General features: G+C 59.3%; 48 protein-coding genes and 1 other RNA gene (1 of these 49 running past the window's edge). 23 read left to right on the top strand and 26 right to left on the bottom strand.

Annotated elements, in window-relative coordinates:
• Both ABD837_RS14355 and ABD837_RS14350 read left to right on the top strand, forming a co-directional pair.
• On the top strand, positions 1-852 hold the 3' portion of the coding sequence (locus tag ABD837_RS14355; RefSeq protein ID WP_345055790.1) for a glycosyltransferase family 2 protein. Its footprint begins 114 nt before the window's first position; the window shows 852 of its 966 coding nt (coding positions 115-966); its start codon lies beyond the left edge, outside the window; the stop codon is at positions 850-852.
• Between the two features lie 140 nt (positions 853-992).
• Positions 993-1,766, top strand: coding sequence for a GNAT family protein (locus ABD837_RS14350; RefSeq protein ID WP_345055788.1), 774 nt, complete (start codon positions 993-995; stop codon positions 1,764-1,766).
• 38 nt (positions 1,767-1,804) lie between these two features.
• Here the strand turns inward: ABD837_RS14350 and ABD837_RS14345 are convergent, their stop codons facing one another.
• Together ABD837_RS14345 and ABD837_RS14340 are read right to left on the bottom strand one after the other, a co-directional pair.
• A complete protein-coding gene (locus ABD837_RS14345; protein WP_345055786.1) occupies positions 1,805-1,984 on the bottom strand; it encodes a hypothetical protein in 180 nt (59 codons plus the stop codon).
• A 216-nt stretch (positions 1,985-2,200) separates the two neighbouring features.
• Entirely contained in the window at positions 2,201-2,935 is a 735-nt protein-coding gene (locus ABD837_RS14340; RefSeq protein WP_345055784.1) for a hypothetical protein, read from the bottom strand.
• A gap of 155 nt (positions 2,936-3,090) precedes the next feature.
• On the opposite strand from ABD837_RS14340, the gene ABD837_RS14335 reads away from it, so the two are divergent.
• Both ABD837_RS14335 and ABD837_RS14330 read left to right on the top strand, forming a co-directional pair.
• The gene (locus ABD837_RS14335; RefSeq protein WP_345055782.1) at positions 3,091-4,491 is read left to right on the top strand and encodes a mercuric reductase; all 1,401 of its coding nucleotides are present in this window, start codon (positions 3,091-3,093) and stop codon (positions 4,489-4,491) included.
• Positions 4,492-4,654: 163 nt separating this feature from the next.
• On the top strand, positions 4,655-5,020 hold the full coding sequence (locus tag ABD837_RS14330; RefSeq protein WP_345055780.1) for a hypothetical protein: 366 nt from the start codon (positions 4,655-4,657) through the stop codon (positions 5,018-5,020).
• Between the two features lie 164 nt (positions 5,021-5,184).
• Here ABD837_RS14330 and ABD837_RS14325 read toward each other — a convergent pair whose 3' ends face one another.
• Both ABD837_RS14325 and ABD837_RS14320 read right to left on the bottom strand, forming a co-directional pair.
• Complete coding sequence (locus ABD837_RS14325; RefSeq protein ID WP_345055778.1) at positions 5,185-5,814, bottom strand: hypothetical protein; 630 nt, start codon at positions 5,812-5,814, stop codon at positions 5,185-5,187.
• 129 nt (positions 5,815-5,943) lie between these two features.
• A complete protein-coding gene (locus ABD837_RS14320) occupies positions 5,944-7,080 on the bottom strand; it encodes a hypothetical protein (RefSeq protein ID WP_345055776.1) in 1,137 nt (378 codons plus the stop codon).
• A 350-nt stretch (positions 7,081-7,430) separates the two neighbouring features.
• Here ABD837_RS14320 and ABD837_RS14315 point away from each other — a divergent pair, with 350 nt between their 5' ends.
• Positions 7,431-8,153: a hypothetical protein gene (locus tag ABD837_RS14315; RefSeq protein WP_345055774.1), complete on the top strand. Its 723-nt coding sequence runs from the start codon at positions 7,431-7,433 to the stop codon at positions 8,151-8,153.
• A gap of 87 nt (positions 8,154-8,240) precedes the next feature.
• Here ABD837_RS14315 and ABD837_RS14310 read toward each other — a convergent pair whose 3' ends face one another.
• The 4 genes from ABD837_RS14310 to ABD837_RS14295 all read right to left on the bottom strand — a co-directional run bounded on the left by ABD837_RS14310 (position 8,241) and on the right by ABD837_RS14295 (position 16,134).
• On the bottom strand, positions 8,241-9,119 hold the full coding sequence (locus tag ABD837_RS14310; protein ID WP_345055772.1) for a hypothetical protein: 879 nt from the start codon (positions 9,117-9,119) through the stop codon (positions 8,241-8,243).
• A gap of 86 nt (positions 9,120-9,205) precedes the next feature.
• A complete protein-coding gene (gene icd / locus ABD837_RS14305; RefSeq protein WP_345055770.1) occupies positions 9,206-10,471 on the bottom strand; it encodes an NADP-dependent isocitrate dehydrogenase in 1,266 nt (421 codons plus the stop codon).
• 133 nt (positions 10,472-10,604) lie between these two features.
• Positions 10,605-13,700, bottom strand: a complete 3,096-nt coding sequence (locus tag ABD837_RS14300; protein WP_345055768.1) for a M16 family metallopeptidase — start codon at positions 13,698-13,700, stop codon at positions 10,605-10,607.
• Positions 13,701-14,031: 331 nt separating this feature from the next.
• Entirely contained in the window at positions 14,032-16,134 is a 2,103-nt protein-coding gene (locus ABD837_RS14295; RefSeq protein ID WP_345055766.1) for a DNA polymerase III subunit gamma/tau, read from the bottom strand.
• Positions 16,135-16,431: 297 nt separating this feature from the next.
• Between ABD837_RS14295 and ssrA the strand changes: the two genes are divergently transcribed.
• Positions 16,432-16,803: a transfer-messenger RNA gene (gene ssrA, locus ABD837_RS14290) on the top strand.
• A gap of 102 nt (positions 16,804-16,905) precedes the next feature.
• On the top strand, positions 16,906-19,023 hold the full coding sequence (locus tag ABD837_RS14285) for a glycoside hydrolase family 97 protein (protein WP_345055764.1): 2,118 nt from the start codon (positions 16,906-16,908) through the stop codon (positions 19,021-19,023).
• Positions 19,024-19,227: 204 nt separating this feature from the next.
• Here ABD837_RS14285 and ABD837_RS14280 read toward each other — a convergent pair whose 3' ends face one another.
• From ABD837_RS14280 to ABD837_RS14245, 8 genes are all read right to left on the bottom strand, one after another.
• The gene (locus ABD837_RS14280) at positions 19,228-20,253 is read right to left on the bottom strand and encodes a redoxin domain-containing protein (RefSeq protein ID WP_345055762.1); all 1,026 of its coding nucleotides are present in this window, start codon (positions 20,251-20,253) and stop codon (positions 19,228-19,230) included.
• A gap of 328 nt (positions 20,254-20,581) precedes the next feature.
• Positions 20,582-20,956: a DUF3037 domain-containing protein gene (locus tag ABD837_RS14275; RefSeq protein ID WP_345055760.1), complete on the bottom strand. Its 375-nt coding sequence runs from the start codon at positions 20,954-20,956 to the stop codon at positions 20,582-20,584.
• The gene (locus ABD837_RS14270) at positions 20,943-21,737 is read right to left on the bottom strand and encodes a HipA family kinase (protein WP_345055758.1); all 795 of its coding nucleotides are present in this window, start codon (positions 21,735-21,737) and stop codon (positions 20,943-20,945) included. Before ABD837_RS14270 ends, ABD837_RS14275 begins: the two co-directional genes overlap by 14 nt.
• 181 nt (positions 21,738-21,918) lie before the next feature.
• Complete coding sequence (locus tag ABD837_RS14265) at positions 21,919-24,501, bottom strand: DUF5916 domain-containing protein (RefSeq protein ID WP_345055756.1); 2,583 nt, start codon at positions 24,499-24,501, stop codon at positions 21,919-21,921.
• Positions 24,502-24,824: 323 nt separating this feature from the next.
• Entirely contained in the window at positions 24,825-25,523 is a 699-nt protein-coding gene (locus tag ABD837_RS14260; RefSeq protein WP_345055754.1) for a DUF4097 family beta strand repeat-containing protein, read from the bottom strand.
• A 74-nt stretch (positions 25,524-25,597) separates the two neighbouring features.
• Positions 25,598-26,368, bottom strand: coding sequence for a DUF4097 family beta strand repeat-containing protein (locus ABD837_RS14255; RefSeq protein WP_345055752.1), 771 nt, complete (start codon positions 26,366-26,368; stop codon positions 25,598-25,600).
• Positions 26,369-26,455: 87 nt separating this feature from the next.
• The gene (locus ABD837_RS14250) at positions 26,456-27,325 is read right to left on the bottom strand and encodes a HEAT repeat domain-containing protein (RefSeq protein ID WP_345055750.1); all 870 of its coding nucleotides are present in this window, start codon (positions 27,323-27,325) and stop codon (positions 26,456-26,458) included.
• Positions 27,326-27,458: 133 nt separating this feature from the next.
• Positions 27,459-27,998 carry an RNA polymerase sigma factor gene (locus tag ABD837_RS14245; RefSeq protein WP_345055748.1) on the bottom strand — a complete coding sequence of 180 codons (540 nt, stop codon included), beginning with the start codon at positions 27,996-27,998 and terminating at the stop codon, positions 27,459-27,461.
• Positions 27,999-28,282: 284 nt separating this feature from the next.
• Here ABD837_RS14245 and ABD837_RS14240 point away from each other — a divergent pair, with 284 nt between their 5' ends.
• Positions 28,283-28,669 (top strand): hypothetical protein, encoded by a 387-nt coding sequence (locus ABD837_RS14240; protein ID WP_345055746.1) that lies wholly within the window; start codon positions 28,283-28,285, stop codon positions 28,667-28,669.
• 87 nt (positions 28,670-28,756) lie between these two features.
• Positions 28,757-29,137, top strand: coding sequence for a hypothetical protein (locus ABD837_RS14235; protein ID WP_345055744.1), 381 nt, complete (start codon positions 28,757-28,759; stop codon positions 29,135-29,137).
• Between the two features lie 84 nt (positions 29,138-29,221).
• Here the strand turns inward: ABD837_RS14235 and ABD837_RS14230 are convergent, their stop codons facing one another.
• From ABD837_RS14230 to ABD837_RS14210, 5 genes are all read right to left on the bottom strand, one after another.
• Positions 29,222-29,575 carry a hypothetical protein gene (locus tag ABD837_RS14230; RefSeq protein WP_345055742.1) on the bottom strand — a complete coding sequence of 118 codons (354 nt, stop codon included), beginning with the start codon at positions 29,573-29,575 and terminating at the stop codon, positions 29,222-29,224.
• Positions 29,576-29,626: 51 nt separating this feature from the next.
• A complete protein-coding gene (uvsE, locus tag ABD837_RS14225; protein WP_345055740.1) occupies positions 29,627-30,613 on the bottom strand; it encodes a UV DNA damage repair endonuclease UvsE in 987 nt (328 codons plus the stop codon).
• Between the two features lie 139 nt (positions 30,614-30,752).
• Positions 30,753-31,403: a carboxypeptidase-like regulatory domain-containing protein gene (locus ABD837_RS14220; protein WP_345055738.1), complete on the bottom strand. Its 651-nt coding sequence runs from the start codon at positions 31,401-31,403 to the stop codon at positions 30,753-30,755.
• Positions 31,404-31,555: 152 nt separating this feature from the next.
• Positions 31,556-32,221 (bottom strand): hypothetical protein, encoded by a 666-nt coding sequence (locus ABD837_RS14215; RefSeq protein ID WP_345055736.1) that lies wholly within the window; start codon positions 32,219-32,221, stop codon positions 31,556-31,558.
• Positions 32,222-32,323: 102 nt separating this feature from the next.
• Positions 32,324-33,550, bottom strand: coding sequence for a metallophosphoesterase (locus ABD837_RS14210; protein ID WP_345055733.1), 1,227 nt, complete (start codon positions 33,548-33,550; stop codon positions 32,324-32,326).
• 136 nt (positions 33,551-33,686) lie between these two features.
• Here ABD837_RS14210 and radC point away from each other — a divergent pair, with 136 nt between their 5' ends.
• Positions 33,687-34,430 carry a RadC family protein gene (gene radC / locus ABD837_RS14205; RefSeq protein ID WP_345055730.1) on the top strand — a complete coding sequence of 248 codons (744 nt, stop codon included), beginning with the start codon at positions 33,687-33,689 and terminating at the stop codon, positions 34,428-34,430.
• Positions 34,431-34,573: 143 nt separating this feature from the next.
• On the top strand, positions 34,574-35,185 hold the full coding sequence (locus tag ABD837_RS14200; RefSeq protein WP_345055727.1) for a DUF1684 domain-containing protein: 612 nt from the start codon (positions 34,574-34,576) through the stop codon (positions 35,183-35,185).
• Positions 35,186-35,261: 76 nt separating this feature from the next.
• Here ABD837_RS14200 and ABD837_RS14195 read toward each other — a convergent pair whose 3' ends face one another.
• Both ABD837_RS14195 and ABD837_RS14190 read right to left on the bottom strand, forming a co-directional pair.
• A complete protein-coding gene (locus ABD837_RS14195; protein ID WP_345055724.1) occupies positions 35,262-36,776 on the bottom strand; it encodes an ArnT family glycosyltransferase in 1,515 nt (504 codons plus the stop codon).
• Positions 36,773-37,699, bottom strand: a complete 927-nt coding sequence (locus tag ABD837_RS14190) for a glycosyltransferase family 2 protein (protein WP_345055721.1) — start codon at positions 37,697-37,699, stop codon at positions 36,773-36,775. The genes ABD837_RS14195 and ABD837_RS14190 overlap by 4 nt, the downstream gene beginning before the upstream one ends.
• A gap of 350 nt (positions 37,700-38,049) precedes the next feature.
• Between ABD837_RS14190 and ABD837_RS14185 the strand changes: the two genes are divergently transcribed.
• The 7 genes from ABD837_RS14185 (at position 38,050) to ABD837_RS14155 (ending at position 48,902) form a co-directional block, all read left to right on the top strand.
• On the top strand, positions 38,050-39,282 hold the full coding sequence (locus tag ABD837_RS14185; RefSeq protein WP_345055718.1) for an NADP-dependent isocitrate dehydrogenase: 1,233 nt from the start codon (positions 38,050-38,052) through the stop codon (positions 39,280-39,282).
• A gap of 251 nt (positions 39,283-39,533) precedes the next feature.
• Positions 39,534-41,969, top strand: a complete 2,436-nt coding sequence (gene pheT / locus ABD837_RS14180) for a phenylalanine--tRNA ligase subunit beta (protein WP_345055714.1) — start codon at positions 39,534-39,536, stop codon at positions 41,967-41,969.
• Between the two features lie 242 nt (positions 41,970-42,211).
• Positions 42,212-45,208 carry a M16 family metallopeptidase gene (locus ABD837_RS14175; RefSeq protein WP_345055710.1) on the top strand — a complete coding sequence of 999 codons (2,997 nt, stop codon included), beginning with the start codon at positions 42,212-42,214 and terminating at the stop codon, positions 45,206-45,208.
• Positions 45,209-45,460: 252 nt separating this feature from the next.
• On the top strand, positions 45,461-45,757 hold the full coding sequence (locus tag ABD837_RS14170; RefSeq protein WP_345055708.1) for a hypothetical protein: 297 nt from the start codon (positions 45,461-45,463) through the stop codon (positions 45,755-45,757).
• A 40-nt stretch (positions 45,758-45,797) separates the two neighbouring features.
• On the top strand, positions 45,798-46,091 hold the full coding sequence (locus ABD837_RS14165) for a cell division protein ZapA (protein WP_345055706.1): 294 nt from the start codon (positions 45,798-45,800) through the stop codon (positions 46,089-46,091).
• A gap of 220 nt (positions 46,092-46,311) precedes the next feature.
• A complete protein-coding gene (rny, locus tag ABD837_RS14160; protein ID WP_345055704.1) occupies positions 46,312-48,000 on the top strand; it encodes a ribonuclease Y in 1,689 nt (562 codons plus the stop codon).
• Between the two features lie 116 nt (positions 48,001-48,116).
• A complete protein-coding gene (locus ABD837_RS14155; RefSeq protein WP_345055702.1) occupies positions 48,117-48,902 on the top strand; it encodes a hypothetical protein in 786 nt (261 codons plus the stop codon).
• 45 nt (positions 48,903-48,947) lie between these two features.
• Here the strand turns inward: ABD837_RS14155 and ABD837_RS14150 are convergent, their stop codons facing one another.
• Complete coding sequence (locus tag ABD837_RS14150; protein WP_345055698.1) at positions 48,948-50,024, bottom strand: hypothetical protein; 1,077 nt, start codon at positions 50,022-50,024, stop codon at positions 48,948-48,950.
• A 91-nt stretch (positions 50,025-50,115) separates the two neighbouring features.
• On the opposite strand from ABD837_RS14150, the gene ABD837_RS14145 reads away from it, so the two are divergent.
• The 3 genes from ABD837_RS14145 (at position 50,116) to ABD837_RS14135 (ending at position 53,043) form a co-directional block, all read left to right on the top strand.
• A complete protein-coding gene (locus ABD837_RS14145; RefSeq protein ID WP_345055695.1) occupies positions 50,116-51,045 on the top strand; it encodes an N-acetylmuramoyl-L-alanine amidase in 930 nt (309 codons plus the stop codon).
• An 83-nt stretch (positions 51,046-51,128) separates the two neighbouring features.
• A complete protein-coding gene (locus tag ABD837_RS14140; protein WP_345055692.1) occupies positions 51,129-52,367 on the top strand; it encodes a pyridoxal phosphate-dependent aminotransferase in 1,239 nt (412 codons plus the stop codon).
• A gap of 16 nt (positions 52,368-52,383) precedes the next feature.
• Complete coding sequence (locus ABD837_RS14135; RefSeq protein WP_345055689.1) at positions 52,384-53,043, top strand: cytochrome b/b6 domain-containing protein; 660 nt, start codon at positions 52,384-52,386, stop codon at positions 53,041-53,043.
• Positions 53,044-53,221: 178 nt separating this feature from the next.
• Here ABD837_RS14135 and ABD837_RS14130 read toward each other — a convergent pair whose 3' ends face one another.
• Positions 53,222-55,579: a M1 family metallopeptidase gene (locus ABD837_RS14130; RefSeq protein ID WP_345055686.1), complete on the bottom strand. Its 2,358-nt coding sequence runs from the start codon at positions 55,577-55,579 to the stop codon at positions 53,222-53,224.
• Positions 55,580-55,882: 303 nt separating this feature from the next.
• The gene (locus ABD837_RS14125; protein ID WP_345055682.1) at positions 55,883-56,488 is read right to left on the bottom strand and encodes a HupE/UreJ family protein; all 606 of its coding nucleotides are present in this window, start codon (positions 56,486-56,488) and stop codon (positions 55,883-55,885) included.
• 224 nt (positions 56,489-56,712) lie between these two features.
• Between ABD837_RS14125 and ABD837_RS14120 the strand changes: the two genes are divergently transcribed.
• Complete coding sequence (locus tag ABD837_RS14120) at positions 56,713-57,243, top strand: RNA polymerase sigma factor (protein WP_425554347.1); 531 nt, start codon at positions 56,713-56,715, stop codon at positions 57,241-57,243.
• Positions 57,233-57,613 (top strand): anti-sigma factor family protein, encoded by a 381-nt coding sequence (locus ABD837_RS14115; RefSeq protein WP_345055676.1) that lies wholly within the window; start codon positions 57,233-57,235, stop codon positions 57,611-57,613. Before ABD837_RS14120 ends, ABD837_RS14115 begins: the two co-directional genes overlap by 11 nt.
• Positions 57,614-57,671: the final 58 nt, after the last annotated feature.

The raw sequence follows: 57,671 nt of genomic DNA, 5'->3' as shown, positions 1-57,671 counted from the left end.
TTCGCGGGCAGCTACCAGCTTATTCTGGTCAACGACCACAGCCCGGATAACAGCTGGGCGCAGATAGCCGCATTTGCCGCAACCGACCCACAGGTGCTGGGCCTGAACCTGAGCCGCAATTTCGGCCAGCACGCGGCCATCACCGCGGGCCTGGACCGCGCCACCGGCGAGTGGGTGGTGGTGATGGACTGCGACCTCCAGGACCTGCCCGAGGAGATTCCGCGCCTGTATGCGCACGCCCAAAGCGAGGGCCTGGACGTGGTGTTTGGGCGGCGGGCCGACCGGCAGGACTCGGCGGCCAAGCAGCGGGGCGGGCAAGCTTTTCACCGGCTGCTGGCCTGGTTGGGCGGCCCGCACCAGGACCCGGCCACGGGCAATTTTGGCATTTTCCATCGGCGGGTGGTGGCGGCGCTCGGGCAGCTGCGTGAAACCACGCGGGCCTTTCCGCTGCAGGTGCGCTGGCTGGGCTTCCGGCAGGGCGCACTTGACGTGCAGCACGCCGCGCGCACGCACGGCCAAAGCAGCTACCGCGTTGGGCAGTTGGTTCGTTTGGCCGTAGCCGTGGTGCTGGCCTACAGCGACAAGCCCCTGCGGCTACTGGTGAAGCTGGGAGCCGGCATTGTGCTGGCAGCCGTACTGGGAGGCATTGGCCTGGCCAGCTGGCTTTGCACCGGCCCCAGCGGAACGAGTGCGTGGCTGGGGGCAGTGCTAGTTAGCGTCTGGCTGCTGGGCGGGCTTATCCTGGCCGGGCTGGGCCTCGTGGGCCTGTACGTAAGCCGGACCTTCGATGGGGTAAAAGACCGCCCCCTGTATGTGGTGCGCGAAGACACTAACACAGATTTGTCCAAATAAGGCATATGCTCAAGTATAATTTATCTGGACCACCTGATTTTGGGTGACCTGAAGCATTCAGGGTCGTATCTTGTGAAGAGATTTTATCATGAAAGTCACACGCATTTTTTATAGCTTAAAGGCTTTATTTCCGCTCGCGCATGTCGCTAATTTATAGCCACTTAGAAAGCACCCGGTTCAACCTTCGCATTTTGCGCGGCTCCTTCACCCAGCTCGACCCCTACGAGCTGCTGCGCACCATTGTGGACGAGCGGGCCGATGTGGCTATTTTTCGTTTGCCCAGCAGCCAGCAGCACCAGTTGGCGCAGCTCAGTTTGCTGCCGTTTCCGGTTATCGTGGCCGATACGCTGGTGTCCTTCGACTGCGACCTGCGCGAGTACCCGGCCCAGCCGTTGCGCAACACCCGGCTGGTTGTGCGCCGCGCCACGGCGGCCGACCGCGAGGTACTGGAAGAACTTGTGGGCCTGAGCTTTAAGGAATACCGCACCCACTACAACAGCAACCCCCTGTTTGACCCGCAGCTGGTGCTGGCCGGCTACAAGGAATGGGCCCTGAGCACCCTAGAGCCCGGCGACAAACGCATTTGCTTTCTATTTTACCTCGATGGGCAGTCAGTGGCGTACGCCACTAACGAAGTGCACGACACCTACGGCGAGGGAATTATATTCGGTGCCCGGCCCAATATCCCGGCCAAAAACCTTTACGTTGACCTGCTCAACTACACCAAGCAGTACATGTGGGACCAAGGCATCAAGCGGGTGCGGGCCACCACGCAGGTGCAGAACCACGGGGTGCAGCGGGCTTGGGTACGCATGGGCTTGTTACCAGCCCGCTCTTATTGCACGGTACACATCAACTCTCTGCTGCAGCGACAGTTGGCCAGCAGCATGGCCGCGGCGGCCGTTCCTTCTTAGCTAGCGGCAATCGGGACCGGTCAAAGCGCCAACCGACTTTACTCGGCAGCCTTGGCAGCGCGATAGCCCAGCAAGTGCGGGCGTAACACCACACCAGAGCTGGTAATCAGGTTCGCGGGCGACACGTTGCGGTGGTCGGGGCTGTTGCGGTTCTGGCTGTTGGGTTGGGGAAAGCCCAGCGTGGCTTGGTCCGGCCACGGCCCGTGGCTCATGCGCATAAATAGAGTGGGCTCGACATAGACGCTGGCGGGCGGGTGATGGACTCATTGTTGCGCATCAGCTCGCTGTGGTGCACGAGCGTTGTGCGCAACGACACGTCGTAGCTTAGTGGCAGCGTGGTTTTGGCCACTTACAGCTGGCCATGGTAGCGCTGATTGACCACGGATATGTCGTTCCGCTGGGGCTTGGATTTGATTGACTGAAACTTGGTCTCCCTAGTCGTCGAGCGTAGTGTTTTTGTCGATGTTGATAACGATGCCCACCTGAAATACCGAGTTGGCAGCTTTCAGAAACTCATTGTTGCGGAAGCCGAAAATCTGGCCGCTGATAAGTTGGAGCTGCACGGGGCCCGCAATCTGGGTGCGGGTGAAGGTGATGGGCTCGAAAAACACGTTGTTTTCGCCGGGGGCGGCCACGCCGTTGATGGTGAAGTTGTTGAGCTGCATGTAGCTCAGGCGCATGGCCGCGCCGTAGGTGAGCGGGAAATCGCGGTTGAAGAGGTGCAGGCTGTTTTGCTTTTTCTTGGCGTAGTTCACCTGGGCAAACACCTTGGACAGGCTGCCGTCGAGGGTGCGGGTGACTTGCTGGGCGTCGTTGCGCTCGATGCGTTCGGTGGCACCGCCGCCGCCGCCCACGTACACTTCGAGCACGCGCTTATCGGGCAGGCGGGTGAAGTAGCCCAGGCTGGCTTCGGCAAAGTCGATGTTCTCGGTGCGGGTGGACTTGCGACGGTGCAGCGACGAGAACGTGCCCGCCACCGCCAGGTGGTTGGTGAGCCCATACGCCCCTTGCAAGGCATAATTGGTGTGTTGGTTGGTGCTAACGGCCCCGTAGAACTCGCCCTGGTGCGTGAGCATGGGCGCATGCGGGGGCGGGGGAAAATACAGTGAGGCGCAGCCCGTGAGGCCGGTGAAAACGAGCAGAAAGGCTAAGCGCAGCAAGTGCTTCATGTGGGGCAGAACAAAGGAACCGAAAGAACACAGGCAACGCCTGATACGGCAATTTCGGGTTTCTGCCGGACTTTGCACCGCTTTTCTGTTGGCAGCCTCAGTCATCGGGGCAAGCCCAACCGTATGTGAAGCACTTCCCACCCAGGTCCCTGCTTATGCCCGCTAATTCGTTTGATGCCATTATTATCGGAACTGGCCAGGCAGGCACGCCCCTGTCGTACGCTTTAGCCGAAGCCGGACGCCGCGTGGCCATCATCGAAAGCGACCACCTCGGCGGCTCCTGCACCAACTACGGCTGCGCACCCACCAAGGCGTTGCTGGCCTCGGCCCAGCGGGCCCACCTCGTGCGCACAGCCGGCGCGCTTGGCATTCGGGCCCCCGAACCGGTGGTGGACTTCGCCGCCGTGATTGAGCGGATGCACACCTTGCGCCAGCACTCGCGCGACAACCTGCACCGCAAGATTACGGAGGACCGCGACGGCATTACCCTCGTTCGGGGACGGGCCCGGTTTACTGCACCTCATACCTTACTTGTTGCCCTAAATGGTGGCGGCGAGCAGTTGCTCACGGCTCCACTTATCTTTATCAATACCGGCACCAAAGCCGCGGTGCCTGCTATCGACGGCCTGGCCGATAGCGGCTACCTCACCAGCGACTCGCTGCTGCTGACCCTGCAAGAGCAGCCCAAGCACCTGCTCATCATGGGAGGCAGCTACATCGGGGTGGAGTTCGGCCAGATGTTCCAGCGGCTGGGCACGCGCGTCACCATCGTCGACACCAAGCCGCGGCTGATGTCGCGCGAAGACGCCGACGTAAGCGAGTCCCTGACCGAGTGCCTGGCCGCAGCCGGTGTGGAGCTGGTGCTGAGCGCCAAAACCCGCCACGTGAGCCGCGCCGCCGACGGCAGCATCGTGCTCACCGTCGATACCAAGGACGGGGAGCGCCGCCTGCGGGGCAGCCACTTGCTGGTGGCCGTGGGCCGCGAGCCCAACACTGCCGACCTGGGCCTTGAAAACACGGCCATTAAACTCAATAAAAAAGGCTACATCGAAGTCAACGAACACCTGCAGACGGGTACGCGCGGCGTGTATGCCCTGGGCGACGTGAAGGGCGGCCCCCAGTTCACCCACATTGCCTACGACGACTACCGCATTGTGCGCGATGCTTTGCTGCACCACGGCCAGCGCACCACCCAACACCGGCCCATGCCCTACGTGGTGTTCACCGAGCCGCAGCTGGGCCGCATCGGCCTCTCGAAGAACCAGGCGAAGGAACAGGGCATTGCCTACCGCGTGAGCCGGCTGCCGGCCAGCACCATTGGAAGGGCCGTGCAAACGGGCGAAACCGAAGGCTTTGTGGAAGTGCTGGTGGGCGAGGACGACCGACTGCTGGGTGCGGCGGTGTTCTGCGAGCAGGGCGGTGAAATCATGACCATGTTCCAGCTGGCCATGGCGGGCCGCCTGCGCTACCAGGAGTTGGAGAATATGATTCTGGCCCACCCCACCTGGGCTGAAGTGCTGAACAACGCGTTTCAGCGGCTGAAGCCGGGAGAGTAGCTTTGCTGGTACCATGGTAGAAGCACCTGCAAATTCGCTTGTATCCAGAAGGAAGAATATTTTGGCGTTAGTAGCCTTTCTCGTTGCTTTCTATACCATTGTACCGTTTCTGTTTGGCGGTGGGCTGGCGAGGCTTTTGCCACCTTCCACCGAAGATTTTGATATGGCATTAGCCGACGCCAAAGTCACGGACGTTTCGATGAACCGCCAGTACTACCACTATTACCTAAACGGCGACATCTACAAGCAGTATGATTTCAACGGCTATGTGGCGGCCGACCCGGTGGACCGGACGGGTATGAAGGATACCCTCGGCTACGACCCTTCGAGCCTGGGCCACTACCTGCGCCGCGGCGACCGCCTCACCAAAGCGGCCAAATCTCCCCTGGTCACGGTGCATCGCGGCTCCATCGTGACGCACTGGATACTGTATTCCGCTACGCCCGAGAGCAAGGTGCCGCCACCGAAAAAATACGTCGTCATGGATGGTGATACCGTGATGGTACACGAACTGTCCGACCTGTTTTAGCCAACAGTCGGCTCGCCCCGGCATCCCAGGCGAAACGTGGTAGCAGCTGAAATGGGGCAGCCCCTACCGCGCCACTGGCTACAGAGCTCAGGCGCAAAAAGGGCAGCAGCTCGCGCCACTGCCTTTTTTGCGCCTGCCGTGCGCTGGCCGTTCCAGACAGCTTTCTACAGCTTAGCCAGCTTCTCCAGGTCCATGTCTTCGGCGACGGACTTGAGCAGAGCCATGTCTTTTTGCTTGCCTCCTTTTAGGGTGAGCAGGAAACGGCCGCCCACGGCCAGGGTCATTTCGGCGCGGCCTTCCTTTTTGTAGAAGGTGTCCATGCCTTTCACGCCGTCGGCTTTCACGGCGGTGGGGCCCATGATGTGCTCGTCATCTTCCTGCTCCATGCCCAGGCCCAACATGGCTGCGGCGCCCTGGTACAGCTCGTTGGAGCCGTTGTAGTCGATGAGGGAAACTTCAACGTCGTCGCCGTCGGCTTTGGTGAAGGTGCGCTCGGCGGTGGAGAAAGCGATGCCGCTCATCTTCTGCGACTGGCCCTTGAGCTCGCCGGGGGTGTAGCCGTCGACGGTGGCGGGCAGGTACTGCTGCAGCTCTTTGTAGGGCAGCGAAAGGGTGTCGCCGCGCTTTTCGCGTTCGGCCCGCTCTTCCTTGGCCTTGTCCAGGCTGGCGCTGATGCCTTCGCTGGCGTCGGCGAGCTTGGAGATGTTGGAGTAGGATTCCTGGGCTTTCTGGGCCTTTTCGCAGCTGCCGAGGAGGAATACGGCAGCAGCCAGGAGGAGGAAGTTCTTTTTCATAGGGGCAATTGCAGCATGTGGGTGATGCAACAAAAGTAATTATATATATATTTCTAAGTTCAGCTCGGCACGAATTCAGGGTCGGCGTTGCGCGCGACACGAGGACTCGGGTGCTGGCCGGGCCGGGTTTCAGAAGTCGAAATTGCGGGGCTGGCCCAGCAGCTCGCGGCCGTCGAGCAGGCTTTCGCGCATGCCCTTGGCGTAGGTGCTGCGCCATTGGGGGCCGTCGGCTTCGGGGTGGCTGATGCCCTGGGCTTCGCGCAGCAGGTAGGCTTCGTAGACCTGGGGCAGGTGGGCCAGCAGCTGGTGGCGGCGGGTTTCGACTACGGCCTGCCGCAGGGCGGCGCGCCAGTCGGCGGCGGCTTCGAGGGGCACGATTTCGTCGGGGCCCAGGGTTTTGAGGTAGGCAAAGTCGGCCTCTACCTGCTCATCGGCGGCTTCGCGGGCTTGTTCGGCGAGGTAGGCGGCGCGCTGGCGGCGCAGCTTGGGGGGCTCGAACTGGTGCAGCAGGGCGTGTTCGAGGGCCTCCTGCTGGGCGACGGTGAGGAAGGTGGGGCGGGCATCGGCGGGCGGCTGGACGGGTGGCCCGGCGGCGCGCTCGGCTTGGCGGTGGGCGTAGTAGGCCTGCAGGTAGGGCTGTTCGAGGGGGCCGCGCAGGTCGGGCAGGGCCAGCAGGCGGGCATGGCCGGTGCGCAGGTTGTGGAAATCGTACCAGGCGGGCGGGTCGCCGGCCCGGCGCTCGTCGTCGGGCAGGTCGGCGGCTTCTTCCTGGGCGTGCAAGCGCAGGTCGTGGTAGTCCTGCCAGTCGCGGGGCAGGCCGTAGGCCTCGGTGTGGTAGCAGTCGAGTACGTCGGCATCGAAATCCTGCGACTGGCGCACAAAATCGCAGTACATGGCCAGCTCGTCGGGACTGATGGGGGGCAGCACGGGGCAGTTTTCGATGGCTGCGTCGTAGGCCCCAAAGTCGAAGGTGCAATTCAGGCCGGGGTGCGTGATTTCGCCGGCGCGCCAACGGCACTGCAGGTCGAAGAGCTTCTTGCGCTGAATGTCCCAGAGGCGGCAGTAGGCAGCTTCGCTGAGTTGGGTGAGGGCTTCGGTCTGGCTATACTCGGCCTTGGGCCCCCGCCATTGCCATTCAAATTTCTGGCTCGCGTAGTTGCCGGCGAACCGGGCCACGGCTTCGGGGTGGTAAGGCGCAAATAGCTCGGCGTAGCGCGGGTTGGTGAGCAGGTCCTGCTTGATTTCGTCGTGCGAGGGGTCGGGCATGGAGCGGAAGCAGGGAAAATGTGGCGGACCTAAAGGTAACCGGCCCGGGCAACCCAGCCAACGGCTCCGGAAGTCATTCAACGGGTCCGGAAACCCGTCCAACGCTCCCGGAAGGCTATCAACGGGTCCGGGAACGGCTCCAACGGGTCCGGAAGTCCGTCCAATGGCTCCGGAAGTCATTCAACGGGTCCGGAAACGGCTCCAATGGCTCCGGAAACCCATCCAACGGGTCCGGAAAGTTCGCCAACGTATCCGGCAGCGCTTCCAACGCGGGCGGTATCCTGGCCAGGGGGTATCACAAAAAATGGTATCATTGTATATCTCATTTTTTACCAACCCTTTCACTTTTTATGGACGCTTTGCAACTACCCTTTGCCTTCCGCATCAGCGAGCTGCTACCCATTGCCCGCCTGCTCCGCGCCAGCTACCAGCGCGACCGCGCCGACTTTGTGGACCTGCTGCCCGAGGACTACAAACCCAAGTTCCTGGCCGATTACGACGCGGCCGTGGGGGCCGTGGAGCAGGCCACGCGCAGCAGCGTGGCCGTGGCCCGGCGGCAAACCATCACGGCGCGCATCGATGCGCTGCTGGAGGCCCTGCCACAGCTCCTCAATCGGCTCGAAGCGCGGGTGCGCCGGGCCGAGGGCCTCACGGTGTCGGCCAAGAAGTTCGGCATCGAAGCAGCGCGGCGCGACCGCAACAACGACGAGCACGAGGGCCTGGCCGATTCGCTGAACACCCTGCTCCAAAACATTGAAACCGACAAAACGGCCCTGCTGGCCAAGGGCCAGACGCAGGCCGAAATTGACCAGTTGCAGGAGCTCTACGACGACCTGGTGGCCGACAGCACCGCCCAGGGCAGTAGCCTCAGCGACCAGCGCCTGCTCACGGCCGACAACGTGCAGCTGTTCCGCGCCCTCTACGCGCCGATGAAACAGCTGCTCGATGACGGCAAAAGCCTCTACAAAACCGCCGATAAGACCAAGCTTAAGGATTACACCCTGCGCAACGTGCGCCAGCAGGTGCGTAAGGAGCAGGGCGGCGGGGCTGGGCCGGATGCGCAGCCGGGTTAGTGCTTGGGAGAAGCCAATAGAAAAGGGCACCCGCTTAACGTGGGTGCCCTTTTCTATTGCTTGAATACTCCCTAATGCAAAGTTCAATTATTTATTATCCTGCTCGAGTTTGGACAATAAACCAGGAATCAATGTCTCACTGAATCCTGCTACTACAGCAAACAATATGAATCCCCAAATTGGATTTTCCAATTCAGTCACAATCCCGAACAGTATTTTGCATTTAATAGCAGCATACGATATTACCCCAGCTACTACTGATACAAACACCCTTTCTATAGCATATAAATAGAACAAAATGTTTTGTGCATCTTTTTCAAAAGCAACATCTTTTATTTTCAAACTAACAGATATAAAACCACCAACACTTGCAGCAGCACTAATATAAACCAAATTCTTTATTTGATAATGAATAGGAAATTGGTCCCACCTATAAATTATAAATGATGTTGTGATGAGGCCCATCACTAAGAACAATATTGTCAAAAGATATATTTTCCTATGTGAAAGCTGGGCTTGGTATTCATTTTCGATTTTTTCAAGCAGTGAATCAAATGACTCATTTGCTTCATCTACATGGTCGTTTAAGGCATGTGAAATTATATGCGCTATTTGCGTTTTAATTGATGTGTCATCACTCGCCTTATACAGTTGGCCTTTTATTTGAGAATACTTTATTCTAATACCATCAAATTTCCTTTCTAATCCATCAGGGTCTTCCTTTTTAAGAGGAAATACCATTGTCCTCAATGATTCAGATATGACATCTGTTTTGATTTCGTAGACTTTATACTCATCACCAACAGCAAATATTTTTGTTACCACATTACCCATATGCTCTGTTTTTCCAACTGAAATAGAATCCATAACTCTATTCCTATCTTCTGCATACTTAAAATCTTCAGCAGCCTGCTTTCTTCTACGTGTCGAGAAAATTCTCGCAGTAATCGATTTAAAATCCATCATTTTACTTTCTTTTATTATTTAAAACCCCCGCGCCAGCCAAAGCCGACGCGGGGGTTTCTGTGGGTGCTTAGGCAGCAGCCAAGCTACTACATATTCTTGATAATCTCCTGGCCGAATTCGCTCGTTTTGAGGAGGGTAGCGCCTTCCATCTGGCGTTCGAAGTCGTAGGTCACGCGCTTGCTGGCGATGGCGGCTTCGAGGCCTTTGTTGATGAGGGCAGCGGCTTCTTTCCAGCCCATGTACTCCAGCATCATCACGCCGGAGAGGATAACCGAGCCGGGGTTCACCTTGTCCTGGTTGGCGTATTTGGGGGCCGTGCCGTGGGTGGCTTCGAAGATGGCGTGGCCGGTGCTGTAGTTGATGTTGGCGCCCGGCGCGATGCCGATGCCGCCCACAATGGCCGCCAGCGCATCGGAGATGTAGTCGCCGTTCAGGTTCAGCGTGGCCACCACCGAGTACTCCGAGGGGCGCAGCAGAATCTGCTGCAGGAAGGCATCGGCAATGCTGTCCTTGATGATGAGCTTGCCCTGGTCCACGGCTTGCTTTTGCAGCGCGTCGGCTACCTGTACTCCCTGCTTGGCCACGATTTTATCGTACTGCGCCCAGGTGAACACCTTGCTGCCAAATTCCTTTTCGGCCAGCTCGTAGCCCCAGGTTTTGAAGGCACCTTCGGTGAACTTCATGATGTTGCCCTTGTGCACGATGGTCACCGAGGGCTTCTTGTGCTCCAGCGCGTACTTGATGGCGGCGCGCACGAGGCGCTCGGTGCCTTCCTTGCTCACGGGCTTGATGCCGAACGAGGACGACTCGGGGAAGCGGATTTTCTTCACGCCCATCTCGTCCTGCAGGAATTCGAGCATTTTCTGGGCCTGGGGCGTGCCGTTCATGTACTCGATGCCGGCATAGATGTCCTCCGTGTTCTCGCGGAAGATGACCATGTCGGTCAGCTCCGGCTGCTTCACGGGGGAGGGCACGCCGTCGTAGTAGCGCACGGGGCGCACGCAGGCGTACAAGTCCAGTTCCTGGCGCAGGGCCACGTTCAGCGAACGGATGCCGCCGCCTACGGGCGTAGTCAGGGGGCCTTTGATGCCCACGAGGTAGTCGCGGAAAGCGTCGAGGGTTTCGGTGGGCAGCCAGTTGGTGGTGGCTTTGTAGGCTTTCTCACCGGCCAGCACCTCTTTCCACATCAGCTGCTTTTTGCCGCCGTAGGCTTTTTCAACCGCGGCGTCGAACACCAGCTTGGAGGCCCGCCAGATGTCCGGCCCAATACCGTCGCCCTCGATGAAGGGAATGGTGGGTTTGTCCGGAACGGTCAGCTTGCCGTTTTTAATGGTGATTTTTTGCTCTGCCATGTGAAATTAGTTGTCAGTTAGTAGTTGTCAGTTGTCAGTTTTGTGAAAGCGTTGCCGGGGGCGCGGGGTATCATTCACCCAGGCGCGGGGCCATCAGCCTGACAACTGACAACCAACAACCGACAACTAGAAATCAGTATCCGAAAATCTCCTTCAGCGTGAGCTGCTGCACCTGGCCGTACTTGGCCAGCTCCTTGAAGTTCAGCCGGTCTTTCGAGCCAATAACCAGAATCACCTGGTTTTGTCCGCGAATCTTGGCCAATTGAAACTTCTTTAATTCATCAAAAGTCATTTTTTGGGTGCTCGCGTACACGTCGCGGCGCAGGTCGTAGTCGAGGCCGAGGCGTTTGGCCCGCTCGTAGCTCATCAGGATGTTGCCCTTGGTGATGCGCTCGGTGCTGATGCTGTTGCGGATGGCGTTTTTGGCGATTTCAAGGTTGGCTTCGGCCACGGGCATGTCGGTGAGGAGGGCTTCCATGCCGGCCATGGCCTCGGGCAGCTTGTCGCTCTGCGTGCCGATGTAGCTCAGGTTGTAGTTGGAGCGGCCCAGCTTGTCGGCGTTGGTGTAGCCGGAGTAGGCCGAGTAGGCCAGCGCCTTGCTCTCGCGCAAATCCTGAAACACGATGCTGCCCATGCCACCGCCGAAATACTCGTTGTAGAGCGCCACGGTCGGCACCAAGTCCTTGCTATACAGGTCCCCCTTGGTCAGGAACAGGATTTCAGCCTGCACCATGTTGTAGTCAGCCCAATAGACCTTTTTGTCCTTCAGGGGTTGCTCGGCGAAGTCTTTAGCCGCTGGCGCGGGCGTGAGCTTGGCGGGCGTCTGGTGGTTGGCTTGGAGAATTTGGGTAAGATTGCGAACAGGCATCTTATTGATTATCACCTTGCCGTTTGTGCGCACTGTGTCAATGGTAGGCGCTTCATTCCTAGCCTGTACAAATCCAGATGGTCGCGGCCCGTAATACAGCACGCGATGCTGGTACGAAGTCAACTTTTGAATCAGGGCCGTGAGTTGCTCCGGCTTCAGGGCCTTCAGCTCTTTCTCGCTCAGGATATTCGTGAAGGGGTTTTTCGAGCCATACTTCACGTAGTTCACCATCGCCGAGTTCAGGATGACGCGCTTTTCGAGCTTGGCATCCTGGCGCTGCTTGAGCACGCCGGCCACCATGTTTTTCAGGGCGGCGGCATCGGGCTTGGGCGCGTGCAGCAATTGCTCGAACAGCTTCAGCGCGGGCTCCAGGTTGGCGTCGAGGCCGTTTAGGGTGACGAAGGTGCGGTCGGCACCGCTGCTCACGCTGAACGAGCAGCCCAGCTTGTAGAACTCTTGCTGCAGTTGCGCAGCGGTGTACTTCCCAGCCCCGAGGTATTGCAGGTAGTCGGCGGCCAGACCCCAGCGTGGGTCCTGGTTGTTGCCGAGGTCGAACACGTAGTACAGGTTGAACAGGCCGTTTTCGGCGTTGTGCGTGTAGTACAACGGCAGGCCGGGCTTGATGGCGGTTTCCTGAATGTCCTTCTTGTAGTCAACAAACACCGGCTGCAGTTCCGTGCTCGGCATGGCCGTAAGCTGCTTGTAGTAGGCCGAAGCCACGTCGCGGTTGGCCGGCACGGGCGTAATGGCAGGCTTCACCACCTTCACTTTGTTGGGGTCAGTACCGGTGCGCTTGAATACGGTCACGAAGTTCTGGCCGTAGTTGTCGTTAGCAAATTTCACGATTTCGGCTTTCGTGATGGTGCCGAAATCATCCTGCTGCTTCAGGTAGTCCTTCCAGTCGATGCGCTCAATAAAGGCCTCATACATGGCGCTGGCGCGGGCTTCGTTGCTTTCGTAGCTCTTGGTACGCGTCAGCTTCTCGTTGTTGATGATGGCCGGAACCAGCCAATCGGGGAAGTTGCCGGCTTTCACCTTGGACAGCTCGCCTTGCAGCAGCGCACGCACTTCTTCCAACTTTTGCCCCTGGCGCGGCGTGCCGTAGATGACGTGCGTGGAATAGTCGTCGTTGAGGTCGGTGAACGAGGCCGCTTCCAGCACCTTCTGCTGCTGGTTCAGGTCGAGGTCGATGAGGCCGGCCTGGCCGTTGGTCAGGATTTTATCCAGCATGCGCAGGCGCACGGCATCTTTCGAAGCCTTGCCCGGCAGGCGGTAGCCCAGCATCACGTTCTCCGACTGCGGCCCAACCACTTCCTTGGTAATGGGAGCCGTAATGGGCGCTTCCACCGCCGCGTTGAAAACGGGCACCGGCTTGCTCGGCATCGCGCCGAAATACTTGTCAATGGTGCGAATGGTCTGGTCAAAATCCAAATCACCGCTCAGGCACAGCGCCACGTTGTTGGGCACGTAGTACTGGCCGAAATACTTCTTAATCTCGGTAATTGAAGGGTTTTGCAGGTGTTCAATCGTGCCGATGGTCGTCTGCGTACCGTAGGGGTGCGTGGGGTAGAGTGCGCCGTTCAGCGCCTCGAACTCCTTGTTGAAGTCGGAATCCAGGCCCCGGTTTTTCTCCTCGTACACGGCTTCCAGCTCGGTGTGGAACAGGCGCGGCACCATCTCGCGTAGGCGCTCGGCCTGGATGGCGGCCCACTTCTCCAGCTGGTTGCTGGGAATGTCTTCCTGGTACACCGTCTCCTCGTTCGAGGTGTGCGCGTTGGAGCCTTTCGCCCCGATGGCACCCATTACTTTGTCGTACTCATTCGGCACGGCATACTTGGCGGCCACGCCCGAAATCGAGTCAATCTGGTGGTAGGTGCGCTTGCGAGCGGCAGGGTTGTTGCGCTGGCCACGGTACGTTTCGTACAGGGCCTCAATCTTGTCGAGTTCAACCTTTTCCTTGGCCCAATCCTGCGTGCCCAGTTGCGAGGTGCCCTTGAACACCATGTGTTCGAGGTAGTGCGCCAGACCGGTAGCCGCGGCTGGGTCGTTCTTCGAGCCGGCGCGCACGGCCAGATACGACTGGATACGGGGCGCGTCTTTGTAGTCGGATAGGTAAACGGTCAGGCCGTTCTCCAGCTTATAAATACGGACGCCCAGCGGGTCGCCAGCCACCGATTCGTAACGGTATTCTTTGGGAGCTGCCGGGGCAGCAGTGGCAGTAGCTGTGGGCACAGCCGTCGCAGTTGCAACCGGCTTACTCGATTGACATTGCGTCGCAAATCCTATTACCACCAAGGCCGGAATCAACAGCAGAAAATTCTTTTTCACGAAGGGCGCGGGCAGGTGCAACAGGGGTTTCAAAAAACAAAGGTAGCTGGGTGATAGGGGAATAAAAAACAAAATTTCATCTTATCTTGCAAGGTTATTCTGTCCTCAGACAAGCGCTGAATTGCGCGGGCACTTCCTCCCCAAACGTTTGCGGAGCCTCGTTCTGTGCAACCCTTATTTTGTAGTAGCATCCGAGCTGCTTTCGCGGCAATTAGCAGCAATAGTTTTGCAAGAACATTGTAGAGACGCGACACTTTGCGTCTCAGCGTTGAACGACAACGGCTCAACGAAACCCAACGGCGTGGCCCCGGAGACGCGAAGGGTCGCGTCTCTACATCGTTCTAAAAGCTTTGGCTGCGCTGGCTTAAAACTCGTTTTCCAACCCCAGCCGCTGCTTGGCCTCGCGCAGAGCCGGGAACCGCTCGGCCAGATACTCGAACTTATCGGACGAAGTATAGAGCTTGCGGGCCGTGGGAGCGGCTTGCGTTACCACCGGCTGCACGTTGAGGCGGGGGTTGCCGGTGCGGCGGCGCAGGTCGGCGAGGAATTCCACGCGCATCTCGTTGAACTGGTCGACCTGGATAGGGTTATCGACGGCCAGCTCGATGTGGTGTTCGGCATTGGCCGATATGGGGCGGTTCAGGACCCAGAATTCGCTCATGCGGTCCTGAGCGCGGCGCTCTTCGGCCAACTCCTGCCAGATGCGCTGGAGCATGGCGGGGTCGGTGGGCGCTACCGGGCCGGTAACTACGGGCTCGGCCAAAGCAGCGGCCGACGAAGAAGCGGCAGCCCGGGCGCTCATGTTCTTGAGACTGGGCAACTTACTCGCCAGGCTGGGGATTTTGGCGAAGGCCGCCTGCGGCGTAGCACGCGGGGCTGGCTCAATGCCTTCGAAGCTGGGCACGCCGATTTCGACGTGCGGCAACGTATCGCGCATTTGGTGGCGCTCGGTAATTGCGGCAGCCGGGTCGTCCTCAATGCTGGGCGTGTCGTGCAACTCCTCCACCCCGTTTTCGACCGGCAACGGGTCAGGGCCATCGGCCGGAGCGGGGCCGGTGGCAACGGGCGCGCCCGCTGGCATGGGCAGCGGCGCAGCCGCAGCGGCCGAGCGCGGCGTAGAATTGTAAGGAGCAGCCGGCGACTCGGTAGCATAAGCTGCAGGTGCGGCGTATGAAGCTGAGGCAGCTGGAGCAGCGGCAGAAACTGGCGCAGCTGCGATAACCGCCGAAGGAACAGCTTGGGTATGGCCGTTGCTGCCGTTGCTGGACGCAACTGCTGCTACTGGCGCGAAGTCTCCCCCATCATTCAGGCCACTAGTTTTTTTTTTAGCGTCGCCGTTGGAGGCGGGAGCAAGCTCGCGGACGAACTGCACGGCTCCGTTCAGATAGGCCAGCTTCATCAGGGCCAGCTCGACGTGGAGGCGCTGGTTTTTGGCCTGCTTGAACTCGCGGTCGCACTGGCTGATGAGGTTGAGGGCGGAAAGCAGGAAGGCCAACGGCGCGGCCTGGGCCTGCTGCACGTACTTCTGCTTGATGCCTTCGGACACTTCTAGCAGCTGCACGGTCACGGCATCTTTGCAGACCAGCAGGCCGCGCAAGTGCTCGGCGGTGCCCACCACGAAGTTGTGCAGGTCGAAGCCGTTCTGCATCACTTCATCAAGCAGCAGCAGGGCAGCCGAGAGGTTTTCGGTCAGCAGGCCGTCGACGAGGCGGAAGTAATAGTCGTAGTCGAGGATGTGCAGGTTTTGCACCACCTCTTTGTAGGTGAGGTTGTTGCCGCCGAAGGTCACCATCTGGTCGAACATCGACAGGGCGTCGCGCAGGCCACCGTCTGCTTTCTGGGCCAGCAGGTGCAGGGCATCGTCTTCGGCGGTGATGCCTTCTTGGGTGGCCACGTAGCGCAGGTGGCCGCGCATGTCTTCTACCTTGATGCGGCTGAAATCGAAAATCTGGCAGCGCGACAGGATGGTGGGGATAATCTTGTGGCGCTCGGTGGTGGCGAGAATGAAAATGGCGTAGCTCGGCGGCTCTTCCAGCGTTTTCAGAAACGCGTTGAAGGCCGCGTTCGAGAGCATGTGCACCTCGTCGATGATGTAGATTTTGTACTTGCCGGCCTGCGGGGCGTAGCGCACCTGCTCCACCAGCGAGCGGATATCTTCGACCGAGTTATTGGATGCCGCATCCAGCTCGTGCACGTTGAACGAGGCATTGTCCTGGAAAGCCACGCAGGACGCGCAGGTACCGCAGGCCTCAGTTTCGGGGCTGAGGTTGGTGCAGTTGATGGTTTTGGCCAGGATGCGGGCGCAGGTGGTTTTGCCTACGCCGCGCGGGCCGCAAAACAGGAACGCCTGGGCCAGGTGGTGGCTCTGAATGGCATTCTGCAGCGTGGTGGTGACGTGCTGCTGCCCCACCACGCTGCGAAACGTGGAAGGACGGTATTTGCGGGCCGAAACGACGAAATTATCCATAAGTTCTGTCTACAAAGTTACCCAGAAATGGGCGGCTTTGGAAGCCGTCTGTCATCCTGAGCGCAGCGAAGGACCTTATCACGCTGGCACAGTTTATAGTAGAAAATCAGCCGGTTTTTCCATCAACAAACGTGTTACTGCGCATCGTTCGGCCGTGAGAAGGTCCTTCGCTGCACTCAGGATGACAGCTGTTAAAAATGAAACCCTCCCTCCTTTCGCATCGTTTCAACTTCACCGCGTACCTTCGCGGCCCGTCTGGCCTTTCGAGGCGACCACGGGACTCGTTCTTTACCATTTGGGGATGACCGGAATTGACAGCTTGCGCAAATTGCGGGTAAGCGTGCCAGGAGTTGATGGAAGCTCTCCTGTCAAAAAATCTATCAACAATCAACTGGCGACTATTCGTACGCCATGGCTGCCTAATTCAGAATTAGGTAATGCCATCGTTCCGCTCGGGTAAGTTTCTACACCTGGGAGTTCGGAGCGTCGTAAGTAGAAAATAGCCTTCGAGGAGCTGTGACTCGGGGGCGAAACCCAACTGCAGCTAGGGGCGGTGCAAAGGCCTGATGTGCGCCTGTACCGCCATGAAAATCCAAGCATAGATACGCACGTAGAAAGCACGTTGATTTCCTTGTCTGGACCAGGGTTCGAATCCCTGCATCTCCACTTTAAACCCCGTTTGCCTGGTGCAAACGGGGTTTTTTGGTTTCCAGCCCGGGCCAAAATCAACCGTTTGCACACGCTACTCCCACTTCATTTCCCCATTCTGCGATGCTGAACTATACCCGCCAGCTGCTGGCACTTTGCTGCCTGGTCCTGCTTTGGAACAACGCCCAGGCCCAAACCATCAAGTCGCCCAACGGGCAGCTGACGCTCACTTTTGCCCTGCAAAACGACGGCGTGCCCACCTACCGCCTCACCTACAAAAGCCGCGACGTCATCAAGACCAGCAAGCTGGGGCTGGAGCTAAAAAACGCGCCTAGCCTCACCAGCGGTTTTGCGGTGGGGGAGAGCAAGCAGCGCACGTTTGATGAAAGCTGGACGCCGGTGTGGGGCGAGGTGAAAACCATTCGCAACCACTACAACGAGCTAGCCGTGACGCTGGCGCAGGCGGCCAGCGGCCGGAGCATTCGGGTGCGGTTTCGGGTGTTTGATGACGGGCTGGGCTTCCGCTACGAGTTTCCGCGCCAAGCCAAGCTCGATTACTTCACCATCAAGGAGGAGCGCACGCAGTTTGCGCTGGCCGGCGACCACAAGGCCTTCTGGCTGCCCGGCGACTACGATACGCAGGAGTACAGCACGATGACTTCGAAGCTGTCAGAAGTGCGCGGGCTGATGAAGTCGGCCGTGACGGGCAACGCCTCGCAAACCACTTTCTCCCCTACCGGCCTGCAGACGCCACTTATGCTCAAGAGCCAGGACGGGCTGTACATCAACATCCACGAAGCAGCGCTGATTGACTACTCCTGCATGAACCTAGAGCTCGACGACAAGAGCTTCGTACTGGAATCACACCTCACGCCCGATGCGGTGGGCGATAAAGGCCTGATTCAGACGCCGGCGCTCTCACCCTGGCGCACGGTGATTGTGAGCGACAAAGCCGGGGATATTCTGGAATCGAAGCTGGTGCTGAACCTGAACGAGCCCACCAAATTCAAGGATACCAGCTGGATAAAGCCGGTGAAGTACGTGGGCGTGTGGTGGGAGATGATTACGGGCAAGAGCACGTGGTCGTACACCAACATGGACAACATCAAGCTCGACTCGGTGGACTTCCGCACGGTGAAGCCCAACGGCACGCACGGTGCCAACACGGCCCACGTGAAGGAGTACATCGACTTCGCCGCGCTACACGGCTTCGACGCGGTGCTGGTGGAAGGCTGGAACACCGGCTGGGAAGACTGGTTCGGCAAGCACAAGGACTACGTGTTTGACTTCGTGACGCCCTACCCCGATTTCAACGTGGCCGAATTGCAGCAGTACGCCGCCAGCAAAAAAGTCAAAATCATCATGCACCACGAGACCTCGGGCTCGGTACGCAACTACGAGCGGCACCTGGATTCGGCGTTTACCTTCATGAACAAGTACGGCTACAACGCCGTGAAAACCGGCTACGTGGGCGACATCGTGCCGCTGGGCCACCACCACTACGACCAGTGGCTGATTAACCACTACAACTACGTGCTGGAAAAAGCCGCCGCGCACCACATCATGGTGAACGGTCACGAGGCCGTGCGCCCCACCGGCCTGGCCCGCACCTACCCCAACCTCATCGGCAACGAGGCAGCCCGGGGCACCGAGTACGAGTCCTTCGGCGGCAACAACGCCGACCACACCACCATCCTGCCCTTCACGCGCCTCATCGGCGGGCCGATGGACTACACGCCCGGCATCTTCCAGACAAAAATCAGCATCCTCAACCCGAAGAATAATTCTTTCGTGCACAGCACCCTGGTACGGCAAATGGCCTTGTACGTGACCATGTACTCGCCCCTGCAAATGGCCGCCGACCTGCCCGAGCACTACAACCAGCACCTCGACGCCTTCCAGTTCATCAAGGATGTGGCCGTGGACTGGGACGAAACCCACGTGCTGGAAGCGGAGCCCGGCGATTACATCACCATTGCCCGTAAGGCCAAGGGCAAGAGCAGCTGGTTTATCGGCAGCACCTGCGATGAAAACGGCCGCACCTCGAACATTAACCTGAGCTTCCTCGACCCCGGCAAAAAGTACGTGGCTACCATCTACGCCGATGCCAAGGACGCCCATTACGAGAAGAACCCGCAGGCCTACACCATCCGCAAGATGCCTGTGACGCGCAAGACCAAGCTGGCACAGTACTGCGCGCCGGGCGGCGGCTACGCCATCAGCGTGATGGAGGCGCGGTAACGGTTGGCACAGAGCACGATATCTGCACTCTCTTTTTTCTGAAAAAGCTCCTTGCTAATTGGCAAGGAGCTTTTTTGTAAACCGGTAGCAGGCATCACCAGTTGAGGCTCTAGCTTATCAGCTTGTTTAAATCACCGTTTTGATGAACCTACTACCCTCTATACACCGACTTTTGCGGCTGCCTTTGTCACCTAACTGGCTTGCTCACTTAAGAAACCGTTTGAGGGCGGCTTGCAGTTCGGCGCCTTGCAGGTTGGCAGCCACGATTTTCCCGCTGGGGTCAATCAGCAGATTCATCGGGGTGCCAGGGTAGCCATACAGTCGTTCTATTTCCCTTTTCATGCCATCCAAATCTGATAACTGTGTCCAGGCCAAGTGGTCGTCGTCAATGGCTTTTATCCATCGTTCACGGTTATTTTCGGTGTCGAGCGACACCCCCAAAATGTCGAACTTAGGACTTTTGAAGGCTTGGTAGGCTTTCACGAGGTTGGGGTTTTCCGTACGGCAGGAACCGCATGAATGCCAAAAGGCCAGCAGCACGTACTTGCCCCGGTAATCGGCCAGCGAAACCGACTTGCCGGCGGGTGTTTTCTTGGTGAAGTTTGGCGCCAGCTGGCCCACGGTCGTGGCTTTTAAACCCTGCACCAGGTCCCCGTAGATGCGGCCGGGGCGGCTGCTCTTCAGTTCGGGGCTAAGAGCGGCGTAGAGGGGTCCCACTTCCTCGTATTGGCGTTTCGTAAAGACTCCCATGTCCCACAAGGCCATCAGGCTCACCCAGGAAGCGGGGTGGGTTTTAATGAAGGCGGTATAGGCCTGCGCGTACTGTTGGGGTGTGGCTTTGGGCGGCACCGCTGCGTAGAGCTGCTGGTGTTCGGTGGTGAGGGGGCCACCGGTAATGGTCGTCGTTGCATCGCGCAAGCTCCCTTCGCTAATGACAACGACCGGGGTAGGCTCCAGGAAAACGCTGGTAGCGTTGGTCATGACGGCGTTCGGATGATACCCGTTAGCCTGCACCACCAAGTCGGCGCGCGTGGGCAGTACGGCACTTCCTGTCAGCTCGAATGCCCCGTTGGTGAGGGTGGCCGAGTCGACCAGTTCCTCGTTTCTCAAGTAGACTTTGTTGGGTGCATTCAACGCGCCAATTTTACCGCTGATGTGATAGGTAAAAGGCTTTTGGGCCAGCGACAAGCCCGGGACTAGCAGTAAAAGGGCGAGGAAAGAATTTGTCATTATTGGCTCGGGAAGTAACAGGCTCGAATACATACCGAGCAACGTGCTGTCCTGTAGAATATTGCTCCTTTCAACAAACGGCAGGAATGGGCCCACACCGAGTGGCCAGGCTGCTCGCGTAACGCGGGGCGAGTTTACGAAACTCGTCTACGAATCAACGTTTACGAAATGCCCAAAGGGGATGAGTTTCGTAAACGCCCACTATCCCCAGAATTGTCCGGGAACAAGCAGGAATACCCACCTCTGTATTGTCAATTTAGAGATGCTGTTTCATCCATTTAATTGAACTCGCTTGGCATTCCGTGCCTCACATTTTCTGAGAGGACAGCTAGCTCACTAATTCTGCAAACAGTCGCTCCAGGGTGGCAGCTGCATCGGCGGTGCGGCCCGGGTGCAGCGGCGAGCACTGCACCACCGTGCTACGCGTTGCCGTGAGCCAACGGAACCGCTCAGCCACTGCCAGCTGCCCGATGACGCCGCCAGCCGTTTTCCCCTGGCAGATTTGCTCAAATGCGCGCAGGCGGGCGGCTACTTCGGTTTGCTCGAGCGCCGGGGCGAAGGCGTTCAGCCGGGCTTCGGGCAGCAGCCAGCGCACCTGCAAAAAGCCCAGGCCCCGGCAGTACAGCACCACGCCTACGTTCAGAAACTCTTCGCGCTCGACGCGGGGCACCACCCGCAGCACGGCGTACTCAAATACGTGCATGGCGGGCGTCGTTGATTTCCTGAACAAAAGCTGCGGACTGGGCCAGGCGGTTCTCTAGAAAGCCGGCGTAGGCGGCGCGCTCCTCGGCGGGCGTACCGGCGGCGTGGGTTAGCCACTCGTCGGGCACCAGGGCTACGATGCTGCGAATGACTTCGGGCGTGAGGCGGGCGTGGCCGAGGGCATCGGCGGCGGTCAGCTCGGTGGCTTGGGGCAGCAGCACGTGGGTTTTAATCTGCGGAAACGGGCGTGGGCGTGGCGCAGCCCACTCGGGGCCGGCGTGGTGCACGTAAAGGGCCGCGCCGTGGTCAATCAGCCACAATTCTTTGTGCCACATCAGCATGTTGGTGTTGCGCGCGGTGCGGTCCACGTTCAGCGTTAGGGCATCGAGCCACACGATGAGCGAGGCCATCTCGGGCTCCACAGTCGTTACCAGTGCATCATAAGTAATGGCCCCCGATAGGTAGTGCAGCGCCAGATTCTGGCCGGTACTGGCTTGCAGCAGGTCCTGGATTTCTTCGTCGGGCTCGGTGCGGCCGAAGGACTCATCGAGCTCGCAGAATACCAGCTCAGGCACGCGCAAGCCCAGCACGCGGGCTATTTCGCCCACAATCAGCTCCGCAATCAGCGCTTTCACGCCCTGGCCCGCGCCGCGAAATTTTACCACGTAGAGGAAGTTGTCGTCGGCTTCCATCAGGGCCGGCAGCGAGCCGCCCTCGCGGAGCGGCGTTACGTAGCGCGTGAGCACCACGGTGCGGAGTTCGAGGGCAATCTTTGCCGGCATAAGGGGAGCAGTTGGACACGGCCGGGAACAGGGGAAATGCCGCGCCCACAAAGAACGTCATGCAGAGCGCAGCGAAGCATCTCGCGTGTGGTAGTAACTCAATTGAATGGGTTTACTGCTGCACGCGAGGCGCTTCGCTGCGCTCTGCATAACGTTCTTTGTGCCCATTTGCTCCAGCGCCCTACCGGGTAACTACCCGGCCACTCCCCTTCCGCAACGTGAGGTAATCGAGGTAGTACAGCACTTTCACCGACAGCGAGTTATTGTGCGGCGTGTTGATGGTGTTGTTGAAATTATCGAAAAACTGCGGCGTAGCCTCATTCGCCTGCAAATACGTGGAGCCGGCGTTTTTCCAAACCACGCTGATTTGCGAGCCGGGCGCGAACCACCATGAGTACACCGCGTCCACATTGAAGGCGTTGTACGTGTTGTCGCGGTTGCGCTGGTAGGCGGCGAATTGCTCCTCGCCGTTCTTGCCGAGCGTGGTGAAATCGAGGTAGCGCACGTTGCTGGTGTAGTGGCGTAAGCGCAGCGTGAACGACATGCGGTTGGTGAAGGTGTAGGCCACCGAGGCCACGTTGGCCACCGTGGCCACATTGCGGCGGCCCAGCAGAACCTGGCCTGCAAAAGGCTTGTCGAGCGGTTCGGCCGCATCGAGGCCGCCGTTTACGTAGCCGATTTGGTTCTGGCGCAGGCTCCAGTCCACGCTGTAGCGGAAGGTGAGGTGGGTGTTGACGCGGTAGCGCGGGTAGAAGCCCAGGCTATAGCCGGTGCGGCGGGCGCGGGCCAGCCGGTCGTCGAGGCCGTAGCTCTGAAAGCCGACGTTCCAGTTCAACGCCACCGGCTTGCGCGAGTCAGAGTTAAAGAAGAATGCAAAGCGGGTGTTTTCGGGCACGCGCACATAATAGTTGCCCAGCGTGGCGGTGCGCGGCTCGTAGAAGTCGTGCGTCACGGGGTCCACGTTCAGGTCGACGCCCAGTTGGTTGAAGCTTTTGGTGAAGGTGGTATTGGCGCCGAGATAGAAGTTGAGCGCCTGGTACACCGTGGGCTTGTAGAGCAGCGAATGCGCCACGGCACCAAACACATACAGGTTATTCACTTTCCAGAACGGCTGGTACTTGCCGTAGCTCAAATCCAGCGACTCGGTGATGTTGTTGTTGCCAAACAGGATGCCCAAATCGTTCGGGTTGTAGGTATCGGACTCGATGAAGTGGCTCAGGTTCCAGGTGAAACTGCCCGAGATTTTGCCTACGCCCACGCGGTACTTGTAGCCGTCCTGGTCGTCGATTTGGTCGGTGCTGCCGAAGTTGGTGCCCCGGCGGCGCGAGTAAATGGCGCGCCCGTCGACGGCGTAGCGGTTGGCCTTGTCGGCGAAGCGGAACAAGCCGCCGGTCACGTTGGCGTCGTAGGTGCTGCCGGCCCGCGTCACGTTGGTGTTGATGAGGCTGAGATAGGAGTTGTTCTTCAGGCTCTGGTCGAGCACGGCGATGTTGTAGTTCGAAAACGGCTGGGTGAGCACCTGGCGCTCCTGCCCGGTTTCGGTGTTGCGAATGGTGGCGTAGGTGTCGTTGCTCAGGGCGTTGAAAATGCCCACGCCCAGCCCCTTGCTGGTGCGTCCCGACACTTTGGTAGCATTCAGCAGCGGCGTTTCGGCGGGGCTGCTCGTGATGATTTCGTTAGTGCCCTTCTTTACCTCATAAAAGCCCACTGGCGTAGCCCCTACCCTTCTCGAATAGAACAGATTGCCCTTGTTAAATAGCTCGGTGCCTTCCGTGAAAAACGGCCGGTTCTCGTTGAACTGCACCTCGAAGGGCGAGAGGTTGAGCACTTGGTTGTCGCTCTGTACCTGGCCGAAATCGGGCACGAGGGTAGCATCCAGCGTGAAGCTTTCGTTAATACCCCACTTCACATCGGCCCCGCCGTTGAAACGGGTGGTGGTGCGCTTGGTGCCTTCCGCGTTCAGCGGGTTGTGGTTCACGTAGCCCGACACGTAGGGCGTGAGCGAAAGGCGTAGCGGCGGCTTCACGCCCTGCACGCCCGTCAGGTCGCCCCACTGGTTCACGAAACCGTCTACCTGGGGCTTCACCTCGTTCCAGAAATACACGGCGTTGTCGCGCTTGCGCTGCCGCATAAAGTTCAGCCCCCAATGCTGCACATCGGCCGTGCTGAAGCGGATGGCGGAGTACGGAATCCGCATTTCGGCCACCCAATCGGTGCCGCGCAGGGTGGTGCGGCTTTCCCACACGGCGTTCCAGTTAAAGTCTTCGCCGCCGGCCGGCGAGTAGCGCGAATCGAGCTGCACGCCGCTGCTGGTCACGATGAAAGCGTAGCCGTTGAGCTGGTCGTGGTAGGTATCGAGGAAGATGCCAATAAAGTCGGAATTGCCGGTGTTGTCGCGCGCCGTCAGCTCGCGGGGGATAGAGTCGGCGGCCACGTCGTGCATGATGGCACCCACATAAATCGCGGCATCGTCGTAGAGCACGCGTACTTCGGTGGGGTGCTTTTCGTGCGGGCCGGGTTTGGGCCGGTTCTGGATGAAATCGGTGGCCGGCAGGGCCTCGCGCCAGGCGGCCTCGTCCAGCACGCCATCGAGCTTGATAGGCTGCGCGATGCGCAACGCCACCAGCTGGCGTTTGGGTGCGGCCGTAGCGGCGGCCTTGGGGTCAGCAGGGGCCGCCGGCGTTTGGGCCAAGGCCGGCGCAAGGCTTAGCCCCAGCATACCAACCAACAGGAAACAAGCGCGCAGAAAGAAGGGGTGTAGCATGGGAAAGGGCTGTAAAAGGTGGATTCAGGAATTAGCCAGCGGGCTTTTGCTGCCTGACAAGGGCCCTGGGACAATGGGCTGGGGCATGATGCGGCCGGCGCACACTCACCAGGCGGCCGGGCCATACCTCTCCCGTCCGGGCCGGTTTGCAGACCAGCGCGGGCGGTACCCCAGCTCCATTGTATCAGGAATTTGACGCAGCTTTTCGGCCGTTAAAAAGCCAGTTTTTTTTTGCGTCAAACCATTTTTAATCAGGCAACAAGATTCCAGCTGGCAGCCAGTGTGGCTCCATTTCGCGTGGAAACTCCCATTTTTTGGATTGGTTACTTCCGCTTGCGGAAATACACGTCGTTGCTGATGGATTCGAGCTTCACTACCGGGCCGCTGCCTTTCAGCGTGCCTTGCAGCCAGTAGCCGAAATCGGGGTTGCGGCGCAAGGCGGTGCTGAAGGCAATGTCCTGGTCGGTGTATACTTCGCCGTTCAGGGTTTTCAGCGACAGCTCCGCGCCTTTGGTGGCGGGCCAGCTCACGTCGATAAAGCCGCTCAGCGACTTGGCCTCGATGGCATTGCTGAAGCCCACGATGTCGACGTTGCCACTGTAAGTGAACACGCGCAGGGCCACGTTGGCGGGCAGGGTGATTTCGTAGGCAATGTCATCGCACACCTGCTGGCCGTACCACACGTTGTGGCCGCGGCCGTGGTCGTCGTAGCTGGCGCAGTCGCCGGGTTGGGCCTGTTTCAGCATTTCCTTGTCGAAATCGGCCGTTACGCGCAGCTGGTCGGCGGCGGGAGTCACGGTAAGCTGCAGGGCGTCGTTCAGGCGGTTCTGGTTGATGCTGACGGTGGCCTTTAGCGACATCTGGCCCGCCGCGCCGGTGCGCACCCGGATGCTGGTGGCCTGGCGCAGGTCGAGAAACACGCGCTGACCGGCCGTTACTGAGGCCGTTTTTTCGATGATTTTCTGGGCAGCAGCCGGCCGGGCCACTGCCATTGCGAGCAGCAGAAAGAGTAAGCGGTGCATGGGATAATCAGAAATAAGAAGGTGAAAGAATGAGCCGGCGGGCGTGGCAAGCCGCAACGCCACCAGCCACCGCTTTATTTGGCCTTGCGAACGAAGATGTCGCCGCTCACCGTTTTGAGCGACAAAGCATTACCTCCACCGTTGATGCTACCATCGACGACCTGGCCGCCGATGTGCTGCATGTCGTTTTGCTTGTTGCCCAGGTTCATGTCGAAATCGGTGTAGACTTCGCCCGAAATGGAGCGCATGTGCATGGTGGCCTTGGTAGCCGTTGGCAGGCTGATATCCACATCGCCGCTCACGGTCGAGATGGAGCTGGGACCCTGCCGCAGGGGCGTGAAGCGCACCGTTACGTCGCCGCTCACGGTGTTGGCCACCACGGGGCCGGCCACATTCGTGAGTTTGATGTCGCCACTGGTCATGCTTACTTCCAGGTCGCCGCTCACGTCGCGCACGGCCACATCGCCGCTGCCGTTCCAGCCAGCCTGCTTGTACTGCACAGCCGAGGCGCGCGGTACCCGAATAACGTAGCTAGCTGAGCGGCGCGAGGCCCGCGTAATGCGCACCACGTTGCCTTCCTGCGCCACAGCCAGCCCAATGCGGGTGTTGTCGACGGCCGTGTTGTACATGGGGCGCAGGCCGTCGGCGCGCTTGGGCGGCTCTTCGTAGCCGTCGCCCTTGATGATGAGCTCGTCGCCATCGGTGCCTTCCACCACCACGCTATTGCCCTGCATGTCGATGATGATTTTCGGGGATTTGCTGGTGAGGCGGGTTTTAAATTCCTGGGCGTAGCCCGGCACCGCGAGCAGCAGGCCCGTCAGCGTCAATAAAAAGAGCTTATTCATGAGTAAAAAATTGATGCATGTGAAATGATGTCCTGCCAATGCGCTGCGAGCCGGCTTCGCCAGCGCAGGCGGGTGAGAAAAAGAAGGCTAAATCAGTTTGCCAATGCCGGCCTCGGCCTGGGCCCGCACCACGGGCAGGGCATCGGGACGCTTGGCGAGGCGCTGCAGTTGGGGCACGGCGCGGTGCACCCGCAGCGATACCACCATGTCAATCAGTGCAATCTGCACGTTCGGGTCGGTTTGAACAGGGAGCGAGTTGGCCAAGCCTTCGCGCACGCCAGGGGCATCGCGCAGGCGGTAGAGGGCTTCGCAGGCGGCTAAGCGCACGTTGGGGTTGGCATCGAAGTTGAGCGTGTTGAGCAGCACCTGCACCGTGGCATCGTCGGGCGTGCTGGTTTTGGTAGAATTGGTTACCAGGGCAATGCGGTTGCTGGCCGAGATGGCGTGGCCGCTGTCGCCGCTCAGGGCCGCCGCCAGGGTGGCGGGGGCAGGCTGGCTGGTTGGAGTAGTGGCTACCGTATTACCAGTCTGGCCAGCCCAGGGCAGCTGCCGGCCCAGAAAAACGCCGGCCGCTACCAGCACAATGCTAGCCGCGATGCGCACCCAGTTGCTGGCCAGCGCCGTGGGCCACATCAAAACGACTTTCGCCGTGGTCAGCTCTGCCAGCGGCGCGGTCACAGAAGCCGGCGCAGCAAGTATTTCCGATTTCAGTTGCTGCTTTTGCTCCTCAAGCATGGCCATGAAACTGGCGCGGAGGGCCGTACCGGGTACTTCGGGCAAAGCCGCGTCGAGGTCGGCCGATAGGGCGCGCAACTCGCGTAGCTGTTGCTGGCAGGCCGGGCAGCCCGGCAGGTGGGTAGCAACCTGCTCGGTTTCGGCAGGCAGTAGTCCGCCCTCGGCGTAAGCCGGCAGCAGGGCTTCTAGGTCGGAACAGGCAGAAAATTCGGTCGTCTTCATGGGTTGGTTAATAGCGGGTAGTTAACAGCAGTTATTGAGAATGGAATAGTAATTAGCGGTGTGTATTAAGCTTATTTTTAAATTTATAATTGGCTTATTTTTAATTATCAACTAATAGAAACCCGTTATTTATTTAGGCGAAATAAATTTTGCGCAGTGCCTGCAAGGCGCGGTGGGCTTTCACGCGGGCGGCTTCGGCGGTGCAACTCAGCAACTGGCCGATTTCGTCGTAGCTGAAACCCTGGAAGCGGTGCAGCACCAGAATCTCGCGCTGCGGGGCGGGCAGTAAGCCGAGGGCTTCGTGCAAGTCGTCGTGGCTGCTGCTGGTGCGTTGCTGGCTGAAGGCCGCGATGCGTAGGCCGCCGGTGCGCTCTACTTCGTCCACATCGTCGGTGCGCTGTTTTTGCAGGCGGTGCCAGTGGTCAGCGTGCACGTTGCGGGCCATCTGGTACACCCAGGCTTTGAAGGGCTGGGAGGGCTGGTAGCTGCTGCGGTACTTCAGAATGCGCTCGAACACGGTTTGAGTCAGGTCTTCGCCGGTTTCGCGGTCGTTGGTGAGGCGGGTGAGGTAATTGAACAAGGGCCCGTGGTAGCGCTCGAACAGCGGAACCAGCTGGTCGAGATTGTCGGCCCGCACGGCCGTCATTAATGCTTCGTCGCTCGTGGGCTCCACGGGAGGGGATTAGGGGTTGGAATGCAGGGAGTACCCGGCGGGTCACCAATCGTTACAGCGGCTGCCGAATATTTTTTCGCAAGGTCGCAAAGCAGCTTTTTCACAGTAGAATCAAGTATCTAATTCTAGCGCTTATCAATAGTTAAACAGCTGAGCTTAAATCATTTATTAAAATAAAATTTCGGCTTTCTGTGGCTTCGCTCCTGCTTGCTTGCGTACAATGCTCTTACGTAATGGCTTTTTGGCCACGCCCATCTTACCCCTTTCCTTTCTTCTTCACTCTCATGAAAACTTTCAAAACCACTCTCGCCCTTGCATTCGCTATTGGCCTAAATACTGCCGCTTTTGCCCAAACCACCCCGGGCAACATGCAAACGCCCCCTACCAATGGCGGCACAATGCAGACCACTCCCGGCACCACCAACGGCACCGGTACAATGCAGACTAATCCTGGTACCGGCACGATGCAGACCACTCCTGGCACCACTAACGGCACCGGCACGATGCGCAATACCGACGGTACAATGCGCGACGGCACGATGCGCGACGGAACCATGCAAAGCACCGATGGCACCATGCGTACCCGCAGTAGCTCGACCGACCGCCGCACGAAAACCAAAGGCAATATGACCAAAGGCAAAAGCAAAACGAAAGCAAAGCCTATGAACTAACTATTTGTCGCTCAAATGCGTATAAATAGCAAGCCGGCTGTTTACTCTGAAGCGGCCGGCTTTTTTATTCCCCTTACTTTCCCTGCCATGAACTATTCCCTGCTCCTCGCCGGGCTGCTCTTCGCCGCCACTGCCCAGGCTCAAACCATTCCGTTCGACCCTACAGCTCCCGTGCGCGGGGGCAGCCAGGGCCAGACCACCATTCCGCCCGTAAACCCGGCCCTCAACCAAAGCACCATTCAGGGCCCACCCGATGTGCAGCGTACGCCCACCAACCGCGACGCGCAGCCCAGCCGCCAGCTCGATGACCGGGGTTTTTCGCCGGCGGCCACGCCCGAAACGTCGCCCAACACCGTGCCCGACGTGCGCGAGCAGCCCATAATCCGCGACCGCCGGCCGCGCCAATCCACTGACATCGTGCCCAGCCGCTCGCGCAAGAGCAACAGCAGCAACGTGCGGCCTAACTAGCAACCACTTTTGCCGTAACGCAAACAGGCGCTTACCCCATGGGGCAAGCGCCTGTTTGCGTTACGGCAATGCCGTACTATCGAGCTATTTCTTCGATTTTTCGGCGTGAGCCAGCAGGTCGCTGCCGTGGCGGCGCAATAGGTCGGCCAGCTCCAGGAGAGGCTTTTTGATGTCGGCGGGGGCTTGGGCGCTGGCCTGGCTGGTTTGGTCGCCGAGCATGCTGAGCGAGTTGCCAATGGCGCGGGCGCTTAGCACGCCGCCCGTGAGCAGCGACTGCAGGTTACCGATTTCGCGGGCAATGTCTTGCAGACCGGGCAGGCCGCTTTGCAGAAACTGCTGCTGCCAGGTTTCGGTGTTGTCCATGGCCGAGCCCAGGGGCAGGCTGGTGAGGCCATTTTTGAGGGCGCTGACGGTGGCGAGAAGGTGGTCGGAGGACATGAGAGGCAATGAAAAAGTGAGGTGAGTAGGTAAGAAAGCAGCGAGCGGTTGCTACGTTTTTGCTGCTTGCTTGGGCCGCTTGGCTTTGGCAGGCGCATTGGGGTCGGCGGGCAGCGTTAGGGGCGGGCTGGGAACGTTGGGAGCCGCAGGGCTTAGGCCACGCCCGCGCAATTGGGCAACGGCGCGCAGGGCACTGGCCTCCTTGTTTTTGATTTCGAGCATGATGTCAAAATCCAGTCCGTGCAGGTTATCCAGAAAAGCGGCGAACAGGTCGTCCACGAGGTCATCGGTGTGCTTGCCTTTGCGCTCGCCCAGGGCCTGCGAGCTGTAGTCCATCATGGGCACGCCGTCGGCCACGGGGTCCCAGGTGCCGGCGGCCAGGCGCAGGGCCTCGGGCATGGGCTCGCCGTGGTTGAGGCACTCGTGGTGGAAGTTGTCGAAGAGAATGGGCACGCCCGTGAGTTCGTGCACCTCCAAGCAGTCGCGCAACGAGAACAGCCGGTCGTCGTTTTCCACCACCAGGCGGGCCTGCACGGCAACGGGCAGTGTAGCATACACCTGCGCAAACCGGCTGATGGCCAGTTCCCGGTCGCCATACAGCCCGCCCACGTGAATCTGCAGCTTGGCCGTGCCATCCAGCCCCATCAAATCCAGCATCGAGCCCTGATACACCAGCTCCTGAATGCTGCGTTGCACAATGTCGGCACTGGGCGAGTTCAGCACCACGAACTGGTCGGGGTGGAAGCTCACCCGCAGGTTATTGGCCTTGATGTAGTCGCCAATGGCCCGAAACTCTGCCGCGAAATGCGTTTGCCACGGAAAGGTGTTCACCGGGTGCGAACCAAAGGGCACAATGCTGGACCCAATCCGGAAAAAGAGCAGGCCATGGGCCACGTTCCATTCCAGCATGCGGCGCAGGCAGGCCACGTTGTCGGCCACGGCCGTGGCCACCCGCTCATCAGAATACGAAGCCAGGCGGAAGGTCGTGCTGGAGCTGCAGTCCATGGCTGCATTCACACAGGGATATCCGATTTTCATACTCCGGGCTTACGCGGATAAACAATGAACAGTTATCAGGGAGTAGTTGTCAATTAGCAGTTGTCAGTTGTTATTCTCTGATAACTGGCGGTTGCTCACTAACGACCGACAACTAATGGCTAACAACTAAAAACTGCGTTTACGGTTCGTAGCCGCGGTTATCCCGAAACGCCTTGTTGTATTCGGCCCGTGCCTTGCGAACCTTGGCGGCTTTCTGCTCGGCTTCGATTTCCTCCATTTTGCGGCGCTGCTTGCCCTCGCGCGACAACTGGTCGTAGATGAAGCTTACGGGACTGGCAATGGTAGGGATGGGGGCCTTGGGCGCGGTGGAGTCGACGGCAAACAGCGGTTTGGGTTTGGGCGGGCGCTTGGCGCCGCTTACTACCGGCGGGGCGGGCCGCTTGATGTTGCGCAGTGCCCGGTTGATAATGGCGCGGTCGGGCCGGTCGCTCACCACCTGCACATTGCCCAGGCGCACGCTGTCGCGCACCAGCTGAATCCGCACGACGAGTTGCGTGAGGCCCGTGCCGCCCAGTGGCAGCCGCTGCGTTTTGAAGCCCAGCGCCCGAAACAAAACCGTGTCGGTCGGCAGCGCATCAATGCTGAATTCGCCAGTGGTGCTCGTGACGACGCCGCGCCGGGTGCGCTGCACCTGCACCGTAGCGCCCGGCACGGGCAGGCGCGTGCGGGCCTCGGCCACGCTGCCGCTCACCCGCACGGGCTCGGGCTGGCCCCAGGCGGTTCCGGCCAGCAGGCACAGCACCGCCAATGGCCCCAGAGCCTGGCCCATTTTAGACCAAATCGCACCTACACAACGCAATACCTCAGGCTTCATTCGAAAAGCAACTCAACTCTACCACAAAGTAGCAACCCCCTGAGCCAAAAAAAGCCCGCGCCGTTGCAGGCGCGGGCTAAAAGTGGGGCTACCGAAGTAGCCTGGCACTATTTGATTTTGGTTTTTTCGCCTTCAGCAGGCTTCGATTTAATCGTCCCGTCGTCGCCGTCGATTTTCATTTTGTTGCCATCGGCGTCTTTGATTTTGATGTCGCCATCGGCTTTCACCTTCATTTTGCCACCGTCAGCCGACATCTTGCTGCCGCTCATGTCCGAAGAAGAGTTGCTCATGTCCGAGGAAGAGTTGCTCATGTCCGACGACATGTTATCCATCGGCGCGTTGTCTTCGTCGTAGTACGTGGTGCGGCTCGACTCGTAGGCCTGGTACTGGGTGGGGTCGGTGAATACCGTTTTGAACTCGGTATCGGTGCTCATGTTCGACTCGCGCATGGCAACTGCCATGCCGGTGGTGTCGGTGCCGTACTTGGTGCGCATTTCGTTCATGCGGTTGTAACGGTTCACGTACACGGTGCGAATTTTGGTTTTCATCGCCTCGTCCGTGATTTTCATGTTAGCCGCCATTTTATCGGCAATGCGCTGGGCGCGGGCCTGAATGTCAGCCTCCGACATTGGGGCGCTAGTAGTGGTTGTAGTAGTCGTGGTGGTGGTGCCAGCAGCGCCATCGGTCGTGGCTACCTCAGTGGTTTTTTCCTGCGAGCAGGAAGCCAGGGACAGCGCAGCAGCGCCAGCGAGAATCAACAGGGAATTTTTCATGACTTAGGGAGGGGGTGATACAAACAACCCAAACGGGTTTGGGGGCGCTTTACGGCAACCTTCCGAAAGATGTTACCTCAACCATATAGCGCCGCCTGATTTTTAGGCACGCCGCAGTTCGAACACGGTGATTTCGGGCAGGAAACCCACGCGGCCCGGGTAGCCCAAAAAGCCCAGGCCCACGTTCACGTACAGCTTCTGGCGGCCCTGCTCGTACAGGCCGGCCCACTGCTTATACACGTACTGCACGGGGCTCCATTTCATGAAGGGCAGGTTCACGCCAAACTGCATGCCGTGGGTGTGCCCGCTCAGTGTCAGGTCGATGTCGGGGTACTTGAGCACCTGCGCCTCCCAGTGCGAAGGGTCGTGCGAGAGTAGAACTTTGAAGGGGGCGTCGCCGCTGGCGGCGTGGGCCTGTGGCAGGTTGCCGTGCTTGGGGAAGTTGGCGTGGCTGCTCCAATTCTGCACCCCGAGCACCGAGATTTTGTCGCCGTTGCGCTCGATGGTGTGGCTGGTGTCGTTGAGCAGCGTCCAGCCGATTTTGGCGTGGTTCTGCATCAGCCGCTCCAAGTTGGCGCGCTTGGCGGCGGGGTTTTCCCAGGCCACGTAGTCGCCGTAGTCGTGGTTGCCGAGGCTGGAGAAAATGGGCAGCTCCGACTTGATGCCCTGCAGGGCCGGAATATGCGGCTCGACCTCGGTAGCGCGGTTGTTCACCAGGTCGCCGGTCATCAGAATCAAATCCGCGCCCTGTTGGTTTATCATGGCCACGGCGCGTTGCAGCGGCTCAGTCGAGTTGAAACTGCCGGTGTGCAGGTCCGAAATCTGCAGCACTTTGAAGCCATCGAAGGCCGGTGGCAGGTTGGGAAATTTCAGCGTGACGCGCCGCACGGTGTAGTCGGTGCCGCCCTTGAGCATGCCCCAGAGCAACCCTACAGCCGGAATAGCACCCAGCACCAGCGCAAATTTGGCCAGAAACTCGCTGCGCGGAATGGCCACGGCTTCGGTGCCGCTGGGCCGGGTGCTATTGCCTACGGCCCAGCGGCCCAGGCGCACCAGGTCCTCGAGGAGCAGCGGCAGTAGCATGAACAGTTTGCCGGCCAGCAACAGCAGCGGCAGGCTCATGAGGTAGCTTTTGAGAACGGTATTACCGGTCTGGCGGGTATTGCCGGCCCAAAAGGCCACGCCCCATACGACCACCGTGAGCACCCAGTACCCTGCCGCTACCCCGCGCCGCGCGCCGGGTGCCCAATGCTGCGTGGCCGTGCGCACGGCCTGATACCCATAATATTCGGCCAGCACAATCGCGGCCAGCACCAACCATAAAACCATCGGATTTCGCATATCGAACCAGAAGCGGATAAGACCACCGCGCATTGGTGCGCTGGCGGCTGCGAAGCTTAAACGCACCCGAGCACCTTTTGCTTTACATTTAATGCACTTTTTACGTCTACCACCGCTGCCCTGCATGGAAAACCCTGGCCTGCTGCCCAAACCCGACGCCCCGCAACCCTCCTACCCTACTCCCGCTACCACCGGCATTAAGAGCTGGGCCGAAGACGACCGCCCCCGCGAAAAGCTGTTGGCCAAAGGCCGCGCCGCGCTTTCCGATGCCGAGCTGCTGGCCATTCTCATCGGCTCAGGCACCACCAAGCTCACGGCTGTAGATGTGGGCAAGCTCATGCTGCAAGGTGTCGGCAACGACCTCAACGCCCTGGCCCGCGAAAGCGTGAAGCAGCTTTGCCGCCATCCCGGCATCGGCGAGGCCAAGGCAATTACCGTGGTGGCTGCGCTGGAGCTGGGCCGCCGCCGCAAGGAAGCCGACGCTGCGCCACGCACCACCATCACCAACTCACGCGACATCTATAATTTGATTCGCCCTGATTTGATGGATTTACCGCACGAAGAATTCTGGGTTATCCTCCTGAATCGGGCCAATGTAGTGATGCGCAAAACTGCCATCAGCCGCGGCGGCGTGGCCGGCACCGTGGCCGACCCGAAAATGATTTTCAAGGAAGCACTGGAGCAGCTGGCCAGCAGCATTATTTTGGTGCACAACCACCCCAGCGGCAACCGCAACCCCAGCGCGGCCGATATTCAGCTCACCAAGAAGTTAAAGGAGGCCGGCAATTTTCTGGACTTGCCGATTTTAGACCACCTCATTTTTACTGAGTCGAGCTATTACAGCTTTGCCGATGAGGGGATGCTGTAATTCTTATGTGTGCCGTTGAAACGTCATGCTGAGCGGAGCCGAAGCATCTCGCGTGCCACTACTAATTCAATTAATAAACGAAGAAGCAAGATGCTTTGGCTGCGCTCAGCATGAAGTTCTAAATTTAATTTACACACAACTTAATGATTAAAAAAATAGCCCTCGCTGTTGCGATAATTGGCATTATCTATTACTCGCTCAGCGATTCCAAACCCAGTGCCAGCGCTTATTTGGCACAGCTTAATAAATTCCGCCGCGATAAAAACCAGTCTTTCCGGCAAAGCGAGGAATCGCCCCTTGAAACCGCGCAAAAGGCGCAATTCGATAGCCTAAAATATTACCCCGGCGACCAGGCCTTTATTCCGCACGCCGATATTTCCCGCAACAAAAACCCTGACACCACCCTGCTGCAAACGACCGACAACAAAGCCGAAAAATACCTGAAATGGGGCTCAGTCAAATTCAACATTGATAACGCGCCGCAGCAACTGCAGCTTTATCTGAAAGCCAACGGCCGCGACTCAACCCTGTTTATTCCGTTCACCGACCTCACCAACGGGCACGAAACCTACGGCGGTGGCCGCTACCTCGACGCCCCCATTCCCAAGCTAAACGAGTCGGAAGTACAACTGGATTTTAACCGCGCCTACAACCCCTACTGCGCCTACAACAACGCGTACAGCTGCCCGGTACCGCCAGCCGATAACCGCCTCAAAGTAACCATAGCGGCGGGCGAGAAGTCGTTTCACGACTAAGCTGAAGCCGATTCGAACCCTTTACAAATGGCCACGAAACACGGTGCCAGCTTTTTGGCAGGGACATTCATAATCCCTAACGCGGGGCCAGCACCTGCACTGTTTGGCAAGAGTCGGCAGCATATAAGGTGCGCGTGCGGTAGTGTGCAGCAAGCAGCTGTTGCGCGGCCGCACCGCACACCAGCACGACGTGCCCGACAGGCAACTGGGCGGGCGCATAACGCACTTCCATGGTGTTGCCCGGGTGGTCGTGCTCGAAGGCCAGGGCGTAAAACTCAAGTGGCGCGTTGTAGGTCTGCGTCGAAGGTGAGATGCTGTGGTGCAAGGCAATGAAGTGGCTATTGCCACCGGCTGTGGCGTTAGCATCGTGCAAAAACCGCCCGTAGGTCAACGCGGCTTCTTCATAACGCCGGCTATGTTCTTTGCCCAGGCGGCGCTGCACGGCAATTAGCGAAGGAACCACGGCCAGTGCTACCAAAAACAGGCTGCGCCAGGTTGCCGCAGCGGCTACGTGCCTGGCCGCTACCCGCCGGGCCAGCACCGTGAGCCCACCTCCGATTACCAGCGCCAGCAAGGGGTACAGCGGCGCATCGTACCAGGCCAGCTTGGTACTCGCCGCGCTGATGACCAGCATAAAGATGCCACTCGACCACAGGGCAGCCGTCAGGAAGCGGTGGGCTGGCCGCCGAAACGGCCGACGCGCCAACGCCCAGCATGAGAGTAGCACCCAGGGCGTCCAGAGCAGAAACTGCTGCGTGACGAAGCTGGTGAGGTACCAGTACCAGGGAGACGCATGCTGCTCCAGACTGCCCAGCATGCGGCCTCCGAGTTCATTTTCCCACACGGCGTGCAGGTAGCCCGGGGCGACGTGTTCGCGCAGACCGTACCACAGGGCCGGAATACCGAGCGCCAGCCCGACGGCCAGCCAGGTAGCGGGCAGCCGCAGCAGCGGCAGCAACCGGCCGCGCCGGGTAATCTCGATGGCGAGGCCCGGCAGCAGGAATAGGCCCGCGACACTCTTGGTGAGCACCGCCAGACCCACGGCTATGCCCAGCAGCACCACGTAGCCGGGTCGGCGCGTCTGGAGCCAGGCAAAGCCTGCCAGCAGTTGGGCCGTGGTGAAGAGCAGCAGCAGCGCCTCGTAATCGCCGGAGCGGGCCACGTGCTGCGTTACAAATCCTTTACTGGTTAGCAAGGCCAGGCCGGCCAGCAAGCCGGCCAGCGGCCCGCCCAACCACCGCCGGGCAAACGCCGCCACCAGCCCCGTGAGCGCCAGCGCGGCCAAAGCGGTGGGCAAACGGAAGGCCCACTCCGAATAGCCGAAGGCATTCAGGCTCAGCGCTTGCAGCCAGATGAGCAAGGGGGGCTTCGTGTTCCATAAATCGGGCTGGCCGCGGTAGTGCGTCACCAGCCAGTCGTGGCGCCGAAGCATTTCTGCGGCATTCACTGCCAAGCGCGCTTCATCCCAGTTTTGCAAAGGCTGCGCTCCCAGCCGCCAGAATAAACTGAACCACGCCACCGGCACCAGAGCCAGCCACCACCACTGCGCCAGCACCCAGGGCCGGAGCAAATCCTGAACAGGCTTTTTCAAGAGGGAATATTGGTTTGGGCAACCATGTACAAAGGCCGGTTCCGAACGTTGACCGACAGTCGGGCAATGTATTCGCCGATAATGCCGACCGAGATGAGCTGCACCCCGCCCAGAAACAGGATACTAATCATGAGCGAAGGCCAGCCGGGCTCGTAGTCGTGCGTGATGTACTTGGAATACAAGGTGTACAGCATCACCAAAAAGGCAATGCCCGACACGGCGAAACCTCCCAGAGTTGCCGCTTTCAGAGGCGCATCGGAAAAGGCGGTGATGCCATCCAGCGCCAGGCGAATCATTTTGCGGTAGGTGTAGCCGGTTTCGCCGCCCGCCCGCTCGGCCCGGTCGTATTCGACGAAGGTTTGCCGGTAACCAATCCAGGAAACCTGGCCCCGCAAAAACTTATTCTGCTCGGGCATCCGCTTCAGGCCGTCCACCACTTTGCGCGAGATGATGCGAAAGTCGCCGGTATCTACAGGAATAGAAATGTGCGTTATCCGCGTCAGCAGCCGATAGAAGAGCCGGGCGGTGAGCTTTTTGGCCGCGTTCTCGCCCTGCCGGGAGCGGCGCTTGGCGTACACGACTTCGTAGCCCTCCTGCATTTTTTGGTATAGCTCGGGAATGAGCTCGGGCGGGTCCTGCAAGTCGGCATCAATGATGACCACGGCGCTACCGCTCACGGCATCTAACCCCGCGCTTACGGCAATCTGGTGGCCGAAATTGCGGCTCAGGTCGATATAGCGCACGTGCTCATCGGCAGCGGCCAGGTCCAGCAGCAGCGCAAACGACCGGTCCATCGAGCCATCGTTGACGAAGACCAGCTCGTAGGGCAGTTGCATGCCTTGCACGACGCTGGTTAGCCTAGCGTACAGCGACGGCAAGCTGGCTTCCTCGTTGTAGATGGGAATGACAACCGATAATTTCATAAGGTAGTATTGAATGCGGCCGGACGGGCAATAAAGCCATCAAAACTACCGTAAAATATTTGCTGCTTCCCCGTTGGGAGTTCGTGCGCACAGGCGTCGTGCTGGTGCCTGTAGCCGCTTTCTGCTTCCCTTGATTCCTGGTCTGGTTGTGAGCCACTGGGTGGGCTGTTGCCTCGCCGCCAATAGGACCTCGGAAGGCAGGTGCCCCTTTTGCATACCCAAGGCCTTTGCGGTAAGGCTCCTAACAGTAGCTAAACCAAAGCCCGGCGTTGGCTTTTATATTTACCCCCCGCTAAAGCCTCGTTTATTTCGATGCTGAGTCGCAACACCTTCTCCCTAAACCCATTGCAATGTCTAAAATTAAAGTAGCCAATCCGGTAGTAGAACTCGACGGCGATGAGATGACGCGCATCATCTGGAAGTTTATCAAGGACAAACTGATTCTGCCCTACCTGGAGCTCGATATCAAGTACTACGACCTCGGCATCGAGCACCGCGACGAGACCAACGACCAGGTGACTATTGATTCGGCCAACGCCATCAAGCAGTACGGCGTGGGCATCAAGTGCGCCACCATCACCCCCGACGAGGAGCGCGTGGTAGAGTTCGGCCTGAAGCAGATGTGGAAATCGCCCAACGGCACCATCCGCAACATCCTGGACGGCACCGTGTTCCGTGAGCCTATTGTGATGAGCAACGTGCCCCGCCTCGTGCCCAACTGGACGGGCCCGATTTGCATCGGCCGCCACGCGTTTGGCGACCAGTACCGCGCCACCGACTTCGTGACCAAAGGCAAGGGCAAGCTCACCATCACCTTCCAGCCCGAAGACGGCGGCGAAACGCAGTCGTTCGAGGTGTACAACTTCAAGAGCGACGGCGTGGCGCTGGCCATGTACAACACCGACGAGTCGATTCGTGGCTTCGCGCATGCCTGCTTCAACCAAGCCCTGAGCAAAGGCTGGCCGCTGTACCTGAGCACCAAAAACACCATCCTGAAGAAGTACGATGGCCGCTTCAAGGACATCTTCCAGGAGATTTACGAAGCCGATTACCTGGCCAAGTTCAAGGAAGCTGGCATCACCTACGAGCACCGTCTGATTGACGACATGGTGGCCTCGGCCCTGAAATGGAACGGCAACTTCGTGTGGGCCTGCAAAAACTACGACGGCGACGTGCAGAGCGACACCGTGGCCCAGGGTTTCGGCTCGCTCGGCCTGATGACCTCCGTGCTGGTGACGCCCGACGGCACCGTGATGGAAGCAGAAGCCGCCCACGGCACCGTGACGCGCCACTACCGCGAGCACCAAAAGGGCAAGCCGACTTCGACCAACCCCATCGCCAGTATCTTCGCCTGGACGCGTGGCTTGGAGTTCCGCGGCAAGCTCGACGGCAACCAGGAGCTCATCGACTTCTGCCACGCGCTGGAAGCCGTTTGCGTTGAAACCGTAGAAAGCGGCAAAATGACCAAGGATTTGGCCGTCTGCATCCACGGCAACAAGGTAGAGCACGGCCGCGACTACCTCTACACTGAGGAATTCCTGGAAGCGCTGGACGAGAACTTGAAGAAGAAGCTGGGCAAGTAATTGCTCGTTTAACAGGTCTGTAGAGACGCGACCCTTCGCGTCTCGGCGCTCGCACCGCTCAGACGCGGAGACGCGAAGGGTCGCGTCTCTACATCGTTCTGGCAAAAAAGCCCATTCGGTCCGCCGGATGGGCTTTTTCAGGTCCTTTCCCCAAACTCCGAAAACCCATCAATTTGGTCTTTCGGCACCGCCGTACCTTTGTCCGGTCGTCAACGGCCTGATAACGGACAACTAATAACCGACAACTAGCAATGCGCATTTCCCTCGACTGGCTTAAAACCCTCATTCCGACCGATAAACCTGCTGCCGAAATTGGCGCCCTGCTCACCGGCTCGGGCCTGGAAGTGGAAAGCGCCGAAGAGCTGGAGAGCATTCCCGGCGGGCTACGTGGCGTGGTGCTGGGCACCGTGCTCACCTGCGAGCGTCACCCCGATGCCGACAAGCTCAGCCTGACTACTGTGGATGTGGGCGACGACACGCCCCGCCAGATTGTGTGCGGCGCGCCCAACGTGGCCGCCGGCCAGCGTGTAGTGGTGGCGCTGGAAGGTGCCATGCTGCACCCCGTGCAGGGCGAACCGTTCAAAATCAAGAAAAGCAAAATCCGCGGGGCGGCCTCCGAGGGCATGATTTGTGCCGAGGACGAAATCGGCCTGGGCCAGTCGCACGCCGGCATTATGGTGCTGACCACCGAGCTGCCCAACGGCACGCCCGCCGCCGACTACTTTGGCCTGGGCTCGGATACAGTCTACGAAATTGGCCTCACGCCCAACCGGGCCGATGCCGCCTCGCACTACGGCGTGGCCCGGGAGCTGCGCGCCCTGCTGCGCCAGCCCTGCCATTTGCCCGATGTGAGCGGCTTCGCGGCGCCGGAGTCGATTGCGAATAACATCAAGGTCACCATTGAAGATGTTGAGGCGAGCCCGCGCTACGCTGGTTTGCTACTCGAGAATGTGCAGGTTGGACCGTCGCCGGAGTGGCTGCAGCGCCGCCTGCGCAGCATTGGCCTGAGCCCCATCAACAACGTGGTGGACGTGACCAACTTCGTGCTGCACGAGTTGGGCCAGCCCCTGCACGCCTTCGATGCCGACCAGATTACTGGCGGCCAGATTCGCGTAAAGCGCGCCGAAGCCGGCGAGAAGTTCGTGACGCTGGATGGCACTGAGCGTAGTCTGAAAGGCGAAGACTTGGTAATTGCCGACGCCAACGGTGCGCCAATGGCGCTGGCGGGCGTGTTCGGCGGCAAAACGTCGGGCGTGAGCGAAAGCACCAGCCGCGTGTTCCTGGAAAGCGCCTACTTTGGCCCGGCCGCGGTGCGCCGCACCTCCCAAACGCATCAGCTAAAAACCGATGCTTCGTTCCGCTTCGAGCGCGGCACCGACCCGAATATGGTGCTGGTAGCCCTTAAGCGCGCGGCGCTGCTGCTCCAGGAAGTAGCAGGAGCTACCGTGGCTGCGCCTATTGTAGACGAGTACCCTGCACCCGTACAGCCGGCCACCGTGCGCCTGCGCCTACCCCGCGTGGAGCGGTTGGTAGGCCAATACATCGCGCCCGAGCGCATCCGTCAGATTTTGACGGACTTGGACATCGAAATCACCGAAGCAAATCCCGACGCTGGCGACCAGGATACCTGGACGCTGACCGTGCCGCCCCACAAAGTGGACGTAACCCGCGAAGCCGACGTGATTGAGGAAATCCTGCGCATCTACGGCTACAACAATGTGGCCCTGCGGCCCAACAACTCGGCTTCCTTCCTGGCCAAATTCCCGAATCCCGACCCGGAAGTAACGCGCGTGAAAATCGCCTCGCTGCTCAGCGGGCAGGGCTATTCGGAGATTCTGACCAACTCGCTCACCAACTCCCTGTATTTCGAGAAAGAGGGTGAGGCGAACAATGCCCTGGTGCGCATTCTCAATTACAACAGTGTTGAGTTAAACGTGATGCGGCCCACGATGCTGCACTCGGGCTTGGAGACCATCCGGCACAACATCAACCGCCGCCAGCGCGACTTGAAGCTGTATGAGTTCGGCAAAACCTATTCGCAAAACGAGAACGGCAAGTACCTGGAGAAGAACAAGCTGGTGCTGTACCTGACGGGCAATGCTGACGGCGAAACCTGGCAGCAAAAGTCGGAGAAGGCCGCGTTCCACGATTTGGCCGGCGCGGTGCAGCAGGTGCTGGCGGCTTTGGGCTTCGGCGGCGCGGCTTCGCAGCCAGTACAGCACGAGTACCTGGCGGGCGGCCTCGCGCTACTCGTGCACAACCAACCGGTGGCGCAGCTCGGGGCAGTGGCAGCCTCGGTGCTGAAGCGGCTCGATGTGACACAGCCAGTGTGGTACGCGGAATTGGATTGGGACGCGCTGAGCAAGAAATACAAGCCCACACTGGTGGCCCGCGAACTCTCAAAATTCCCGGAAGTACGCCGCGACTTGAGCATCGTGGTGGACTCGACCGTGACGTTTGACCAGCTTCAGCAGATTGCCCGCCGCACCGAGAAGAAGCTGTTGCAAAGCATCAACGTGTTCGACGTGTACGCCGGCGAGAACCTGGGCGCGGGCAAAAAATCATACTCCGTAAGTTTCACCCTGCAGGATTTCAGCCAGACGCTCAGTGAGCAGGCCATCGACCAGGTGATGCAGAAGCTGATTCAGCAATTCGAGAAGCAGGCCGGCGCACTTATTCGTAAGTAGGCTTTTTATTGCGGATTCCGCTCAAAAAGCCGCAGGGTTAATTTCTCTGCGGCTTTTTTTGTGTGCAAAAAAATTCATCCGATAGCAGCGTAATTTCGACGCAACCTGCCCGATATACTTCTTGACCTTGCTGCGCAAGCTCAACCACACCGCGCTTTTCAACTAATAGTTGCGCTGATTGCCGTAAGTTGCAGCTTGATTTACCACGCTCAGTTCCCATTCCTTCATCTTTTTCTCCAAGAATGAACCTTCGTTTTCTTTCAACCTTAGGCTTAGCCTTAATTACAACGGCCAGCTTTGGCCAGCAGAAAAAGCCTGCAACCAAAGCTCCAGCTGCCAAAACGGCCCTGATGACCACGCCCGGCGGCACCAAGCTCGTCGAGAAAGTGACCAAGCAACCCGGCCAGGTTTCGATTCCCTACGAGAAGTACGTGCTGCCCAACGGCCTCACGCTCGTGGTAGCCGAAGACCATTCCGACCCGCTGGTGCACGTCGACGTGACTTACCACGTGGGCTCGGCCCGCGAGCAGATTGGCAAGTCGGGCTTTGCCCACTTTTTTGAGCACATGATGTTCCAGGGTTCCGACCACGTGGGCGACCAGCAGCACTTCAAGCTGGTGACGGCCGCCGGTGGCACCCTGAACGGCTCGACCAACCAGGACCGCACCAATTACTTCGAGACGCTGCCCAGCAACCAGCTTGAAACCGGCCTGTGGCTGGAAGCCGACCGCATGGGCTTCCTGCTGGACGCTGTGAGCCAGAAGAAATTCGAAATCCAGCGCTCGACCGTGAAGAACGAGCGCGGCCAGAACTACGACAACCGCCCCTACGGCCTGGCTAGCGAGTACATCTCGAAAACGCTGTACCCCTACGGCCACCCCTACTCCTGGCTAACCATCGGCTATCTGGAGGACCTCGACCGCTCGAACGTAGACGACCTGAAGAACTTTTTCCTGCGCTGGTATGGCCCCAACAACGCGACCCTGACTGTAGGCGGCGACGTGAAGCCGGCCGAAGTGGTAAAGCTGGCCGAGAAGTATTTCGGCTCCATCAAGCGTGGCCCTTCGGTGCCGGTGCAGAAGCTGCCCGCGCCCGTGCTCACCGCCGACCGCTACGTGAGCTACACCGACAACGTGCGTTTCCCGATGCTGCAAATGGTGTTTCCGACGGTGCCCAACGGCCACCCCGACGCCTACGCCCTCGACGCGCTGGCCGACATCATCGGCAGCGGCAAGACTTCGCTGCTCTACAAAAACCTGGTGAAAAACCAGAAGACCGTGCAGGCCCAGGCCTACCAGCAGAATTCGGAGCTCGGCGGCTTCCTCGATTTCGTGGCCCTGCCCTTCCCCGGCAAAACCCTCGACAGCACGGAAGTTATCATCCGTAACACCCTGAAGGAGTTTGAAAAGAAAGGCGTCACCGACGACGATGTGCAGCGCTTCAAGGCCCAGAACGAGGCCCAAATTATCAACAGCTTGGCCAGCGTGCAGGGCAAGGTGAGCCAGCTCGCCGCCTACCAAACCTACTTCAACAATCCTAACTACCTCACCGTCTACCTAAAGGAGCTGCGCGCCCTCACCAAAGCCGACGTGCAGCGCGTGTACGATAAGTACGTGAAGGGCAAAAAAGCCGTTATCCTGAGCGTGTTGCCCAAAACCGGCGGTGTGGCCGCTGCCAAGCCCGACAATTACACAATCGACAAATCGGGCTACAAAGCGCCCGATTACGGCTATGCCGGCCTGAAATACAGCAAGGCCACTGACACCTTCGACCGTAGCAAGCAGCCTGCTGCTGGTACCAACCCCGTGGTGAAAGTGCCTGCTCTGTACCAGGAAACCCTGCCGAATGGCTTGAAAGTAGTGGGCACGAAGAACACCGAGATTCCGGCCGTTACGATGCGCCTGACCATCCGCGGTGGTCATCGCCTCGAGCAGGCCATGCCCGCCAAGGCTGGTATTGCCCAACTCACGGCCAGCATGCTGAACGAGGGCTCGGAGAAATACACCGGCGAACAGTTCTCGGCCGAACTCGACAAGCTGGGTTCGAACATTTCGGTGAACGCCGGCGACAACGAAACCACTGTGTACGTGCAGAGCCTGACCAAGAACCTGCCTGCCACCATGGCCCTGCTCAACCAGCGCCTGTTGCACCCGCGTTTCGACGCGGCCGATTTTGCCCGCATTAAGAAGCAGCAGCTAGAAGGCATCGCCAACTTCGTCAACCAGCCCGCGGTCATCGCCGACCTGACGTATAACCGCTTGGTATACGGCTCGAATAACATCGCGGGCACGGCTGTAGCCGGCACTACCGCTTCGGTAAGCAGCCTCACGCTCGACGACGTGAAGAACTTCTACAGCACCTACTACGCTCCGAACGTGAGCTCGCTGGTGGCAGTGGGCGACCTGGACCAGGCCACCCTCGACGGGCAGCTGGGCTTCCTGAAGAGCTGGGCCAAGAAGGACGTCACTATCCCGACCGATGCGGCCGGCGTGCAGCCCGATAAAACCACCGTGTACTTCGTGAACAAGCCGGGTGCGGCCCAGTCCGAAATTCGGGTAGGCTACCTCACCGACATGAAGTACGATGCCACCGGCGCTTACTACAAAGCTGGCCTGGCCAACTACCTGCTCGGCGGCGCCTTCAACTCGCGCATCAACCTGAACCTGCGCGAGAACAAAGGCTACACCTACGGCGCCCGCTCGGGCTTCGCGGGCACGCGCTACGCCGGTCCGTTTACGGCCCAGGCCGGTGTGCGCGCCGATGCCACGGCCGCTTCGGTGAAGGAATTCATGAGCGAAATCACCAACTACCAGAACGGTATTTCGGATGAGGAGCTGGCCTTCGTGCAATCGTCGGTGGGCCAGAGCGACGCACTCAAGTACGAAACCGGCCAGCAGAAAGCCGGCTTCCTGGCTCGCCTGGTAGAGTACGACCTCGACCCGGCTTACGTGAACCAGCAGACGGAAATTCTGAAAAGCCTGAAGAAGGAAGATGTACAGGCCATCGCCAAGAAGTACCTGCCGGCTGATAAAATGTACATCGTAGTAGTGGGCGACGAAAAGCAGCTGCCCTCGGTGCAGGCCCTAGGCTACCCCGTGGTGCAGCTGGACCTGGAAGGCAAGCCCGTAGCCGCTGCCGCTCCGGTTGTGCCGGCGCCGGTAGTTGACGACAAGACCAAGGTGAACATGGAAGATGGCGGCAAGCTGAAATCCAAAACCAAGGCGGCCAAGAAGAGCTAATCTTTTTCAGCGCCTGACGATTCGTTGAACGTCATGCCAAGCCTGCCGAAGCATTTCTACTGTGCAGCTAATCCTAACCATTGGATTATTACTGCGGTAGCAACGTTTCGACAAGCATGGCATGACGTTCTCCATTTCTACGCCAACTCTCTTCCCAACCAAACCGGTCTGAGGCACAAGGCGCGAGCAAGTGCCGGGTAAAGCACAGCTTTCGGATAGCTGCGTTATCTTCACCCAAAAATTTACCTGCCCGTGGCCTCCTCCCAACAGCTTGCGCAACTCGACCGCCTCGAGCGGCAGATTTCCACCTTAGTGGCTGCCTATCAGCAATTGCGCGAAGAGCTGGCCGACGCCAACACGACGGTGCAGCAGTTGCGGGCCGACGTACGCGACCGCGACCGGCAGTTGAAGGAGCGTCAAAACCAGGAAAATATTGTTAAACTTGTACACACCATAGCTGGGGAACCCACCCACGCCAACGAACTTAAACTGCGCCTCAACGAATACATCCGCGAACTGGACAAGTGTCTTGCCTATTTGAGAGACTAAACCGAACGACCCTCACCCCCATTGCCTTAACTTTCGCCCTATGAGCGAATTAGCCATCAAAATCCGAATTGCTGACCGGGACTATCCCATGCGCGTTGACGTGCAGGATGAGGAACGGTTGCGTATGGCCGGCCGCCTGTTGGGCGACAAGCTGCGCGAATTCCGGGAAGGCTACGGCATTCAGGACAAACAGGACTTGCTGGCGATGATTGCCTTGGCCACAATGGCTGACCAATTGAAAGTGAGCAAGGAAAAGGATGGCACCGATGCGGCGCTAACCGAACGGCTGGCTCGTTTCGACGAGCTACTATCCGGCGTGGTGCTCACGAGTTGAGTAGATAGACATAAGTAACAAGTAGCAGGACAGTACGCTACTTGACCACAGGAAGGGTTTCAACTCTTATTACCTGCTACTTAGCTCTTACTACTAGCTCGCAGCACCCACAACTCGTTGGCCCGGCTGGGCGGCGCGGCAATCGGCCGTTTCCGCTTGGCCCGGGCAGAATTGTTCTTCCCGGTTATGGTTTTTTACCCATTCAAAAACCATAATCTATATGACCCCTTTAATAATGTACTGCCTGCTGGCAGCGGTGGTCGCCCTTGTGGCGGGCATCCTGATAGGCAGGCAGTTGGCCGGCAAAGCCCGGCTGGACCACGAAGGCGAGGCCACGGCCCGCGCCCAGCAAATTCTTCGCGATGCGGAGGAGAAAGGCACCCGCCTTCGCGATGAGAAAATAAAGCAGGCTGATGAGCGCTTGGAGCAGTCCAAGAACAAGTTCAAGACGCTGCGCAACGAGTTCGACCAGGAAAGCAAGCGCCTCAAAGCTGAGTTGGATGGCGAGTTGACCCAGCGCCGCCAGGGAGTGGTAGAGCAGGAACAAAGCATCAAGATGCTGACCGAAACTACCCAGCGCCAGTTGGAGCAGTTGCAGAAGAAAGAAGCTGACTTAGAGCGCGTTCGCGAGAAAACGCAGACCGATACCCAGCAGCTGCGCGACAAGCTCGAAGCCCAGGCCGAAAAGCGCCGCCTCGACCACGAAGAGGCCATGGCTGAGCTGGAAGAAAAGCAGCGCGATGCTGAAGAGCAGCTGCACAGCGTGCAGCGCCAGCTCGAGACCATCGCCAACCTGACCGCCGCCGAAGCCCGCGAGCAGCTGGTGGAATCGCTGAAGAACGAGGCCCAGATTCAGGCTAGCTCTTATGTGAAGGACACCGTAGCCCAGGCCAAGCTCACCGCCACCAAGGATGCCAAGAAGATTGTGCTGGAAACCATTCAGCGCACCGCTTCAGAGCACGCCATTGAGAACTGCGTGTCGATTTTCAACATTGAAAGCGACGACGTAAAGGGCAAAATCATTGGCCGCGAAGGCCGCAACATCCGGGCGCTGGAAGCGGCGACTGGCGTTGAAATTATCGTGGACGACACTCCGGAGGCCATTATTATCTCGGGTTTCGACCCGGTGCGCCGCGAAATTGCCCGCCTTTCGCTGCACTTGCTGGTGAAGGACGGCCGCATTCACCCCGCTCGCGTGGAGGAAATCGTGGCTAAGACCCGCAAGAACATCGAGGAGGAAATTGTGGAGATTGGCGAAAAAACCATCATCGACTTGGGCATCCACGGCCTGCACCCCGAGCTGATTAAGATGGTGGGCCGCATGCGCTTCCGCTCTTCGTACGGCCAGAACCTGCTGCAGCACTCCCGCGAAGTAGCCAACCTCTGCGCCACCATGGCGGCTGAGATGGGCCTCGACGTGAAGAAAGCCAAGCGCGCCGGCCTGCTCCACGACATCGGCAAGGTGAGCACCGAGGAGCCGGAGTTGCCCCACGCCATTCTGGGCATGGAGATGGCGAAGAAGTGGAAAGAGCACCCCGACGTGGTCAACGCCATTGGGGCTCACCACGACGAGATTGAGATGACGGCCATGATTTCGCCGCTGGTGCAGGCCTGCGACGCCATTTCGGGCTCGCGCCCCGGCGCCCGCCGCGAGATGATGGAAAGCTACATCAAGCGCCTGAAGCAGCTCGAGGAAACCGCCAACGGCTTCAAGGGCGTGAACCAGTGCTTTGCTATTCAGGCCGGCCGCGAGCTGCGCGTGATGGTAGACGCCGAGAACGTGACCGACGAGCGCGCTGCCGAGCTAAGCTTCGAGATTTCGCAGAAAATCGAGAAGGAAATGCAGTACCCCGGTCAGATTAAAATCACCGTAATTCGGGAGATGCGCGCGGTGGCATACGCCAAGTAATCTAATAGCACACGCTTCAGCTTGTGCATCTGGTTAAGCACGAAGAAGCCCCCGCGACGAGAGTTGTGGGGGCTTTTAGGTTTATCTTGTTCGCACTTTTGCACTCCGCCTTTCTCATGAGAAAACCCATATTTAAGCTGTTGTTAGCCAGCGGTGCGCATTGGCTGGCAGGCTGCGTCGTGTACCAGCCCACGCAATGCGCTGCCCCGCAAATCACCGGTCCCAAGCAAGGCGAAATCACGGCAAGCAGCTACCTTAATGGCCGCTACGAATTGTCGGGCAGCTACTCTCCGCTGCCGCACCTGCTGGTGCGGGTCTCTACCGGCAGCCTGCGCAGCGACTCACGCGATGTTCGGGACTCGACTTACTACCGCGGCCACCACTACGATTTGGGCCTGGGCACGTACTGGCGGCTGGGTTCGCAGGGAGTGGTGGGCGGCCTGGGGGGATTTGGGCAGGCTCGCAACGAGGCATCTTACTCCCGAGGTGGGTTTATTCTGAGCTATCCCACTCGCTATGAACTCGATGCTCGCTACAACAAGTTATTTGGGGAGGTGTACGGCATCATCCAGGGTGGCGATGTCGTTTCGTTCGGAGCGGCTTACCGCATCACGCAAGTACGTTTTACGACCCTCACCGACCGCGCCATTCCGCTGGAGCTCAGTAGCATGACCCGTGGCGAGCCCATGTTATTTATGCGGGTACGACTGGGCGATGGCCCGTTTGAAGACCGGCCATTGCAATTGCAAGCGGCGTGGGGCACGTCGGCCACGTTCGGTTACGATGACAAGAACCAGCAGCCTACCTATTCCCTCGGTGCGCGCGAGCTACTGCAGGGCCGGGGCTACACCACAGTGGGCATCACCATCTTTCCGCATTGCCTCTTCCACAGGTCGCAATAAGACAACAACGCTGGCTGGCCCGGCACCGGTTGGGGGGGCGGCAGGCTACTGCTTGGCTTCGAAAAAGGCCTTTACCGGCCGGGCAAACAGGCCCGAGGTAGTGGCTACGTACACCGTGTCCCGCAAGTACTCAACCCCCGTAATGGTGGCGCGCTCCAAGCCGTCGTTTTTAAGCGGACGCAACGAGTAGCGCGGGCCATTCCAGCGGAGCGAGTACAGGCTATTTGAGTACACACATACCAGGCTGTCCTTCACAGGGTAATAACTGGCCAGGGTGAACTGCTGCGGGGTACCCGACGACTTCTGCCAGGTTTCGCCGGCGTCTGTCGAGGTGATAATCTCCCCGTACTCAATGGGGCCGTAAAGTGTGTTGTTCCATTTGTAGATGGCATCGACGGTAGCAGCGCCATACACCTGCCGGAAAGAGCCATCCTGTTTGATTTTATAGATGCCACCATCTCCGAAACTGGCCAGGAAATAATTATCGATGGCAACGAGGTAGCGCAAATAAGCGCCCGAAAACGCTGGCCGCGGAATAACTACGGGCCCCATGTAAGCCATTACCGGCCCGCTACCCAGTGCACCGGGCTGCACCGCTGCCAGCACAAAGGTGAAGGCGCGGTCGGGCCGCTTGTTGACGTAGGGCGCCAGCAGGAAGTTGTTCTGGTTGATGGCCATGCATTTCGACAAGCTGAAAAACTTGGTGTCAAAACGAAGGGCGGCGGGGTCGAACCGGCGCAGATTGAAGTAGAACCGAGAGTTCAGCGGTTCGCGGTTGCGGCAGAGCACCAGTGACGTATCCGTGTCGGGGTAAGCAAAAAAATCGCGACCGAACGGAACCCGAACATTGACATCGGATGGCAGCGGGCCTGCTGCTGTTACCAGGCTCTGTGAGCCAAGGAAACGCGTAAAAGCGTTGGGCTGCTGCAGGTAAATGGCCTGGCCATCGGTACCGGTGCTCATTATTACCCGCGCCAATCCGTATAAGCTGGTTACTTCAGTCCAACTGGCCTGTTTCTCTACCTCTTTGATTTGTATCTGGGTTTCGATTTCCTTTTTGCAACTACCCAGGACTAAAGCAAGGGCTAAAAGGGAGGGTAAAAATATTTGGAAGGGCTTCATAATGGCGAAACAGTGGGTAGGCTGCGTAAATTGTCCGGCAAAGTTAGAGTAGAGACTATTGCAATACTTATATAAAATCTCCGGCCTATTCGTGCTGGGTATCCTCGCCGCCTGCGCTACGCAGCGCAACCCCTACGCCGCTACCAACAAAGCCTACAAGGCGCAGGTGAAAGCCTATGCGGCTGCCCTGCGCGCTGCTCCGCCGCCCACCCCGGGCGGCGACAGCCTGCTGGGGAAATACTGGGTGGGCACTACTAACTTCAACCTGCGCAAGCCCAACTATGTCGTGATTCACCACACGGCGCAGGACTCGACAGCGCAGACGCTGAAAACCTTCACGCTGCCGCGCACCGAGGTGAGCGCGCACTACGTGATTGGGCGCGATGGCCGGGTGTACCACATGCTGAATGACTACCTGCGCGCCTGGCACGGCGGCGTGGCGCGCTGGGGCAACAACACCGACCTGAACTCTAGCTCCATCGGCATTGAGCTGGATAACAACGGCACCGAGCCCTTCGCCGAGGCCCAGATAACCAGCCTGCTGCACATTCTGGCCGGGCTGAAGAAGGACTACGGGATTCCGGCCGCCAACTTCATCGGACACGCCGACATTGCCCCCAGCCGCAAAAACGACCCCAGCGCCCGCTTTCCCTGGAAGCGGCTAGCTGATAATGGCTTTGGCCTGTGGTACGACGCCGGGCAATTGCCCAGCCCCTTCGGGCCCGACAGCGCCATCGCCCTGGCCGGCCACCTGTTGGCCCCGCGCCTGCCTGAATCGGATGAAAACCCCATCGCGATGCCTGTGGATACCAGCAAAGTCGATGCCCAGCTGGCACGGCTGAACGGACCGATTACGGTGTTCAACCCGCACGAGGCGCTGCGCATTATTGGGTATGATACGCGCGATTTGCCGGCGGCCATTCGCGCCTTCAAGCTGCATTTCATTCAGCAGGACGTGAACGGGCCGCTGACCGAAGCCGACAGTCGGATACTGTACAATCTGTACAAGAAGTACCTGTAACCAGCCACAGGGCAGTAACTTTAGCCATTTAAGGATGGTGGCAGCCCTGGCAAGGCTGGCCAGAAGTTTTATCAATCAGTTGTATGTTAGAAATATCTCAGCGGGGCCGGGCCATGCCCGTCTCGCCGTTTCGAAAGCTTGCCCCCTACGCCGAGAAGGCACATCAGCAGGGCAAAATCATTTACCCACTCAACATCGGACAGCCCGACATTGAGACGCCCCCGGCGGCGCTGGACGCGGTGCGCAATGCCGACATCCGGGTGCTGGGCTATACCCACGGCGCGGGCACCGAGAGCTACCGCCGCAAGCTCGCGGCCTACTACCAGCGGGCCGGCTTGCCCGTGGTGATGGAGGATATTATCGTGACGACTGGCGGCAGCGAGGCCATTTTGTTCGCGATGCTTACCTGCCTGAACCCCGGCGATGAGGTCATCATTCAGGAGCCTTTTTATGGCACCTACACGGCTTTTGCGATTGCCACCGGCGTGCGTATTGTGCCCGTAACGGCCCGCATAGAAGACAACTTTGCCCTGCCGCCGCTGGCCGACTTCGAGCGGGCCATTACGCCGCGCACCAAGGCTATTCTCATTTGCAACCCCAGCAACCCGACCGGCTACGTGTACAGCCGCGCCGAACTGGAGAGCATGCTGGCGCTGTGCAAAGCCCACCACCTGTACCTGATTTCGGACGAAGCCTACCGCGAGTTCTGCTACGACGCGCCCTACGTGAGCGCCCTGGAGCTAGCGGGGGCCGAACCCAACGTGGTGGTGGTAGATACCATTTCGAAGCGCTACAGTGCCTGCGGAGCGCGCGTGGGTGCGCTGGTCACGCTCAACAAGGAAGTGTACATGGCCGCCTTCCGCTTTGCCCAGATGCGGGTGAGCCCGCCCGGCCTGGGCATGCTACTGGCCGAGGCCGCTGCCGACCTACCCGAAACGTACTTCGACGCCAGCAAAGCCGAGTACCAGGCCCGCCGCGACCTCACGGTAGCGCGCCTGCAGGCCATGCCCGGCGTGGTGTGCCCGCGCCCGGGCGGGGCCTTTTATGTACTGGCCCACCTCCCGGTAGATGACACCGAAAAGTTCGGCCAATGGCTGCTGGAAAGCTTTTCGTACGAAAATCAGACGCTTGTGCTCTCCCCTGCCAACGGCTTCTACCAGACGCCCGGCCTGGGCCAACAGGAAGTTCGCATTGCCTACGTCATCAACCGCACCGACCTTGAAGCGGCCATGACCTGCCTGGCACACGCCCTGCGGGAATACCCGGGCCGCGTCGAACTGCAGGCCCCTCCAATTGTAGAAGCAGCCGCTTTACCCCTGTAACTGTACTCCTTATCTAATGAACGAAACCATTGCCCCTGCCGTCGAAGTCCCCATTAAAGACTACCGCGCGCCGCTGCGCTTCTGGCACTGGGCCAACACCTTGCTGATAAGCCTGCAGTTGATGACTATTCTGTTTCAGAAGGTGATTGTGAATTCGCGGTCGGCTATTCCGGAGCTACAGGCTTCGGGGAAAGACGTTTCGGTGCCGCAGGCGCGCGAGCTGGCGCACATCATCAGCGAGCGCATCTGGGACTGGCACATTTACTTCGGCTGGGCACTCGTGGCACTGTGGGTGCTGCGGCTGGGTCTGCAGCTTACGGGCCCTTCGGATTTGCGCTTCTCGGCGCGGCTGATGGAAATTCTGCGCCGCTACCGCCTCGCGCCGCCCGCCGACAAGAGCAAGACTGGCAAAATGCTGTTTGCCAAAACCACTTATGCCCTTTTCTACCTCTTCCTTACCATCATGGTAGCTACCGGCCTGATTCTGCTATACGAAGACGTATCCTGGCTGAAAGGCATTCACCACCTGGCCGAGGAAACGCACAACGTGACGATGTACCTGATTATGGGCTTCATCCTGATTCATGTGGTGGGCGTGGTGTGGGTCGAAAACAAAGAGGACCACGGGCTTATTTCGCGCATGGTGGGCGGCGAAGCGCCGAACATCAAGCGGTAACTAATCGCGTGATATTGCGAGTGGAGTGCAGCGTAAGCTAGCCTTTTCGACGAAGCTTTCTCCCGACAACAAAAAGCCCCGACTCTTATTCAGAGCCGGGGCTTTTTACATTATCAAGCTTTCTGCATCGAGAGGCAAGGCTAGCTTACGCTGACCTCACCTCGCGGTGGACAGCCGGTTAATTACCGCTGCTGCCGGGCTTCTGCTCCAGCTTCTGCATGGGGCTGGTGGCTTTGGCGGCCTGCTGCATGGGGTTGGCCGGGGCCTGCTGCTGCTGCTGAAACAGCTCGAAGCGCGAAGAAGCGGGCTGACGGGGGAAGGAGTTGTTGCTCAAATCGGTGTCGGCCGTTTGCTGGAAAGGGTCGATAACGAAGCTAATAACGGGCTTCTTGGTCACGATGACCTTGGTAACCTGGGCGTTGTTCTTGCGCCAGATTTCGGCCGGGATGGTCTGGATTTCCTGGGTGTTGTCGGCGTAGGTCATCTGGAGCACCACGGGCATTACCAGGCCGCCCACGTTGCGCAGGCTCAGCTCGTAGAAGTTGCTCTGCGAGTCGGTGAGGCGCTGCTGCTGCTCGGGCGTGAGGCTGCCCAGCATGGCGGTGTAGCGCTGCTGGTCGGCGGGCGTCACGGCCAGCGGGTCGTAGTTGTTGTAGAAGTCCTTCAGCTCCGGCTTCTCTTCCACCAGGGTTTTAGAAATGTCGGTGGCGTTGCGCTGGGCCGTGATGGACTGCGGCGCGGCGGCTTTCTGCTGCTGCAGGCGGGCGTTTTCGACCTGTGGGTTGCGGGTGCTGGCATTGTAGGACTTCACCGACTCCAAGGCCAAATCGGTGTGCTCGGTGGTGTAGAACCAGCCGCGCCAGAACCAGTCGAGGTCCACGGCCGAAGCGTCTTCCATGGTGCGGAAGAAGTCGGCGGGCGTGGGGTGCTTGTAGGCCCAGCGCTGAGCGTAGGTCTTGAAGGCATAATCGAACAGCTCGCGGCCCATCACCGTTTCGCGCAGGATGTTGAGGGCCGTGGCGGGCTTGCCGTAGGCGTTGTTGCCGAACTGCAGAGCCGACTCCGAGTTGGTCATAATCGGCGATTGCAGGGTGTTAGCGGTAGCCATGTAGGCCGAAATGTTGCGCGGCTCGCCGCGGCGGCTGGGGTAGTTGCGCTCCCACTCCTGCTCGGCGAGGAATTCCACGAAGGAGTTCAGGCCTTCGTCCATCCACGACCACTGACGCTCGTCGGAGTTCACAATCATCGGGAAAAAGTTGTGGCCCACTTCGTGGATAATCACCGAAATCATCCCGTATTTCCGCTCGGCCGAGTACGTACCGTCTTTCTCGGGGCGGCCGCCGTTGAAGCAAATCATCGGGTACTCCATGCCCCCAATGGGGCCGTGCACCGAAATAGCCACCGGGTAGGCGTAGGGAATGGTGTGCTTCGAGTACGACTTGATGGTGTGGGCCACCACCTGCGTCGAGTACTGGCCCCACAGCGGGTTGCCCTCCTTGGGGTAGTAGCTCATGCACATCACGGGCTTGCCTTCCTGCTTAATCTGCATGGCATCCCAGATGAACTTTCGCGAGCTGGCCCAGGCAAAGTCGCGCACGTTTTTAGCAGCAAATGTCCAGGTTTTGGTGCCGGTGGCGCGGTTGGCCTCGTTCTTCACGGCCTCGTCCTGGCTCACGATGAGCACGGGCTTGGTGGCCGACTTGGCCTGCTCCAAGCGCTTCATTTGCGTACCCGAGAGCACCTGAGCAGCATTTTGCAGCGTGCCGGTAGCGCCCACCACGTGGTCGGCCGGCGCGGTGATGCTCACTTTGTAGTCGCCGAAGGGCAGCGTGAACTCGCCATTACCCAGGAACTGCTTGTGCTGCCAGCCCTGGTTGTCGGAATACACGGCCATGCGGGGGTAGAACTGGGCCATCTCGTAGAGGTAGTTCTTGTCGGCTTCGAAGTACTCGAAACCACTGCGGCCGCCCTGCTTGTACTGGTCGGTGATATTGTAGTGCCACTTCACATTAAAGGAAACCGACTGGCGCGGCTGCAGCGGCGTGGGCAGGTCCACGCGCATCATGGTGTTGTTGGTGACGGTGTGCAGCGCGCGGCCGTCTTTGCCGGTTACGCTCTCAATCTTGAAACCGCCCTCGAAATCCGACATCATGCCTTCCACCGCCTGGAAGGACATCTTGTCCTGCAGCTGGCCCACCTGCGTGGTGTTGGCAATCGAGGTTTTCTCGTAGATGTTCTGGTCCATCTGCACCCAGAGGTAGGGCAGCACATCGGGCGAAAGGTTGGTGTAGGTGATGGTTTCGCGGCCGGTGAGCGACTGCTTGGCATCGTCGAGCGTGACTTTGATGTCATAGTCGGCGCGCTGCTGCCAGTAGTCGGGGCCCGGCGCGCCACTGGCGGTGCGGTAGCTGTTGGGCGTGGGCAGCATGGTTTCGAGCTGCGCAAATTTGTCGGTGCCCGAATTGGTGGTCTGGGCCACGGCAACCTGCTGGCCCGCCACGGCCAGCACCAGGCCGGCGAATAAAAGACGACGCATAGAAAAAATGTGAAGTGGGAAAATCGAAAACAGGATGAAATTGGCGACCGTTAAGGTCGCTTAAAGTTACGGCAAGGTTGCGGCAGTACCGGCGGGCAACGCAGACCTGGATTCGCGGCCCGGGCACACGGCCCAACAGCCAGTTTGGCCAGCCACCATTTGCTCTTGGCTTTTCGAGCAGTTAAAAATCCGAAAGCAATAGCTGCCCTCAATTTGCTCTCGGATTTTCAACAGCCCAAAAACCCGAGAGCAAATCGTAAGCGAAGACGACCCGGAAGCTCTTCGGCTCATTCTGGCAGCTGACTACGGCCACAGTAGCTGCAACAGCAGCACCGTAGCAATGCCCAGTGCCGCGCCGCTGGTTGTGAGTAGCCAGTCGCGCCGGGCCACGCCGAAGGCCCGTAACAGTATTGCCCCCAGCAGCAGAATGGCTGCTACGATAAGTACTTGCCCGAACTCCACGCCCACGTTAAAGGCCAGCAGCTCCTGCACTGGCCGGCTATTGGGGCCCAGTAATGCCCGCAGGTAGTTGGAAAAGCCCAGTCCGTGAATCAACCCAAAGCCCAGCGCCAGCGCGTTGGGCGCAGCGGCCAGCACCGGGGCCGGACGCTGCCGCATGGAAGGCCGAGTTGCGCCAGCTCCGCGCAGGTTCAGCAGTGCGGTAATCATGATGGTGACCGGAATCAGTGCCTCGATGATGGTGGGCTTGAATGCGAGCAGGCCCAGCGTGGCCAGGGCCAGCGTGAGTGAGTGCCCCACCGTGAAGCTCGTGACCAGCGCCAGCACGCGCCGCCAGTCGCTGAGCACGTAGGGCGCGCACAGCGCCAGCAGAAACGTGAGGTGGTCGGCGGCACGCGGCGTGCAGATGTGCAGGAACCCCAGCTGCAGGTAAGTCATGAAGACGGACATGCTGCAAAGCTAAAGCGACCGTGGAGTTGAAGCGGGATGGCAAGAGTTGCTACCTGAAAAGCATTCTGGGGCACTTCTGCCACGGCACCGGGCGCACCAGCTAGCTGCCAAGAAAATAATTTGGCGCCAGTCAGTAACCTTCGCAAATCCGTGCAGTTTCCACGCTCGAATTCACTCCCTACTCAACTTTTCTGCACTTGAATCCGCTGACCGATAATGCCCTCATGCTCCAGGTGAAGGATGGCCAGCTGAACAAGATGGGACTATTGTTTGAGCGGTACCACCGCCCGCTCTATGGCTTTTTCTACCACCTGAACGGGCAGCCGACGCTCAGCGAAGATTTGGTGCAAACCGTGTTTTACCGCATGCTGAAGTACCGCCACACCTTCACCGGCGAGGGCGAGTTTCGGACCTGGATGTACCACCTGGCCCGCAACGTGGTAGCCGACGAAGTCAAGAAAAACAAAACCGCCAGGCACCACGACGACATCACCAACTGGCAGGAACGCCTGGGCGGGGGCACCACCGCCGACGGCGAGCTGCACAAAACCCAGGACGTGGCCCTGCTGCACGAAGCCCTGGGCCGACTGCCGCCGGAGCAGCGCGAAGTACTGGTGCTGAGCCGGTTTCAGGACCTGAAATACGGGCAGATTGCCCAGGTGCTCGACACCACCGAAGGCGCCGTGAAGGTGCGCGTGCACCGCGCCCTGGGCCACCTCCGAGCCATTTATTTGAAACTATCCAATGGAAACTAAGGACCCCAACTGCGAGAGTACCCGGGAGCGCCTGGCCGACTGGCTGAGCGACCAGCTCCCCGATGCTGAGCGCCGGACCCTGGACGCTCACCTGGCCCAGTGCCCCGCCTGCCAGCAGGAGCTAGCCGCTTTCCGCCAGCTGTGGCACACCATGGGCGGCATCGCCACGCCCGAACCCGGCGAGCAGGTGCGCCCGCGCTTTTATGGCATGCTGGCCGAGTTTGAAGCCGAAACAAGCCATGAAACCTGGACCGGCAAGCTGCAGCAGTTATGGCAGCAGCTTTTGAACCCCAACCCCGCGTTGCGCATGGCCTACAGCGTGCTGATACTGGTGGTAGGGCTGGTGGTGGGCTACCGACTTAATAACTGATGTTACGCAGCCAGTTTGGTCAAAGTGTAGTGCATGGCTTTGAGTCCGCGCAAATAAA

Source organism: Hymenobacter glaciei (assembly GCF_039539585.1).
Taxonomy (GTDB): Bacteria; Bacteroidota; Bacteroidia; order Cytophagales; family Hymenobacteraceae; genus Hymenobacter; species Hymenobacter glaciei.
This window is presented reverse-complemented; position numbering and strand designations above follow the sequence as displayed.

Bases quoted from the DNA above. Each gene is read 5' to 3' on its own strand.
- ABD837_RS14320 (WP_345055776.1), bottom strand. From the start codon at position 7,080: ATGCCCGACCCCTCGCACGACGAAATCAAGCAGGACCTGCTCACCAAC.
- ABD837_RS14125 (WP_345055682.1), bottom strand. From the start codon at position 56,488: ATGTCCGTCTTCATGACTTACCTGCAGCTGGGGTTCCTGCACATCTGC.
- ABD837_RS14240 (WP_345055746.1), top strand. From the start codon at position 28,283: ATGAAAACTTTCAAAACCACTCTCGCCCTTGCATTCGCTATTGGCCTA.
- ABD837_RS14120 (WP_425554347.1), top strand. From the start codon at position 56,713: ATGCTCCAGGTGAAGGATGGCCAGCTGAACAAGATGGGACTATTGTTT.
- ABD837_RS14175 (WP_345055710.1), top strand. From the start codon at position 42,212: ATGAACCTTCGTTTTCTTTCAACCTTAGGCTTAGCCTTAATTACAACG.
- ABD837_RS14335 (WP_345055782.1), top strand. From the start codon at position 3,091: ATGCCCGCTAATTCGTTTGATGCCATTATTATCGGAACTGGCCAGGCA.
- ABD837_RS14200 (WP_345055727.1), top strand. From the start codon at position 34,574: ATGATTAAAAAAATAGCCCTCGCTGTTGCGATAATTGGCATTATCTAT.
- ABD837_RS14235 (WP_345055744.1), top strand. From the start codon at position 28,757: ATGAACTATTCCCTGCTCCTCGCCGGGCTGCTCTTCGCCGCCACTGCC.
- ABD837_RS14115 (WP_345055676.1), top strand. From the start codon at position 57,233: ATGGAAACTAAGGACCCCAACTGCGAGAGTACCCGGGAGCGCCTGGCC.
- ABD837_RS14140 (WP_345055692.1), top strand. From the start codon at position 51,129: ATGTTAGAAATATCTCAGCGGGGCCGGGCCATGCCCGTCTCGCCGTTT.
- ABD837_RS14315 (WP_345055774.1), top strand. From the start codon at position 7,431: ATGGACGCTTTGCAACTACCCTTTGCCTTCCGCATCAGCGAGCTGCTA.
- radC (WP_345055730.1), top strand. From the start codon at position 33,687: ATGGAAAACCCTGGCCTGCTGCCCAAACCCGACGCCCCGCAACCCTCC.
- ABD837_RS14220 (WP_345055738.1), bottom strand. From the start codon at position 31,403: ATGGGCCAGGCTCTGGGGCCATTGGCGGTGCTGTGCCTGCTGGCCGGA.
- ABD837_RS14330 (WP_345055780.1), top strand. From the start codon at position 4,655: ATGGCATTAGCCGACGCCAAAGTCACGGACGTTTCGATGAACCGCCAG.
- icd (WP_345055770.1), bottom strand. From the start codon at position 10,471: ATGGCAGAGCAAAAAATCACCATTAAAAACGGCAAGCTGACCGTTCCG.
- rny (WP_345055704.1), top strand. From the start codon at position 46,312: ATGACCCCTTTAATAATGTACTGCCTGCTGGCAGCGGTGGTCGCCCTT.
- ABD837_RS14185 (WP_345055718.1), top strand. From the start codon at position 38,050: ATGTCTAAAATTAAAGTAGCCAATCCGGTAGTAGAACTCGACGGCGAT.
- ABD837_RS14130 (WP_345055686.1), bottom strand. From the start codon at position 55,579: ATGCGTCGTCTTTTATTCGCCGGCCTGGTGCTGGCCGTGGCGGGCCAG.
- ABD837_RS14260 (WP_345055754.1), bottom strand. From the start codon at position 25,523: ATGCACCGCTTACTCTTTCTGCTGCTCGCAATGGCAGTGGCCCGGCCG.
- ABD837_RS14165 (WP_345055706.1), top strand. From the start codon at position 45,798: ATGAGCGAATTAGCCATCAAAATCCGAATTGCTGACCGGGACTATCCC.
- ABD837_RS14155 (WP_345055702.1), top strand. From the start codon at position 48,117: ATGAGAAAACCCATATTTAAGCTGTTGTTAGCCAGCGGTGCGCATTGG.
- ABD837_RS14250 (WP_345055750.1), bottom strand. From the start codon at position 27,325: ATGAAGACGACCGAATTTTCTGCCTGTTCCGACCTAGAAGCCCTGCTG.
- ABD837_RS14210 (WP_345055733.1), bottom strand. From the start codon at position 33,550: ATGGTTTTATGGTTGGTGCTGGCCGCGATTGTGCTGGCCGAATATTAT.
- ABD837_RS14295 (WP_345055766.1), bottom strand. From the start codon at position 16,134: ATGGATAATTTCGTCGTTTCGGCCCGCAAATACCGTCCTTCCACGTTT.
- ABD837_RS14270 (WP_345055758.1), bottom strand. From the start codon at position 21,737: ATGCCGGCAAAGATTGCCCTCGAACTCCGCACCGTGGTGCTCACGCGC.
- ABD837_RS14285 (WP_345055764.1), top strand. From the start codon at position 16,906: ATGCTGAACTATACCCGCCAGCTGCTGGCACTTTGCTGCCTGGTCCTG.
- ABD837_RS14150 (WP_345055698.1), bottom strand. From the start codon at position 50,024: ATGAAGCCCTTCCAAATATTTTTACCCTCCCTTTTAGCCCTTGCTTTA.
- ABD837_RS14325 (WP_345055778.1), bottom strand. From the start codon at position 5,814: ATGAAAAAGAACTTCCTCCTCCTGGCTGCTGCCGTATTCCTCCTCGGC.
- ABD837_RS14350 (WP_345055788.1), top strand. From the start codon at position 993: ATGTCGCTAATTTATAGCCACTTAGAAAGCACCCGGTTCAACCTTCGC.
- pheT (WP_345055714.1), top strand. From the start codon at position 39,534: ATGCGCATTTCCCTCGACTGGCTTAAAACCCTCATTCCGACCGATAAA.
- uvsE (WP_345055740.1), bottom strand. From the start codon at position 30,613: ATGAAAATCGGATATCCCTGTGTGAATGCAGCCATGGACTGCAGCTCC.
- ABD837_RS14340 (WP_345055784.1), bottom strand. From the start codon at position 2,935: ATGAAGCACTTGCTGCGCTTAGCCTTTCTGCTCGTTTTCACCGGCCTC.
- ABD837_RS14275 (WP_345055760.1), bottom strand. From the start codon at position 20,956: ATGCACGTATTTGAGTACGCCGTGCTGCGGGTGGTGCCCCGCGTCGAG.
- ABD837_RS14255 (WP_345055752.1), bottom strand. From the start codon at position 26,368: ATGAATAAGCTCTTTTTATTGACGCTGACGGGCCTGCTGCTCGCGGTG.
- ABD837_RS14280 (WP_345055762.1), bottom strand. From the start codon at position 20,253: ATGACAAATTCTTTCCTCGCCCTTTTACTGCTAGTCCCGGGCTTGTCG.
- ABD837_RS14345 (WP_345055786.1), bottom strand. From the start codon at position 1,984: ATGCGCATGAGCCACGGGCCGTGGCCGGACCAAGCCACGCTGGGCTTT.
- ABD837_RS14190 (WP_345055721.1), bottom strand. From the start codon at position 37,699: ATGAAATTATCGGTTGTCATTCCCATCTACAACGAGGAAGCCAGCTTG.
- ABD837_RS14135 (WP_345055689.1), top strand. From the start codon at position 52,384: ATGAACGAAACCATTGCCCCTGCCGTCGAAGTCCCCATTAAAGACTAC.
- ABD837_RS14310 (WP_345055772.1), bottom strand. From the start codon at position 9,119: ATGATGGATTTTAAATCGATTACTGCGAGAATTTTCTCGACACGTAGA.
- ABD837_RS14215 (WP_345055736.1), bottom strand. From the start codon at position 32,221: ATGAAAAATTCCCTGTTGATTCTCGCTGGCGCTGCTGCGCTGTCCCTG.
- ABD837_RS14265 (WP_345055756.1), bottom strand. From the start codon at position 24,501: ATGCTACACCCCTTCTTTCTGCGCGCTTGTTTCCTGTTGGTTGGTATG.
- ABD837_RS14230 (WP_345055742.1), bottom strand. From the start codon at position 29,575: ATGTCCTCCGACCACCTTCTCGCCACCGTCAGCGCCCTCAAAAATGGC.